Origin of the sequence: Acinetobacter sp. YH12129, from assembly GCF_013418685.1 — a bacterium.
Taxonomy (GTDB): domain Bacteria; phylum Pseudomonadota; class Gammaproteobacteria; order Pseudomonadales; family Moraxellaceae; genus Acinetobacter; species Acinetobacter amyesii.
Genome location: NZ_VPBP01000001.1, coordinates 1 through 57671, shown reverse-complemented (window position 1 = coordinate 57671; position 57671 = coordinate 1). Strand labels below are relative to the sequence as shown.

56 protein-coding genes and 1 riboswitch (1 of these 57 running past the window's edge) are annotated in these 57671 nt (G+C 42.5%); of the genes, 27 read left to right on the top strand and 29 right to left on the bottom strand.

Going from position 1 to position 57671, the window contains the following annotated elements; translation table 11 throughout:
• Positions 1 to 172, top strand: the 3' end of a protein-coding gene (locus tag FTU65_RS00280) for an A24 family peptidase (RefSeq protein WP_180064909.1). The gene continues 647 nt to the left of window position 1, outside the view; 172 of the gene's 819 nt are visible here — the last part of the coding sequence; the start codon falls outside the window, past its left edge; it ends in the stop codon at positions 170 to 172.
• A gap of 9 nt (positions 173 to 181) precedes the next feature.
• Entirely contained in the window at positions 182 to 784 is a 603-nt protein-coding gene (gene coaE, locus FTU65_RS00275) for a dephospho-CoA kinase (protein WP_168378206.1), read from the top strand.
• 14 nt (positions 785 to 798) lie between these two features.
• Here coaE and FTU65_RS00270 read toward each other — a convergent pair whose 3' ends face one another.
• The 3 genes from FTU65_RS00270 to FTU65_RS00260 form a co-directional block, all read right to left on the bottom strand.
• The gene (locus tag FTU65_RS00270) at positions 799 to 1719 is read right to left on the bottom strand and encodes a DMT family transporter (RefSeq protein ID WP_168378261.1); all 921 of its coding nucleotides are present in this window, start codon (positions 1717 to 1719) and stop codon (positions 799 to 801) included.
• An 8-nt stretch (positions 1720 to 1727) separates the two neighbouring features.
• Positions 1728 to 2486 carry a 23S rRNA (guanosine(2251)-2'-O)-methyltransferase RlmB gene (rlmB, locus tag FTU65_RS00265; protein WP_168378207.1) on the bottom strand — a complete coding sequence of 253 codons (759 nt, stop codon included), beginning with the start codon at positions 2484 to 2486 and terminating at the stop codon, positions 1728 to 1730.
• Positions 2487 to 2663: 177 nt separating this feature from the next.
• On the bottom strand, positions 2664 to 2987 hold the full coding sequence (locus FTU65_RS00260; RefSeq protein ID WP_067763086.1) for a pyrimidine/purine nucleoside phosphorylase: 324 nt from the start codon (positions 2985 to 2987) through the stop codon (positions 2664 to 2666).
• Positions 2988 to 3584: 597 nt separating this feature from the next.
• Here FTU65_RS00260 and recN point away from each other — a divergent pair.
• The gene (gene recN, locus FTU65_RS00255) at positions 3585 to 5246 is read left to right on the top strand and encodes a DNA repair protein RecN (protein WP_180008045.1); all 1662 of its coding nucleotides are present in this window, start codon (positions 3585 to 3587) and stop codon (positions 5244 to 5246) included.
• 61 nt (positions 5247 to 5307) lie between these two features.
• Here the strand turns inward: recN and FTU65_RS00250 are convergent, their stop codons facing one another.
• Positions 5308 to 6033 (bottom strand): hypothetical protein, encoded by a 726-nt coding sequence (locus FTU65_RS00250; protein ID WP_180066121.1) that lies wholly within the window; start codon positions 6031 to 6033, stop codon positions 5308 to 5310.
• Positions 6034 to 6341: 308 nt separating this feature from the next.
• On the opposite strand from FTU65_RS00250, the gene FTU65_RS00245 reads away from it, so the two are divergent.
• Both FTU65_RS00245 and ruvX read left to right on the top strand, forming a co-directional pair.
• Positions 6342 to 6896 carry a YqgE/AlgH family protein gene (locus tag FTU65_RS00245; RefSeq protein ID WP_078189425.1) on the top strand — a complete coding sequence of 185 codons (555 nt, stop codon included), beginning with the start codon at positions 6342 to 6344 and terminating at the stop codon, positions 6894 to 6896.
• Positions 6889 to 7332 carry a Holliday junction resolvase RuvX gene (ruvX, locus tag FTU65_RS00240; RefSeq protein WP_078192570.1) on the top strand — a complete coding sequence of 148 codons (444 nt, stop codon included), beginning with the start codon at positions 6889 to 6891 and terminating at the stop codon, positions 7330 to 7332. The genes FTU65_RS00245 and ruvX overlap by 8 nt, the downstream gene beginning before the upstream one ends.
• 105 nt (positions 7333 to 7437) lie before the next feature.
• Here the strand turns inward: ruvX and FTU65_RS00235 are convergent, their stop codons facing one another.
• The 3 genes from FTU65_RS00235 to FTU65_RS00225 are packed head-to-tail and all read right to left on the bottom strand — an operon-like array spanning position 7438 to position 10774.
• Complete coding sequence (locus FTU65_RS00235; RefSeq protein WP_180064879.1) at positions 7438 to 8442, bottom strand: HlyD family secretion protein; 1005 nt, start codon at positions 8440 to 8442, stop codon at positions 7438 to 7440.
• Between the two features lie 33 nt (positions 8443 to 8475).
• Positions 8476 to 8682, bottom strand: coding sequence for a DUF1656 domain-containing protein (locus FTU65_RS00230; RefSeq protein WP_180004682.1), 207 nt, complete (start codon positions 8680 to 8682; stop codon positions 8476 to 8478).
• Positions 8675 to 10774, bottom strand: coding sequence for an FUSC family protein (locus FTU65_RS00225; protein WP_180064880.1), 2100 nt, complete (start codon positions 10772 to 10774; stop codon positions 8675 to 8677). The genes FTU65_RS00230 and FTU65_RS00225 overlap by 8 nt, the downstream gene beginning before the upstream one ends.
• A gap of 463 nt (positions 10775 to 11237) precedes the next feature.
• On the opposite strand from FTU65_RS00225, the gene FTU65_RS00220 reads away from it, so the two are divergent.
• Complete coding sequence (locus FTU65_RS00220; RefSeq protein WP_180064881.1) at positions 11238 to 12014, top strand: IclR family transcriptional regulator; 777 nt, start codon at positions 11238 to 11240, stop codon at positions 12012 to 12014.
• Positions 12015 to 12244: 230 nt separating this feature from the next.
• Here the strand turns inward: FTU65_RS00220 and FTU65_RS00215 are convergent, their stop codons facing one another.
• On the bottom strand, positions 12245 to 12871 hold the full coding sequence (locus FTU65_RS00215; RefSeq protein WP_180062784.1) for an alpha-ketoglutarate-dependent dioxygenase AlkB: 627 nt from the start codon (positions 12869 to 12871) through the stop codon (positions 12245 to 12247).
• A 171-nt stretch (positions 12872 to 13042) separates the two neighbouring features.
• On the opposite strand from FTU65_RS00215, the gene FTU65_RS00210 reads away from it, so the two are divergent.
• A complete protein-coding gene (locus tag FTU65_RS00210) occupies positions 13043 to 14839 on the top strand; it encodes an ABC transporter ATP-binding protein (protein WP_180064882.1) in 1797 nt (598 codons plus the stop codon).
• Positions 14840 to 14898: 59 nt separating this feature from the next.
• Here the strand turns inward: FTU65_RS00210 and phoU are convergent, their stop codons facing one another.
• Entirely contained in the window at positions 14899 to 15615 is a 717-nt protein-coding gene (phoU, locus tag FTU65_RS00205) for a phosphate signaling complex protein PhoU (RefSeq protein WP_078189433.1), read from the bottom strand.
• Positions 15616 to 15698: 83 nt separating this feature from the next.
• Positions 15699 to 17054 carry a TolC family outer membrane protein gene (locus tag FTU65_RS00200; RefSeq protein WP_180064883.1) on the bottom strand — a complete coding sequence of 452 codons (1356 nt, stop codon included), beginning with the start codon at positions 17052 to 17054 and terminating at the stop codon, positions 15699 to 15701.
• 314 nt (positions 17055 to 17368) lie between these two features.
• Here FTU65_RS00200 and FTU65_RS00195 point away from each other — a divergent pair, with 314 nt between their 5' ends.
• The 7 genes from FTU65_RS00195 to FTU65_RS00165 all read left to right on the top strand — a co-directional run bounded on the left by FTU65_RS00195 (position 17369) and on the right by FTU65_RS00165 (position 24112).
• Positions 17369 to 18355: a hypothetical protein gene (locus FTU65_RS00195; RefSeq protein ID WP_180064910.1), complete on the top strand. Its 987-nt coding sequence runs from the start codon at positions 17369 to 17371 to the stop codon at positions 18353 to 18355.
• 102 nt (positions 18356 to 18457) lie between these two features.
• A riboswitch (TPP riboswitch) is annotated at positions 18458 to 18584 on the top strand.
• A 116-nt stretch (positions 18585 to 18700) separates the two neighbouring features.
• Entirely contained in the window at positions 18701 to 20596 is a 1896-nt protein-coding gene (thiC, locus tag FTU65_RS00190; protein ID WP_180064884.1) for a phosphomethylpyrimidine synthase ThiC, read from the top strand.
• Positions 20597 to 20672: 76 nt separating this feature from the next.
• The gene (locus tag FTU65_RS00185) at positions 20673 to 21293 is read left to right on the top strand and encodes an NUDIX domain-containing protein (protein WP_180039952.1); all 621 of its coding nucleotides are present in this window, start codon (positions 20673 to 20675) and stop codon (positions 21291 to 21293) included.
• 10 nt (positions 21294 to 21303) lie between these two features.
• Positions 21304 to 22107 (top strand): 3',5'-cyclic-AMP phosphodiesterase, encoded by an 804-nt coding sequence (gene cpdA / locus FTU65_RS00180; protein ID WP_078192576.1) that lies wholly within the window; start codon positions 21304 to 21306, stop codon positions 22105 to 22107.
• 209 nt (positions 22108 to 22316) lie between these two features.
• On the top strand, positions 22317 to 22844 hold the full coding sequence (gene dksA, locus FTU65_RS00175) for an RNA polymerase-binding protein DksA (protein WP_078189438.1): 528 nt from the start codon (positions 22317 to 22319) through the stop codon (positions 22842 to 22844).
• Positions 22845 to 22848: 4 nt separating this feature from the next.
• Complete coding sequence (gene gluQRS / locus FTU65_RS00170) at positions 22849 to 23766, top strand: tRNA glutamyl-Q(34) synthetase GluQRS (RefSeq protein WP_373683438.1); 918 nt, start codon at positions 22849 to 22851, stop codon at positions 23764 to 23766.
• A gap of 85 nt (positions 23767 to 23851) precedes the next feature.
• Positions 23852 to 24112 carry a zinc ribbon domain-containing protein gene (locus tag FTU65_RS00165; protein ID WP_180064886.1) on the top strand — a complete coding sequence of 87 codons (261 nt, stop codon included), beginning with the start codon at positions 23852 to 23854 and terminating at the stop codon, positions 24110 to 24112.
• On the opposite strand, the gene ftsW is transcribed toward FTU65_RS00165, so the two are convergent.
• The 5 genes from ftsW to FTU65_RS00140 all read right to left on the bottom strand — a co-directional run bounded on the left by ftsW (position 24101) and on the right by FTU65_RS00140 (position 29238).
• Entirely contained in the window at positions 24101 to 25297 is a 1197-nt protein-coding gene (gene ftsW, locus FTU65_RS00160) for a putative lipid II flippase FtsW (RefSeq protein ID WP_111884862.1), read from the bottom strand. The genes FTU65_RS00165 and ftsW overlap by 12 nt on opposite strands.
• Before the next feature lie 21 nt (positions 25298 to 25318).
• The gene (gene murD, locus FTU65_RS00155) at positions 25319 to 26665 is read right to left on the bottom strand and encodes a UDP-N-acetylmuramoyl-L-alanine--D-glutamate ligase (protein WP_180064887.1); all 1347 of its coding nucleotides are present in this window, start codon (positions 26663 to 26665) and stop codon (positions 25319 to 25321) included.
• A 159-nt stretch (positions 26666 to 26824) separates the two neighbouring features.
• Complete coding sequence (locus FTU65_RS00150; RefSeq protein WP_168378221.1) at positions 26825 to 27076, bottom strand: DUF6587 family protein; 252 nt, start codon at positions 27074 to 27076, stop codon at positions 26825 to 26827.
• 36 nt (positions 27077 to 27112) lie between these two features.
• The gene (gene feoB, locus FTU65_RS00145; RefSeq protein WP_180064888.1) at positions 27113 to 28978 is read right to left on the bottom strand and encodes a ferrous iron transport protein B; all 1866 of its coding nucleotides are present in this window, start codon (positions 28976 to 28978) and stop codon (positions 27113 to 27115) included.
• On the bottom strand, positions 28975 to 29238 hold the full coding sequence (locus FTU65_RS00140) for a FeoA family protein (protein WP_111884859.1): 264 nt from the start codon (positions 29236 to 29238) through the stop codon (positions 28975 to 28977). Before FTU65_RS00140 ends, feoB begins: the two co-directional genes overlap by 4 nt.
• Positions 29239 to 29410: 172 nt before the next feature.
• Between FTU65_RS00140 and xerD the strand changes: the two genes are divergently transcribed.
• The 4 genes from xerD to thrC all read left to right on the top strand — a co-directional run bounded on the left by xerD (position 29411) and on the right by thrC (position 33874).
• Complete coding sequence (gene xerD, locus FTU65_RS00135) at positions 29411 to 30328, top strand: site-specific tyrosine recombinase XerD (protein ID WP_180064889.1); 918 nt, start codon at positions 29411 to 29413, stop codon at positions 30326 to 30328.
• A gap of 96 nt (positions 30329 to 30424) precedes the next feature.
• Positions 30425 to 31237 (top strand): DsbC family protein, encoded by an 813-nt coding sequence (locus FTU65_RS00130; protein ID WP_180010679.1) that lies wholly within the window; start codon positions 30425 to 30427, stop codon positions 31235 to 31237.
• A 130-nt stretch (positions 31238 to 31367) separates the two neighbouring features.
• Positions 31368 to 32672 carry a homoserine dehydrogenase gene (locus FTU65_RS00125; protein ID WP_078192857.1) on the top strand — a complete coding sequence of 435 codons (1305 nt, stop codon included), beginning with the start codon at positions 31368 to 31370 and terminating at the stop codon, positions 32670 to 32672.
• 62 nt (positions 32673 to 32734) lie between these two features.
• Positions 32735 to 33874: a threonine synthase gene (gene thrC / locus FTU65_RS00120; RefSeq protein ID WP_078192584.1), complete on the top strand. Its 1140-nt coding sequence runs from the start codon at positions 32735 to 32737 to the stop codon at positions 33872 to 33874.
• A 125-nt stretch (positions 33875 to 33999) separates the two neighbouring features.
• Here the strand turns inward: thrC and FTU65_RS00115 are convergent, their stop codons facing one another.
• On the bottom strand, positions 34000 to 35049 hold the full coding sequence (locus FTU65_RS00115) for a serine hydrolase (protein WP_180004717.1): 1050 nt from the start codon (positions 35047 to 35049) through the stop codon (positions 34000 to 34002).
• 212 nt (positions 35050 to 35261) lie between these two features.
• Here FTU65_RS00115 and FTU65_RS00110 point away from each other — a divergent pair, with 212 nt between their 5' ends.
• From FTU65_RS00110 to FTU65_RS00100, 3 genes are read left to right on the top strand one after another with little or no spacing between them, the layout of a single operon-like run.
• Positions 35262 to 35897: a response regulator gene (locus FTU65_RS00110; protein ID WP_078189449.1), complete on the top strand. Its 636-nt coding sequence runs from the start codon at positions 35262 to 35264 to the stop codon at positions 35895 to 35897.
• A 21-nt stretch (positions 35898 to 35918) separates the two neighbouring features.
• The gene (locus FTU65_RS00105; RefSeq protein WP_168378225.1) at positions 35919 to 37484 is read left to right on the top strand and encodes a PAS domain-containing sensor histidine kinase; all 1566 of its coding nucleotides are present in this window, start codon (positions 35919 to 35921) and stop codon (positions 37482 to 37484) included.
• A 19-nt stretch (positions 37485 to 37503) separates the two neighbouring features.
• On the top strand, positions 37504 to 38931 hold the full coding sequence (locus tag FTU65_RS00100) for a sigma-54 dependent transcriptional regulator (protein WP_180064890.1): 1428 nt from the start codon (positions 37504 to 37506) through the stop codon (positions 38929 to 38931).
• A 22-nt stretch (positions 38932 to 38953) separates the two neighbouring features.
• On the opposite strand, the gene FTU65_RS00095 is transcribed toward FTU65_RS00100, so the two are convergent.
• The 4 genes from FTU65_RS00095 to lptF form a co-directional block, all read right to left on the bottom strand.
• Entirely contained in the window at positions 38954 to 40129 is a 1176-nt protein-coding gene (locus FTU65_RS00095) for a S41 family peptidase (RefSeq protein WP_180059120.1), read from the bottom strand.
• Between the two features lie 17 nt (positions 40130 to 40146).
• Complete coding sequence (gene gpmI, locus FTU65_RS00090) at positions 40147 to 41694, bottom strand: 2,3-bisphosphoglycerate-independent phosphoglycerate mutase (RefSeq protein WP_180064891.1); 1548 nt, start codon at positions 41692 to 41694, stop codon at positions 40147 to 40149.
• A gap of 122 nt (positions 41695 to 41816) precedes the next feature.
• Positions 41817 to 42887: an LPS export ABC transporter permease LptG gene (gene lptG / locus FTU65_RS00085; RefSeq protein WP_180039929.1), complete on the bottom strand. Its 1071-nt coding sequence runs from the start codon at positions 42885 to 42887 to the stop codon at positions 41817 to 41819.
• Position 42888: 1 nt separating this feature from the next.
• Complete coding sequence (lptF, locus tag FTU65_RS00080) at positions 42889 to 43989, bottom strand: LPS export ABC transporter permease LptF (RefSeq protein WP_180064892.1); 1101 nt, start codon at positions 43987 to 43989, stop codon at positions 42889 to 42891.
• A 159-nt stretch (positions 43990 to 44148) separates the two neighbouring features.
• On the opposite strand from lptF, the gene FTU65_RS00075 reads away from it, so the two are divergent.
• The 4 genes from FTU65_RS00075 (at position 44149) to FTU65_RS00060 (ending at position 47036) form a co-directional block, all read left to right on the top strand.
• Positions 44149 to 45597 carry a leucyl aminopeptidase gene (locus FTU65_RS00075; protein WP_180010689.1) on the top strand — a complete coding sequence of 483 codons (1449 nt, stop codon included), beginning with the start codon at positions 44149 to 44151 and terminating at the stop codon, positions 45595 to 45597.
• Positions 45590 to 45997 carry a DNA polymerase III subunit chi gene (locus tag FTU65_RS00070; RefSeq protein ID WP_078189457.1) on the top strand — a complete coding sequence of 136 codons (408 nt, stop codon included), beginning with the start codon at positions 45590 to 45592 and terminating at the stop codon, positions 45995 to 45997. The genes FTU65_RS00075 and FTU65_RS00070 overlap by 8 nt, the downstream gene beginning before the upstream one ends.
• Positions 45998 to 46036: 39 nt before the next feature.
• Entirely contained in the window at positions 46037 to 46675 is a 639-nt protein-coding gene (locus tag FTU65_RS00065; RefSeq protein WP_180064893.1) for a hypothetical protein, read from the top strand.
• Positions 46676 to 46817: 142 nt separating this feature from the next.
• Positions 46818 to 47036 carry a hypothetical protein gene (locus tag FTU65_RS00060; RefSeq protein ID WP_078192596.1) on the top strand — a complete coding sequence of 73 codons (219 nt, stop codon included), beginning with the start codon at positions 46818 to 46820 and terminating at the stop codon, positions 47034 to 47036.
• Between the two features lie 62 nt (positions 47037 to 47098).
• Here FTU65_RS00060 and FTU65_RS00055 read toward each other — a convergent pair whose 3' ends face one another.
• The 7 genes from FTU65_RS00055 to glnK all read right to left on the bottom strand — a co-directional run bounded on the left by FTU65_RS00055 (position 47099) and on the right by glnK (position 53267).
• On the bottom strand, positions 47099 to 47644 hold the full coding sequence (locus FTU65_RS00055) for a VTT domain-containing protein (protein ID WP_078189460.1): 546 nt from the start codon (positions 47642 to 47644) through the stop codon (positions 47099 to 47101).
• A 112-nt stretch (positions 47645 to 47756) separates the two neighbouring features.
• Positions 47757 to 48416, bottom strand: a complete 660-nt coding sequence (locus FTU65_RS00050) for a riboflavin synthase (protein WP_078192598.1) — start codon at positions 48414 to 48416, stop codon at positions 47757 to 47759.
• Positions 48417 to 48449: 33 nt separating this feature from the next.
• Positions 48450 to 49742, bottom strand: a complete 1293-nt coding sequence (locus tag FTU65_RS00045; protein WP_078189462.1) for a DNA adenine methylase — start codon at positions 49740 to 49742, stop codon at positions 48450 to 48452.
• Positions 49739 to 50842: a bifunctional diaminohydroxyphosphoribosylaminopyrimidine deaminase/5-amino-6-(5-phosphoribosylamino)uracil reductase RibD gene (ribD, locus tag FTU65_RS00040; RefSeq protein ID WP_180064894.1), complete on the bottom strand. Its 1104-nt coding sequence runs from the start codon at positions 50840 to 50842 to the stop codon at positions 49739 to 49741. Before ribD ends, FTU65_RS00045 begins: the two co-directional genes overlap by 4 nt.
• A gap of 36 nt (positions 50843 to 50878) precedes the next feature.
• Positions 50879 to 51337 carry a transcriptional regulator NrdR gene (gene nrdR, locus FTU65_RS00035; RefSeq protein WP_067763170.1) on the bottom strand — a complete coding sequence of 153 codons (459 nt, stop codon included), beginning with the start codon at positions 51335 to 51337 and terminating at the stop codon, positions 50879 to 50881.
• 138 nt (positions 51338 to 51475) lie between these two features.
• Positions 51476 to 52867 carry an ammonium transporter gene (locus FTU65_RS00030; protein WP_180064895.1) on the bottom strand — a complete coding sequence of 464 codons (1392 nt, stop codon included), beginning with the start codon at positions 52865 to 52867 and terminating at the stop codon, positions 51476 to 51478.
• A gap of 61 nt (positions 52868 to 52928) precedes the next feature.
• Positions 52929 to 53267: a P-II family nitrogen regulator gene (gene glnK, locus FTU65_RS00025; RefSeq protein ID WP_067763174.1), complete on the bottom strand. Its 339-nt coding sequence runs from the start codon at positions 53265 to 53267 to the stop codon at positions 52929 to 52931.
• Positions 53268 to 53545: 278 nt separating this feature from the next.
• Here glnK and FTU65_RS00020 point away from each other — a divergent pair, with 278 nt between their 5' ends.
• Positions 53546 to 53773: an accessory factor UbiK family protein gene (locus tag FTU65_RS00020; protein WP_078189551.1), complete on the top strand. Its 228-nt coding sequence runs from the start codon at positions 53546 to 53548 to the stop codon at positions 53771 to 53773.
• Positions 53774 to 53839: 66 nt separating this feature from the next.
• Complete coding sequence (locus FTU65_RS00015; protein ID WP_168378235.1) at positions 53840 to 55330, top strand: YifB family Mg chelatase-like AAA ATPase; 1491 nt, start codon at positions 53840 to 53842, stop codon at positions 55328 to 55330.
• Between the two features lie 43 nt (positions 55331 to 55373).
• On the opposite strand, the gene FTU65_RS00010 is transcribed toward FTU65_RS00015, so the two are convergent.
• On the bottom strand, positions 55374 to 56111 hold the full coding sequence (locus tag FTU65_RS00010; RefSeq protein WP_180064896.1) for a TorF family putative porin: 738 nt from the start codon (positions 56109 to 56111) through the stop codon (positions 55374 to 55376).
• 396 nt (positions 56112 to 56507) lie between these two features.
• The gene (locus FTU65_RS00005; protein ID WP_180064897.1) at positions 56508 to 57284 is read right to left on the bottom strand and encodes a TorF family putative porin; all 777 of its coding nucleotides are present in this window, start codon (positions 57282 to 57284) and stop codon (positions 56508 to 56510) included.
• Between the last annotated feature and the right edge of the window lie 387 nt (positions 57285 to 57671).

The following is a 57671-nucleotide window of genomic DNA, read 5'->3' as shown; positions in this document are numbered from 1 at the left end:
GCTTCCACTGATTGTATTACTCTCTTCACTGGTGGGTGCAATCATCGGCATTATTTTGCTCAAAGTCCGTAAAGAAAACCAACCTTTTGCATTTGGTCCCTATATTGCCATCGCTGGATGGATCGCCTTTTTATGGGGTGATCAAATTATGAAAATTTATTTGGGTCAGTAAGGTCGTTGTATGACATTTGTCTTGGGTTTAACAGGTGGTATTGGTAGCGGTAAATCTGCTGCAAGCAATTGGTTTGAACTCCAAGGCATTCAAGTCGTCGATGCTGATATCGTTGCACGGGAAGTTGTCGAACCTGGTCAACCCGCACTGAATCAAATTCAGCAACAATTTGGTGATTGGGTTTTACTTGCAAATGGTGAGTTAAATCGGCGTGCATTACGCGAGCATATCTTTAAAGATCCTACAGCACGTCAAGCACTTGAAGCCATTACCCATCCAGCAATACGCCAGTCCATTATCCAACAATTAAACGAAGCCACTAGCCCCTATGTCATCTTGGTTTCGCCGTTATTATTTGAAACCAATCAACATGAATTGGCCAATCACACCTTGCTGATTGATGCCACAGAACAATTGCAAATTCAGCGTGCATCACAGCGTGATGGTCAAAATATCGAGCAAATCCAAAAAATTATTCAAGTTCAAATGTCACGTCAGGAAAAGCAAAAAATTGCCGATGATATCGTGCTGAATGATGGTCATTTAGATCATCTTTATGCGCAGCTTCGGCCGTTGCATCTCAAGTACTTAGCGCACGCTGAAAAAAGCTAAAGAAAAAAGCAGTCTTACTCAGACTGCTTTTTTTGTTGTTCGAGTTGCTGCTCTAGACTATCCTTTCGTCCCAACCATTTCCACGGTTGAATCGCTCCAATCCCCATCCCGACCAATCCGCACACAATTGCAAAACTTAAGGGTTCATTTAGCAGCGGCACCGCTAAAATCGCAGCAATAAAAGGTGCCAAAGTTACGATACTTCCGGCTTTAAATGCACCTAAGCGCTTGATCGCCTCTACATACGTTAAAGTCGCAATAATCACCACAAAAATACCGTGAAAGATGACTTGCCCAATGAGCTGCAGCGGCTCAGGATCGGACCAATGTTTAGGGAAAAATAGTAGGTAAATTGGTACAAATACCACGGCGGACCAAATCGCAACCCCCGCCATGGCATGCCAAGCAGAGAGCTTCCATTGCTTAAGCAATACCGTAAATATCCCCCACCAAATGGCACTAATAAAAAACAGCAAATCACCCAAACCAAACGCTACACCGGTTTCCACATACATCAGATAGCTCATTAAGCTAATAGCAGAAACCATAATGACCACACTGATCCAGGTATGCTTATCGAGCGGCTGTTTGAAGATCAGAAATGCGGCTATGGCCGTACATAAGGGAATACAACCATTGAGGAAAATTGCAGCATGAGCCGCAGGAGCATAATGAAATGCGCTATAGGCCGTTAAGCAATAGGTCACCCCACCGAGCATAGCGAGGATAAAAGGCTCTTTCTTCCATAAAAAAGCCGTATCTTTTTTATAAATCAAAATTGGCATTAAGATGCAAAATGCCAAAGCGAACCGGAGTGCTGTGATATCCCAAGCACTGATTCCCCAATTAGCACTTAAACGCGCCGTTAAGGTGAATCCTCCCCAAATACACATGGTAATGAACACATATAAATAACCTTGCTTTTGAGGAGACATCATCACTGCTATTTCAATTCATTATTACGTTGACGACATGCTTCATACAATGCCATACCTGTCGCGACACTGACATTTAGGCTTTGCAAATTTCCAGCCATTGGAATGTAAACAGTTTGATCACATTGCGCCTGAGTAATGGGACGCAAACCTGTATCTTCAGCACCCATCACCACACATACACCCGTACCTGTGAAGTCAAAATTTTGTATCGGCAAAGCTTTTTCATCTAGCATGGTGCCGACCACACGTACATTAAAGTCTTCTTTGATTTGAGCCAAGGTACGTGCCAAGTTCGTCACCTGAATAAACTTCACTTTTTCAGCACCACCTGCAGCCACTTTACGGGCTGTTGGGGTAAGTGTCGCTGAACGATCACGCGGTGCAATCACCGCTTCAACACCCATGGCTGCCGCTGTACGAATGCATGCACCAAGGTTATGTGGATCTGTAATATGATCTAATGCCAATAGCAACGCATTTGGATTGGCTTGTAATAAAGCCTCTAAATCTTTTTCGTTCAAAACTGGATGGGGGCGTACAGCAGCGACCACACCTTGATGGAACGGTTGTCCCGCAAGTTTTTCCAAACTATCACGACTAGCTTTTTGAATGCTGACACCAAACGGTTCTGCAAGCTCAAAAATACGTTTTAAACGCTGATCATCACGTCCTTTTAACGCAAATAAAGTTAAAACGCGTTCTGGCTCAAGTTCCAGTAATGACTCCACTGAATGAACGCCATAATAATATTCCGGTTTCGCCATGAACGACCTCTAAATTGCAAACTTCGATAAACTTTTGAACAGGGTATGATATCCCTAGAGCACAGCATAGGCTGCCAAAAAGAAAAATCCTGCAAAGCAAGCTTTACAGGATTTATGCTATGACACATAGTTTAACCGATTTGAGGTTAAAAAACTGTGCCTAAATTGATTGAATCATTAGCCTTCTAAGTGGCACACATAATCCAAGACTTCGTCTGTTTCAATTTTAAAACGGCTATTACCTGGCACGTAGAACGATTGGCCCGCACGGAATAATTCGCTTTCTTCGCTATCTGCAATTTGAACACGACATTCGCCTGAAATAATTTCCATACGTTCAGGTACATGAGTTTCAAAAGTCAGCGCTTGTTCAGTTGGAAGCAACACACCCAGTGTTTTCTTTGTTCCATCTTCAAATTGCACAGTATGGCTGATGCATAGACCGCCAAAATAAACATTTGATTTTTTGATTACCGATACATGATCAAACTGTGCTGACATGCGTTTTCTCCAGATAAAGCATATTTATAATATTTTGATCGATGTAGTTTAATTGTGCTGCAAAAACTAATCAATCTGTGTTGAAAACTGTGCGATAGATAATTACAAAAATCTGAGTACTGGATGTGCCCCAATTTCATCCCACTACCTCAACATTTAGAGTCTAAAACAAGCTGTGCTGTTGTACAAAATACTTTTTTGTTTCATCCACTAAAGTCCTAGTTAGGGTGATCGAAACGCTGAAAACTCTTTTCAAAAAAATAGCAGCGTGATGAATCATATTGGTAGATTTGAGTGACCAAATCATGACGTTTTATGGCAATAACACGCTAGATTAAATACAAGAATACATACACAAACGTGTTTTGTGAGGACTTGGCAGGATGTTGGATGGTTTAAGCTCACGTTATGCAAGATCATCTACTCTTTGCATCACAACACTACGTGCATACAGCGGATACGAAACTAATTTCTTATTAAACTGAAATTTAAGATAGAATTATGAGGTTTTTCGTCATCTTAAAATAAAACTTATCTTGTGACTAAAACAAAACTTAATTATCTTTAACTAGAACTTTTCGCAGCTCGGATGCGTTTATGCTGACACATTTAACTCTGATCAATTTTGCATTAGCCGACCATTTAGCCATCGACATTGAACAAGGCTTTAATGTCCTGACGGGTGAAACGGGTGCAGGTAAATCTTTACTTCTAGACGCATTATCAGCTTGCTTAGGTGAACGTACAGACACCAACTATGTGCGCTATGGATCAGACAAAGCCGATGTAACAGCGACCTTTAGCTATCAAGAGCACAGTCCTGAAGCGCTTTGGCTCAAAGAACACGAATTGGATGATGAGTCTGGCGAAATCCATTTACGTCGCGTAATTTTTGCAACAGGTCGCAGCAAAGCATGGATTAATGGACGTCCGAGCAGCTTATCTGAGTTAAAAGAAATTGGCCGCTTATTGGTACAACTCTATAGCCAACACAGCCAACAACAACTCTTGGAACCGCCTTATCCAAAACATTGGCTAGATCGCTATTACAATTTTTATCAGCCTGCTCAAGCCGTGCGTGATGCCTATAGCAAGTGGCAAAAGGACATTCGACAGCACCAGGCAGCACTCGATGCCCAAGCCACACGTAAGCAACGGATAGAAACGCTTGAACTTCAATTAGAAGAACTTGAAGACCTTGTGCAAACGGACTACAAAGAAATCGAGCAAGAATTTGACCGTCTCAGTCATCATGAACATATCATGCAGGATTGTAGCTATGGTCTAAATGCCCTCGATGATGCCGAGCAAAATATCAATCAAGAAATGGGCGCGATCATTCGTCGAATTGAATCGCATGCAGGACGTAGTGAACAACTTTCTGAAATTTATACGTCGCTGCTGAACGCTCAAAGTGAAATTGAAGACGCGACAGCAAATTTACGTCAGTTTATTGATCGTCAAAGTTTCGATCCTGAACGTATGGACGAATTAAACACTAAACTCGAAGTTTTTCATCGCTTAGCGCGTAAATATCGTACTCAGCCTGAAGACTTAAAAAATGATTATGATGCGTGGCAGCTTGAGCTTGAACAATTACATCAACTTGAAGATCCTGAAACCCTAGCTGAACAAGTGGAAGTGTCTCATCAAGACTTTTTAGCCAAAGCACAGCATTTGGATGATATTCGTCGTGAAGCGTCTACCCCATTGGCGAAACAATTGACTGAACAAGTGAAGCAGCTCGCGCTCCCAGAGGCTCATTTTGAATTTAAGTTTGAGCCTCTAGAACAAGCTTCAAGTGAAGGTTTAAGCTTTATTCAACTCCTGTTCACCGCAAACAAAGGGATTCCTGCTCAGCCTTTAGCACGCGTGGCATCGGGGGGGGAATTGTCACGTATTGCCTTAGTCATGCAAGTGATGAATGCTGAAAAAACCGAATCCGAAGTGTTAGTCTTTGATGAAATTGATGTCGGGATCAGTGGCGGAACGGCAGAAATTGTGGGGCGTTTGTTGGCTGATTTGGCGCAGCATGTTCAAATTCTATGTATCACGCATCAAGCGCAAGTCGCTGCCCAATCTGACCAACATCTCTTGGTGAAAAAACGTCAAACGGATCCTGCAAGCAGTACAATTATCGAATTAGAAGAAGATGATCGGATCCAAGAGCTGGCTCGAATGACTGGTGGTGTGGAGATTAGTCAAACGACCTTACAACACGCAAAACAGTTGCGACAATTAAAATTTCAACATAGTTAATTTTTGATGCTTTCAAAAAAGCCTGTGTATTCAAAGTACACAGGCTTTTTTCTTAAATACACTATTTGACAATTCCCTGATACACAAAGGCTTTCGAGCCTAAGCTATAGCGTATATATTTATACTGCGGCTGATGTTGTTGATTGAGTAACATAACATCCACGTGTTTCGGACTGATTTTGAGATATTCATTACCGCTACGACGATTGGTTTCATAATGGCAGTCATAATCTACCGAGATTTGATCTAGTTTCTTTTGCTTAGTTTGAAATACATAAGATTTAAGTAACTGTTTTGGTCCAACTTCAACAGCTCTTAGATGATGTAGTCCACTGCAATTATCACCTTTATAATAACTCTTCACCAAATATACGGTTTTATTTTGGATGTTGACCGGCAAAATTTGATTGATATAGCCTGAGTCAAATTGATCTAAATGTTGCGTTTTTCCCGTTGCATATTGCACATAGCTGCTCCACTCCCCCATCGTGCCTCCGCCAGACACATCAAAACTATAAAATTTAAGTTTTTTATCTGGTGAATATTGCACATGAACAAAACCTTGCTTTTCGAGTTGCGTAAATCCGTAGTGAAAACTGCTCGGATCTGCCGCAATGACATCCACAATTTCACGTTCTATCGCTTCATTGACCTCATAAAAATTTAAGTTTTTATATTTTTTAATCACCTGAGATTCATGTTTTTGTAAGTCAGCACTTCCTGCAAAGCCTGAAATAGGTAGGCTTGCACAGAGTGCCATCCCTATTATTTTTGAATAATGTGTCATTGTTTTACCCTCAGTTTATCCTGCTATTTTAAGCAATCTCAGTCATCCATCACGTATATCTTCTCCTCACTTTTGTACTGCTGTTGTTCAAATCACCAATCATCGCTTCACAATTCACCACATTGCAGACCCGCCTGCACGATGAAGATTTTTAGCATGTCCCTCACTGGTCGAGCATGACAAATATTAAATTTGCAGAAAAACTCATTGTTGAAAACTTGTGAGTCTAGTATGTTGATAAATACAACGTTATTCGAATGCAATTCCCCCCAAGAATGAAACTTACCCCAATAAGGAGAAGCCATTAGGTGACTAAACAATACCTCACACACCGCTGCCTGATTGCTCCACCCGAAATGAACGATGAATTCTTTGCCAATACGGTGATTTATTTAGCGCGACATGATGAAGATGGCGCCCAAGGCATCATTATTAATCGTCCATCAGGTTTACAGATCAAAGAACTCTTGAATGATTTGGAAATTGAGGCAGATAATGTGCATCCTCATGAAGTGTTGCAAGGTGGTCCTTTGCGCCCAGAGGCAGGTTTTGTTCTTCATACCGGTCAACCGACATGGCATTCGTCTATTGCTGTAGGTGAAAATGTCTGCATTACCACGTCTAAAGATATTTTAGATGCGATTGCACACAATGAAGGTGTTGGTCGTTATCAGGTGGCTCTAGGCTATGCCAGTTGGGGTAAAAGCCAGTTAGAAGAAGAAATTGCTCGGGGTGATTGGCTCATTTGTGACTCAGACATGGATTTAATATTTAACTTACCTTATGACGACCGCTGGGACGCTGCCTATAAAAAAATGGGCGTAGACCGCATGTGGTTATCATCTGAGATTGGACATGCCTGATTTACCACAATATCAAATGATTATGGCCTTTGACTTTGGCACACAAAAAACAGGAATGGCTGTGGGACAAGCCCTGATTGAAAGTGCAAATCCCCTGCCACTCTTTCCCATGAAAGATGGCATTCCCAATTGGGATAATCTACTCAAGATTGTGAAACAGTATCAGCCGGATTTGTTCATCGTGGGTCTACCGCTCAATATGGATGATAGCGAGTCTGAACTCTCCACACGTGCGCGTAAATTTGCACGACGCCTTCGCCACCAAACCAATATTGAAACCTTGATGGTCGATGAACGCTTAACGACACGTGAAGCGCGTGATGAATTAGATCATTATCAAGCCCAAGGCCGTGCGAAGAATCTTTCTGCCGACAGCCTTGCTGCAGCATTATTTATTGAAAGTTGGTATCGAAATCCAGTGGGACTGAAACCTTAAGCGCTTTCAACAAACAGGCAAATAAAAAAGCATCCGAAAAAGGATGCTTTTTTATGCGCAAGATTGATCACTCAATGCTGCGCAAATGAAATGATTGGGGATAACTTAGTTTTTATCCACAATATGAATCGTGGTGGTTCGACCCGCGACAAAAGCCAACTGATCATGCGGCACTTCATCCAGTACAATTTTCACTGGTACACGCTGTGCCAAACGAACCCAACTAAAGGTTGGATTGACATTGGCCAGTAAACTATCAGTCGATGTACGTTCACGGTCTTCAATCCCTGTTGCAACGCCTTGTACATGCCCCTTATAAACTTCAGAACTTCCCATCAGTTGGATTGTTGCAGGTGCGCCAACATAGATTTTATCTAGTTTGGTTTCTTCAAAATATCCCACAACATACAATTGTTGACGGTCAATTAAGGCCGCTACGGCTTGGCCAACTTTGACGTAATTCCCTGCTTTGAGTTCAAAGTTAGACAATGTTCCATCAGTCGGTGCAACCACTTCCGAACGTTTTAAATTCAATTCTGCCAAATGCAAACTGCTATTCGCCGCTTCAATCAGGGCTTTTTGCTGCACCACACTGGCTTTGGCTTGCTCAATCGCGGCCTGAGTTTGTTCATGCTCTGCATGTGATTGATCACGTACTGCAAACATTTGATCTTGTTCTTGTTTTGAAATCGCACCGTCCATCAAACTTGCATAACGATTTGCATTTTTATCTGCAAGATTAATATTGGCTTGTGACTTCACTAAATTCGCTTTGGCTTCAGCAAGCTGCGCTTCAGCCCCTGCCAGTCCTGCTTTGGCTTTCGCCAAGTCAGATTTGGCTTGCTCAACATCCAAAGCTTGACGTGCCACATCTATACGAAACAGCACTTGGCCTTTTTTCACTTGTTGGTTGTCTTGAACTAAAACGTCTGTGACCAAACCTGAAACATCCGATGACACTTGAATCACGTCACCACGTACCCGTCCATCACGCGTCCATGGTTCCGAATTGTAATAGTCCCAAATATGTTTCAGCGCAAGTAATGCGCCACATAGCACGATTATCAACAATACAGGCCGAACATATTTTCGGACATTCAAATTGGTCATACGATTACCTCAATCATTTCATTTTTTAGGGGCTTAGAACTGGCAGAAAATAAAGATTTCATGCACCAGCCAAAGCAACATCACAAATACACCCAAATAAAAAATATTGAGCATCGGCACCCAATCTGGCGCCATCCATCGGTCAAGCAAACGCATGATGACCCGCAATAACAGATAGGCCAATACCGCTTGAATCAATAGAATGGGCACATAGACGCCATATACATTTAGCTCACCCATGTTGTGCCTCGACCTGTAAATTATCTGGTGTTTGCTGTGTTAGGACATGACACAAACTGCTTTGAATATTGTTCAGCGAATACTGAATTCGATACATAACATCATCGTTTTCCACACCCTGAACAGCCTGATTCAATCGTTGAATTCGCTCTACAATTTGCTGTTTCAAGCTCATATACACATTCTTTTGCCCTTGTTCCATGGCCCGAAAATAGTCATCTAAATCTTGTTGTAACTCTTCGAGTTCGCTGACCAGTGCATCATTCGGATCGAGTTTATTCATGAGTTCTTGCAAGCGGGTTAAATCAATCACAGCACTGGCTTCCACCAAAGCCCACTCGATCTGTTGTTTTAAATTCCCTGATTGCACCATTTTGCTGTTTAGGATGCCGATTCGGTCCAACATACTGCGTAAATGCACCCGAAACGGTAAGCCATACGGCAGATATAATGCCTGACGCAGTGCTTTGTAATGCTGTGAAAGTATGCGTTGGGCCGTCATATCCGGTGACATCGCACGCACTAAATGAATAATAAACACCGAAATAATGGGTCCCAAAACCGTCCCAATCGATGCATCGAAGAAAAACACCTGATCAAGGCTAAAGCGGTTTTGAAAATTCAGCCCCATGATGGTGCCCATCAAAAGCGGCAAGCTGATCCCGACCAAAGGCGGATGTAAAAATAGCATCAGACAGAACATCACAAACGGTGCTAACACCACGATCAACTGCCAAAAAGCGGTCACATGCGGGAAAATGCCATAGGCGTAGATGAACACCATAAAAGCCGCATACATATTGGCGCGAATAAACATTTTCAATGCAGGAACAGGGTTATCCATTGCAGTTAAAATACAAGCACTGATTGCAGCCATTTCGGCCATCATAAATCCAGCTTTCCAACCACTGACGATCCAAAAACCCGTAGAAATTAAAATAATCAAACATGCAGACACCCCGCCACGAATGGCAACCCCCGCATCTCGGTGCAAAGTCGGATAATGACTATTGCCCAAGGCGGTTAGTGTGGCCGGTAAAGTGGAGTCGCCTTGTTGTACCCGCTGCCAAAGCAAGCGAATCGCACGAATATTCTGAATAAAATGGCGAATATCCATTTTTAGACTGCCCAAAATCACCTGTTGTGATGGCAATGCCTGTGCCTGAATCTGTTGAAAATCTTGCTCAAACTGTTCAGGCAATTGATTAAGTTCACTTTCCTCAATCTGATGTTGATCTAATAAAAACGCGGCAATATGTTCATGGGCTTGCTTGAGTGCCGTCCGATAATGTGTGTCCAGACCGTCTAATTGTTTCATCCGTTCAGACATGGCCACCAAGTTACTGACCAACAAACTCAACTGATGCAAGATTTCCTGCAATGGACGTGTCATGCCTTTTAAGGTAGATTTTTCATATGACAAATGCACCGCCATGACATGTATATCCGCGATATCTCGTGCAATATTGCCAAGATTTTTAGAATAATTTTCTAGTTCGGCAGGCTCTAATAAAATCTGATCAAATATTTCTTTGGTATCGGCAAAGGTTTTGCTCACGCGTGTTTCGACTGCAGGGCCAATATGCATTGGAAATAATGTCGTGGTCACGATGGCACTACATACCACACCCACCGTAATTTCGAGAAAACGCCCCAAGGCCATATCGAAGATCGAAGCGGTATCAATAAAATACACCACGTTAAAACAGATAATGACCGTGGTATAACCCGCCAACATGGAAACATAACTACGAGGCGTACGGTCTAGCAGTGACAAATACAAGCAAAACCCAACCCAAACAGCCAAAAAAACCGTAAACAGTACTGGCATATGGATGAGATGTGGCAGTGCCACCACTGACACAGCCGCCCCTAAGAACGTCCCTAATACACGATACAAACTTTTTGAAGACGTCATGCCTGAATATGGATTCGCGATTACGAAAACGGTGCCAATCGCCCAAATCGGATAAGCCAAATTCAGTACAAAGGCCACATACAATGCCAACATGCCCGCGATGAACGTTTTGGTCGCAAAAATCCAGTCCATTTTATTGGGCCGAAAAGCGAGTATTTGTTTCGTCAGCAACATGATTGATCTCGTCGGTTTGCTTCTTTTTAGTGAAAACGGCCTTGTATCGAATGCTTAAACATTCGACAGCACAACCTGTATCACGGCACAGGAATGACTAGAAATTTCAATAAGTAAAGAAGCGATTCAAATCGTGTTTCAAACCATTTGAATACAAAAAGTAATGTGCAACATTGCCTGCGCATCGAAAGAATGGGCAATATTTATTCAATATAGGATATTTTCACAACAATTTTGCTAAAAAAACAAATTAAAGTCAATATTAATATCTTATTTTGATAATTGGTCTATATTTTGAATGCGTATTTCAATTTTTTATTATGCTTTTATCAGAATAACCCAAGAAACCCTGTGATATTTCAGATTTGTTTCATTTCCAGTGTAGAAAAGCGCAACATCAGGCCGAACAATTTGTTATAAAGTAACTTAACGATTCATTTTTATTGTGACCAAGCAGGTTCTTATGGCGCTTTCCAGTTTTGGTAAAATTCTCACCGTACTCGACTTATTTTCAGTTGCTCGTCCCATCATCAATGTCGACATTATTAGTGAAGAATTAGGCTTATCTAAACCAACGAGCTATCGCTATTTAAAAGAACTGGTTTCTGCTGAATTATTGCAGCGCCTTAGCGGGACTTCTGGCGACTACACACTGGGTTCAAAAATTGCTGTGCTTGATTTTATTTCTCGCACCACCGATCCATTGGTGCAAATTAGCATTCCCTTCATGAAAGAAATTGTGGAACGCACAGAGTCTTGTTGCTTATTGACGCATCTGAATATCGACTCTTGTATTGATGTGCATCATGAACTTTACAAAGACTATACTGCCTTGGCTTATGGTCGAGGTAGCCCGCGTCCGATGTATAAAGGCTCATCATCTAAAGTGATTTTGTCGCAGTTACCTAAGCAACGGATTTTAGATTATTACCACCGTTTTGCGGACGAGTTATCTCAAGTTGGTTTTGCGCATAATGAAGAAGAATTTATGCTGCAAATGAAAAAGATTAAAAAGCAGGGGTATTATTTTTCCAATGGTGAAGTTGACCCGAATATGTCAAGCCTATCGATTCCGATTAAATTCTCCAGTAAAGAACCCCCACTTGCTTTGACCCTATTGGCGTCTAAAAATCGTTTTGAATTTATGAATTTTCAAAAAGTCGTAGAAATGCTGCAAGACTGTACAGCGCGTATTGAGAAAAAATACAGCAGTATGATGGAAGAATCGGACGCCATTTAAGCCTGATCTGTTTGCGCATAACTGATGCAATATTGTAAAGACGCTATTTAATTAATCTGATAAATCCATGTTGTTAATTGAATTTATTAATTATAAATTCCAGATATATTATCATAATATGATTATTGTTCTTTAGCAGTCATCTCAATCATGTGTTCCATGATTTCAGTTGATTGTCGCTATACTCTTCCTCAGAGAAAGAAAAAAGCTCATCTAGATATGGGCTTTTTTTATGGCTGTTGATCATAGAAATAACGAAAGGTTAAATTCACCCTCGGCTCGGTCACTTTCATCGACTTCATTAGGGCATGTTTCCAATACCGTTGGGTTTTCCCACGCATCACAATCAACTGTCCACTTTGCAGTAAAAGCTGTACTTTCTCTTGGGTGCTTTTATGTTTAAAGCAAAACTTTCGGCTTGCGCCAAAACTCAAAGATGCGATCACCACCTGCTGTGTGGGTGAAAGTAAAGATGGCTCATCATCACTATGCCACCCCACCGCTTGCGTACCATTTTCGTATAAATTGGCCAAACAGGAATTAAACGTCTGACCCAACCGTTGCTCAATATGTTGCTTTAAGCGCAGTAAAGCTGGATTCCAAATCAATGCCTGCTTTTGCATGCCTGAATAGTGATACTCATAATGGGCATCTCCATACCAAACCACTTTTCGCTCCGTTTGATAATACTGTCCATGCAAAATGACTTCATCATGCTGCCAAGCCAACTGCGTGAGGAAATAGCGTAAATATTTTTCACTGTCTTCAGCATTGAAGATCAGTCCATAATCTTCAACTTCACCATCATAGGGCAGCAGGTTTGCATGCGGTTCAGGCGCAAATAATTCAAAATTCATCGGTTCAACTCAACACTGTTAGGCGCAGCACCGTGATGCTGAGGTCGTGAGCACATTTAAAAATATCTTAGCTGAAAAACGCTCGTCACAAATCAAAACATTGTCATCGCTTGTCGCATTGAATTTTCAGTCTTAGACTAAAGCTCATATTCACAATAAAAATAATTGCTTATGAATCTGTGGCAACTTTTCCAAAAATTACGCCCATTCGTACAGCCATACCGCTGGCTGGTGGTCGTGACGCTGATCTTGACCTTAATTGGCTCACTCACGGCACAGGTGAATGCCCTGACACTCAAATATGCCGTAGACAGCATCAATCAGCTTTTACAACAAGGCCTCGGTCTAGCCAATGGTTGGCATATATTAATCACCATCACCGTAGTCTTACTGGGAAAAGAAGTCATCAATGCCATCGTGCAATTTGGACAAAAATCGTTTGGTGAAAAGTTACGTATTTTAATTTCTCAGGATTTGTCCCAAGGCATTATTGAAAAATTTATCACCTATCGATTGGCATTCTTCGATCAACAAGACAACCAAGCAGGTAAGCTCCAAACTCGAATTGATCGGGGTGTCAGCTCGCTCACACGACTAGTTCAAATCTTTTTTATTGATATTTTACCGCTTTTTACCAGTGCGATTATTGCACTGGGCTTAATGTATTATGCCAATGTTTGGGTTGGCGTGGTGGCCACAATTATCGTGCCGATTTATTTTTGGCTGACCTTTAAACAATCACAAAAACTGGCAGGCAAACGCCGTGCCCTACGCGAAAATTTTGAAAAGAAAAATCAGGGTATTCTGAGTATTATCAATTCGATAACGGTCATTAAATCTTTTAACAAAGAAGCCGTCGAATCGAAAAAGCAATTAAATCTGCAAAAGTCACTGACTGAAAACCAGATGCAGACACGGCAAACCAGTTATATCTTTGACGGACTCAAAACCTTTATTGAACAGGTCGGTGTGGTACTGATCATCATTCTGACGGCCTATTTTGTTTTGGATGGGCAAATGAGTATCGGGATGATTATGTATCACGTGTTGTTATTTAATAATGTCTCTGCCCCGATTCGCTCGCTGCATCGTATCTATGATGAAATTAACTCTGCAATGATTTATTCGGAAAGCTTCTTTAACATCTTAGAAGCGGATCATGAAATTGAAACCAGTGGCACTGCTCAACCTCCGATTCAAGGTCAGTTTGAATTAAGCAATGTCGACTTTAGCTATCCCAATGGCTTTCAGGCATTACACCGTATCAATATGACCATCCAACCAAATAAAATTACCGCGTTGGTTGGTTTATCTGGCGCTGGTAAATCAACATTAATTAGCTTACTGGATAAGTTTTATCATCCTCAAGCGGGCAATATCCAACTCGATGGCATCGATTTAGAACAGATTGATACGCAGTACTTACGTGAAAATATTGGTTTGGTATTACAAAAAAATCATATTTTCCCAGGTTCAATTTTTGAAAATATTCGCTATGGTAAAAGTACAGCCACAGAGCAAGAAGTCTTTGATGCAGCACGGAAAGCCTCGATCCATGATCAGATTTTAAAACTGCCACATGCCTATGAAGCCGATGCTTTACTGCTCTCAGGTGGACAGCAACAACGCATTGCCTTGGCACGTATGTTCCTAAAAAATCCGCCGATTATTTTCTTAGATGAACCGACTGCAAGTTTAGATGCTATCGCTGCTGAACAAATTAAAAATAGTCTGGATCAAATTAAGCAAGGTCGTACCGTCATCATGATTTCGCATAGTTTGTCGCAAATTATCGATGCCGATTACACCTATGTGATGAAAGACGGACAAATCGTAGAACACGGGGAGCATCATGATTTGTACCATCAAGAAGGTGCCTATAAGCAAATCTTCGATGCGATGGCGAAAAGTTTAAACATTGACAAAATCGCCCGGACTTTTGAGGAAGATGAAGAAACACATAGTTAATTTTAGACCGAAAAAAAGCCCATCGTGTGATGGGCTGCGTTCATCTTGATGTTAATCAATTAACGCTGAACTTTTTGCTCAATTTCTTCAACACTGGTGTGACGGACATCTAGACCTTTCACCATATAAATCACTTGTTCAGAGATATTTCGAGCATGGTCACCAATACGTTCAAGTGAACGCAGCACCCAAAGTACATTCATCACCCGAGTAATGTGCCGTGGATCTTCTATCATATACGTCATGAGGGTACGGGTTGCCGATTGGTACTCGCGGTCAATATCAGCATCGGCCAAAAGGACACGTAAAGCCTGATCTACATCCAAACGTGCAAAGGCATCGAGCGCATCATGAATCATTACGCGGACTTGGTTGCCAATATGACGTGTTTCCATATAACCACGCGGTGAACCACCCTCTTCACACAAGCTTTGTGCAATACGGGCAATTTTTGCCGCTTCATCACCAATCCGTTCTAAATCGGTGTTGGCTTTCGACATCGCAATCACCATGCGTAGATCAATCGCAGCAGGATGACGACGCGCCAAAATTAGGGTAAGCGCTTCATCAATTTCAGTTTCCATACGGTTCACCGTATTGTCTTGAAATTGAACATCAATCGCCATCGTTGCATCCGTATCCAATAAGGCATGAATGGCATTTGCAACCTGCTGCTCCACCAAACCACCCATGGTCATAAATTTGGTATGCACATCCTGCAACTCTTCATTGAATTGCGAAGAAATGTGATGGTTTAAAACAGGATTATTAGGCAAAGCGAGTCTCCACTACAACGTGAATCGGCAGATTTTAGTGCCATATTAAAGCATATTGATTGTGAAACTTTTATGACCATGGATTATTTCTTTAGTAGGATCGATGGCTGATTTTTCTGATCGACCAACCATGCATTCATTTCCACTAAATCAGCTTCCGTTAATTTCCCAACTGAGGCTTTAAGTTGTAGAACATGAATTAAATAATCGTACTTAGAATTCAGATAATCTTGACGGGCTGAAAAGGCATTACGCTGTGCCAGTAGCACATCAACCATGGTTTTCAGACCTTCCTGATACTGGGCTTGTGAGGCCAATGACACTTGCGCGGAAGAATCCATTGCAGCTTTACGTGCCTGTAATTTACTTTGATCCGTTTCGACTTGCATATATGATTTTTTTACATCAGTTTGTGCTTTTCGAATCGCTGCATCCACCTGTGCTTGGCTTTTTTCAACATTGATCGCCGCTTGCTTAATGGATTTCTGTGTCCGTCCACCATTAAACACATTCCAGTTCATTTCAATCCCCACCTGATCAAATTGACCATCTTGCGACATGATGGATTGTGGACTTTGCTTGTTATACCCATAGGTCCCTACCGCTTCAATCTGAGGATATAAGGCGGCTTTTTCGACGCGTTTGCCATCTTCCGCATAACGTTGTTGCATACGCGCTTGTAAAATGCCTAGGTTCTGCTCCTGAGCCAGTTCTTCCCACGCTTGTACATTGTTTGGAATCGGTTTTTCAAACTGAAAATCTTCACGTAACACCGCCAAATTTTCTCGATATGGCCCAATCAACTGTTGTAATTGTTCCTGCGCCAAAACCAATTGAACATTGGTTGCCATGCGGTTTGCCCGTGCATTTTGATATTGTGCATTGGCTTCGCTGACATCACTTTTTGCCACCAAACCTTCTTTTAATTTAGCATTCATCATGCGCAGCTGTTCAGATAGCGCCTGTTCTTCTTGTAAGTTGGCAACCGTCAATGCTTGCTGACGTAGGACATTAAAATAAGCTTCAGAGACATTTAAAATATGATCTTGTTTTTGAATCTGCAGATTAATTTCACTTAAATTAATCGAGGTTTTGACTTGCTTCAGCCCTTCCCATGCATCCCAACGAAAAATGGGCTGACGAGCAGTAAGCGCAATTTGTCTTGTTGTGGTACTGTCCGGCATGATCAGCCCTGCTTGAGCACCGCTTTGGTTGGAATTTTGATTTTTTCGGGTCACATTTCCGGAGATTGTTACCGTCGGGAGTAAGTTCCCATTGGCAATCCCCAAATTCAACTTATCTGCTTCATATTGTAGTTTATTGGCTTGCCAATTGGGGTCTTCCTGTTTTGCACGTTCATAAGCTTGCACAAGGTCTAGCGCACACGCCCATTGACTCGTGAAAAGCAAACAAAGACCCACCACAACTTTTTTGTTCATTTTTTTTGTAAATTCCTAATATTCAAATACCCGAGATTGAATATTCAAGCCTAAAACTAAGCAGATACTAATCATATCCTTGCAAATTTCCGTATGATTTTTATTAATTTTTTATATCAAATGCGACAAAACCGGATAATTTCAGTCGTTTTCAGACACTACTCACAACGCTATAACAAAGAACTGTACAATAGTACACATATTGCACGTGTTTCATCTATAAAATAGTCGACATTCCATCGGACAATACCACTTCTATAGCGCATCGAGTTCCTGTGTCAAAATTTTTTCAGCTGCCTGCAAAGTTTAGTGCAATGTTTTTATGTTTCAGTATGTTGAATGGATGCCAACAACAGCCTGAACCTCAACCTGCACCAGAGTTTCCCAACAATAAGACTGTTCAAAAAGAAGCAGTCGATTTGTCTTTGCTGTGCAGAAAACTTGAAAAAAATATGCTGGAAATAGACGATCAACGCACAACTTTCGCTTTAGAACAAATCAACCAAGATCTCAAAGTCTGCTTACCGCTATTAAAAGCGGACGAACAAAAAAAATTACTGCGTTTGTCCAATCAAATGTATCGCAACTTTTTACATGTTGAACGTACAGCTCAACAGCAAATGGCGTTCGAACAATTTGCCTTTGATATGGCTCAGCATCCCACCATTCAACAAAATCATTATGAGCAGCTCACTGCCCGAGATCAGTATTTACTGAAACATAAAGGCCAAGCTTATGTGGAGTTGTTCGATGCAGGTGAAGGACAATTACGCTATCGCCGCAGTCCTGAATATTTAGCCAAAATTTTTGCGCCTTATATGGAAGAATCTGAGCAAGTCTTTATTGAAAAACTGGCTGAACAAAATGCACAACCTGCCTTGCTGCAACAAAGTTTAGCCATTGAGCCACAAGAGATTGCGACACGTGCAATTTTTTGGGAAGACTATCTCAAACAATATCCAGATAGCCCCTACAAAAAAGATGCACAACAATTACTATATCAATATAGCCAGTTGTTATTTATTGGTTCGGCACATAGTCCAGTTTCCAATGACTTTTCAGACCGCCTCAGTATTCAAGCCAGTTCTTTAGAAGAAATTGAACGCTTGGCTCAATTAAAAAACTCCAAATTGGCAGATCAGGCGCGTTTATTTTTAAAATTATTAGATCAAAATACTGCTGCATCTAATCAGCGATCAGAAGCGCAGCTGTTGAATTTAATTGGTGTCCGCAATCCTGATCCGCATTATAAGAAAGACTGTTTTAGTGACGCCATCTGTGTAAATCAGTCCTCTACTTAGCCAATGCAAGTTCAATTGCACATGTGCCTAGCCAAAATTCTGCACTGCAAAATCGATGAAAAATAACACTGTTTTAAAACAGCCTTCATGCTAATATCCGCATAAAGCTTGACGGAGCGCAGGTAATTTCCTGCTGAGATCATCTAAATTTAGTTCGCTAAATTTAAGGATGAGTACCGTTGAACCTGATCAGGTTAATACCTGCGTAGGAATCAAGCCATCTAAAAACTTAAGCCCTTCTTATCTCTTGGTTTTACGCCTTTATTTTCAGGTGAATCCATCAGATAAACCGCCACGTTTTTGGTCGTGCTTGATTCGTTGATGTCATTCATAAGGATCATCGCAATGAACCAATTAACGAATCTCACCGCTTCAGATCGCGCTGCTCAACATGAACAAGATGCTAAAGATCTCACTCGTATTCTCCCCGCGTCAAAGAAAGTCTATATCCAAGGCTCACGTCCAGATATTCGCGTACCAATGCGTGAAATTAGCCTTACAGATACGCCTACAGGTCTGGGTGGAGAAAAAAATCTGCCGATCATGGTTTATGACACCTCTGGTGCTTATACAGACCCCAATATTCAAATTGACCTGAATCAAGGTCTACCTAATGTCCGTGAATCTTGGATCGAGTCTCGAAATGATACGGAAATACTCGATACCTTAACTTCAAAATTTGGACAAGAGCGTCTTCGAGATATTCGTACTGCAGAGATTCGTTTTGCGCATATTTCAAAACCCCGTCGCGCTCGTCGTGGACACAATGTGTCTCAAATGCACTATGCCAAACAAGGCATCATCACCCCTGAAATGGAATACATTGCGATTCGTGAAAATCAGCGCCAGCGCGAAGGTGTTGATATGCGCCAACATGCCGGTCAAAATTTTGGCGCACGCAATTTAACTGAAATCACCCCAGAATTTGTACGTCAAGAAGTGGCTGAAGGTCGTGCCATTATCCCTGCCAACATTAACCACCCTGAATGTGAACCGATGATTATTGGTCGTAACTTCTTGGTGAAAATCAATGCCAACATTGGTAACTCAGCACTTGGTTCAAGCATCGATGAAGAAGTGGCAAAAATGACTTGGGCAACTCGTTGGGGCGCTGACACCATCATGGATTTATCGACAGGTAAAAATATCCATGAAACCCGCGAATGGATTATTCGCAACTCACCTGTACCGATTGGCACCGTACCGATTTACCAAGCTTTAGAAAAAGTTGATGGTGTCGCAGAGGACTTAACTTGGGAAGTTTTCAAAGACACGCTGATTGAACAAGCCGAACAAGGTGTCGATTACTTTACGATTCACGCAGGCGTACTGCTTCGTTATGTTCCTCTCACCGCCAACCGTTTAACAGGGATTGTGTCACGCGGCGGATCCATCATGGCGCAGTGGTGCTTAGCGCATCATGAAGAAAACTTCCTGTATACGCATTTTGATGAAATCTGCGAAATCATGAAAGCCTATGACGTGTCATTCAGTTTAGGTGATGGTTTACGTCCGGGCTGTATTCAAGATGCCAACGATGAAGCTCAATTTAGTGAATTACGCACCTTAGGTGAATTGACTCACCGTGCATGGGAACATGATGTACAAGTCATGATTGAAGGTCCAGGCCATGTCCCTATGCACATGATCAAAGAAAATATGGATCTACAACTTGAGGTTTGCAAAGAAGCGCCCTTCTACACGCTTGGACCGCTCACCACTGACATTGCACCAGGCTATGACCACATTACCTCTGCGATTGGTGCGGCAATGATTGGTTGGTACGGCACGGCTATGCTGTGTTATGTGACCCCGAAAGAGCATCTAGGTCTACCAGATAAAAAAGACGTCAAAGATGGCATTATCACCTACAAAATTGCAGCCCATGCCGCAGACCTTGCTAAAGGTCATCCCGGTGCGCAGGCCCGTGATAATGCATTGTCGAAAGCACGCTTTGAATTCCGCTGGGAAGACCAATTTAATCTGAGCTTAGACCCTGATACAGCGCGCAGCATGCATGATGAAACCATGCCGAAAGAAGCACATAAATCGGCCCATTTTTGTTCGATGTGTGGACCTAAATTTTGCTCGATGAAAATCACACAAAATGTGAGAGATTATGCAAAAAATCAGCAAGATATGCAGCTTTCTTCAGAATCTAATCCTGAAATTGAAACAGGTTTACAGAGCATGAAAGCGGCCTATCATGAACATGGTCAAAAGTTGTACCACAAAGTGTAAAGCTTAAAAAAAATCTTTTGTATTCAACAAAATCTCGGTTAGGATGAAATGGAAGATTTCATCCTAATTAGCGCTTATGAATATTATTAAACAGGCCACATATAACAAAAAAGATTACAGCATTGAAGGGCGTGAACATCTTTATAAAGGCTTTATTCAAGTTGAAAAAGTTCTGCTTCGACACCGCTTATTCCATCAAGACAGCATGATTCCAACCATTCAGCGTGAATTGATTCATCGTCCTGAAGCAGCAGGTGTGCTGATCTATAGTCATCAACAACAAAAATTTGCCTTAATTGAACAATTCCGAATTGGGGCGATTGATGATGAAACTTCACCTTGGCAACTTGAGATCATTGCCGGCGTGCTCGATGGTGATGAATCTGCTGAAAGCTGTATCCGCCGTGAAAGTTTGGAAGAATCAGGCTGTGAATTAGATGCGCTACAGCATTTATTTAGTTTTTATCCCTCTGCGGGTGCCTGCGCGGAATTATTCCACCTATATAGTGCTGAAGCTGAACTGCCTGAACATGGTGGAGTCTTTGGCATGCCTGATGAAGGAGAAAATATTCAATTGCATATCTTAAACTATGCTGATATTCCTGAATTATTAACCAATGGTCGGCTAAAAAACGCACCTGTCATTATGGCCTTGCAATGGTTACAACAACAAATACATACTACAAGGAATGTCTAAGGGGAAGGACATGACTTTAAGGGATACACCACAATACGACTGGACACTGATCCAGATCTCGGACACACATTTAATGGATCAGGAAGATCTTGAGTTTGTCCGCATGAATCCAGAGCAGAGTTTTCACGATGTGATTCAACAAATTCAGTTGAACCATCATCACATCGATACGCTTGTCCATACTGGCGATCTTGCACAAGTGCCGGTAGAGCGTACCTATGCGCGTTATCTCGAATATATGCAACAGCAGCCGTTTCCGTTTTATCAGATTCCGGGGAACCATGACGAAGCGTCTTGCTTCCCATTTCATCAACAGGAAGATCGTGCTCACTGCATCGCATTAGGCAATTGGTGTCTGATTTTACTGAATAGTGCGGTTAAAGGAAAAGTGGATGGTTGGGTATCACAACAGCAGTTGGAACAATTAGATCAGTTACTCACAGCACACCCACAGCAACACATCATTGTGGCATGCCACCACCACCCTTTTGCCATGCAATCGCATTGGATAGATCAGCATAAACTAAAGAACGCTGAACATCTCATAGATGTGCTTTCACGCCATGACAATGTCAAAATTGTACTATGCGGACACGTACATCAAGACTCGTCTAATCAATGGCGCAATATTCAGTTTTTATCGACGCCTTCGACCAGTGTTCAGTTCAAACCGCATAGTGAAAATTTTGCCTTAGATGAGGCTTTACCAGGGTATCGTGCACTCTATCTGAATGATAATGGTGAATTTAAAACTGAAGTTGTTCGGGTCAAATTAAAACAACCTCAAATTAATGTTGAAATTTCAGGTTATTAACTTTTCAATTTGATTTTTTTGCTTTACTTTATGGCTTCTAAAGGAAAAGTGATAGTTAGAATCCAAACATCAAAGACTATCAATAAGCAGAAAAAGTCTATATGATGACGACCCCCACAGAAGGAAACTCTGTGTTGGGTGGATAAAAAACTTGCATATCACCATATTTTTTGCGTATAGATATATGCATATGATGAGGAATGCCCTACATGGCGAATGACAACCAAAATCAAGTCTTAGACGAACAAACTGATGTAGTAGACGAAAAGTCTACCAAACGCGTGCGCAAATCAAAGCCAAAGGCGACTGAAGGTGGTTCTACTGCAAGCTTATTTGGTATTGAACCTTATCAGCCTAAAAAGAATGAAGAATACATGTCTGAAGGGCAACTTGAGCATTTCCGTCACATCTTATTGGCGTGGAAAGCTGAGTTAATGTCTGAAGTAGACCGTACTTTGAATACCATGCAAGACGAAAATACTGCGCTTCCAGATGTGAACGACCGTGCAACGCAAGAAGAAGAATTTGCGATTGAACTTCGTACACGTGACCGTGAACGTAAACTGATCCGTAAAATTGAACAATCAATTGAAGCGATTAAAAATGATGACTACGGTTTCTGTGAAACGTGTGGTATCGAAATTGGTTTACGTCGCCTAGAAGCACGTCCAACAGCAACTTTATGTATCGACTGCAAAACACTTGCAGAGATCAAAGAGAAGCAAAATAACGGTTAATTCTGTGTTGAGTAATTCCTCTCTAGCCCTCCCTTTAGATAAGGGAGGGAAAGCTGCAGAGCATTACGTGGGTCGGTTTGCGCCATCGCCAACCGGCCCTTTGCATTTTGGCTCTTTAATTACAGCAGTCGCAAGCTACTGCGATGCCCGTGCCCATCAGGGGCAATGGGTCGTTCGTATCGAAGATACCGACATTCCACGTATATTTCCCGGCAGCGAAGAACACATCTTACGTTGTATTGATGCATTTCAATTCGAACCAGATACCGAGATCATTTTCCAAAAAGACCGCCTTGAAATCTATGAGCAAGTCATTGCGCATTTGCATGCCCAAGACTTGGTCTATGCTTGTCAATGCACCCGAAAAATGCTCGGTTCAAATCATATCTATCAAGGCACATGTCGTAATCTTGGCCTTCCCCTTCAGGATCAGGCTATTCGAATCAAAGTCGATGCACAGAAGATTTGTTTTACCGACCGCTTACAAGGGACGCATTGCTCCAATCTGCAACAGGATTTGGGTGACTTTGTCTTAAAACGCCGTGATGGCATTATCAATTATCAACTTGCTGTCGTGGTTGATGACTACCTACAAGGGATGACCCATGTTGTACGTGGGGCTGATCTTTTGGACAATACCGAACGTCAAATTTGGCTCGGACAGGTTTTGGGTTATCCACGCCTTGAATACATGCACTTGCCATTGGCAATGAATAATCAGGGACAAAAACTGTCAAAACAGAATATGGCTCAAGCTCTTGATTTAAGCCAAGCGGGACCTTTATTACAACAAGCATTGCAAGCCCTACACCAACCGCCAGTCGACTTGGATACGCCACGTATTATGCTACAACAGGCGATTGCGCAGTGGGATATTCAACAAATTCCCCATGGCACAGCATTGCCTCAAATCTATCAATAAACCCACATCCCTATCTGAGCCAATCACTCGATATTCAATTGAATTATGCTTTAATAAAGTGATCAATCGACCATTGGAGAGCCTAATGTTTTTTATTTTTGGAATTGGTCCGAAACCCAAAGTCATTGAAAAGAGCCAATTTACTTGCCCTGTCTGCCGCAGCAGAACTCAGTATGAGTTAAAACAGCAACGTAATTATTTTTCTTTATTTTTTATCCCATTGATTCCCCTTTCTAAAGCCAAGGCCAGCTTTGTCAAATGTCTCCATTGTGGAACGGAGATGCCAGCCAGTGTCCTCCACCATGCATCTCCCGATCCGCAACGAGATACGAATTTAGAAGCTTGATTCTTCTTTACTTGGGTTTACTTCTTTGGTCGTGGCATCGATCTTTAATATCAGACTCACCATAACCGCACAGATAATCAAAGAAGACCCCCCATAACTAATAAACGGTAAGGTCAAACCCTTGGTAGGAAGCATGCCCATGTTCATGCCGGCATTCACCAAAATTTGCAGCAAGAAGATAATACTAATGCCATAAGCCAAGTAGCCTGCACGTAAGTATTGATGACGTAAAGCACGATGACCAATGCGAATACAGCAGACCAACATCACAAATGACAGCGTCAATACGGTCAAAATCCCAAAGAAGCCAAATTCTTCGCCCAAAACCGCCAACATGAAGTCGGTATGTGCCTCAGGTAAATACGACATTTTTTGAATACTATGACCCAAGCCGACACCAAACCATTCACCGCGACCAAAAGCCATTAATGCATTCGACAACTGGTAGCCTGCGCCTAATGGATCATTCCATGGATTTGAGAAGGACATCAAACGTTCTAAACGATAAGGTTCAAATAAAATCAAGAACACAAAGGCCATGATGATCGCACCAAAGGCAATTGCGAACTGAATCAACGGTGCACCTGCGAGGAAGAATACCCCTAGCATAGTTAAGGCAATCACCACCGTCGCCCCTAAATCAGGCTCTGCCATGACTAAACCGACAGTTGCAGCCATAATCACTGCCAATCGTACCAAGCCCTTGATGTTATTGCGAACTTCTTCAGCACGTCGTACCACATAGTCCGCGGTAAATATCGCCATCATGACTTTGGCGACTTCCGAAGCCTGTAAGGTGAAACCAGCAATACGAATCCAACGTTTAGAACCATTGACCTCTGTCCCGACAGCCAATACAGCAGCCAGTAAGATAATCGTGATAATCCATAAAAAGAAGGTGTTATTAAACCAAACATTCAACGGCACTTTATAGGCGATATAGGCGGCGGCGGCGGCGGCGGCAATCGAAATACCGTGTCGTGAAATGTAATGAAAGGCATTTTCATGCATGCGTTCTGCATAGGGCATAGATGCAGATGCCACCATGATCGAACCAATACACAACAATGCCAAAACACAGAACACCAGAACATTGCGCACGTTGACCTCGGCAGGTAACCGAGGAAGCCAACGCTCTACAACTTCATTTATTCTATTTATGGTCGTCTGAGCCAACCCAGCCATACAACTTTCCTTATCGTTCTTTTAAACGAGTACATTCACACAATCGACAAATTGGTGTCCACGCTCACTGTAGCCTTTAAACATATCAAAACTTGCGCACGCTGGAGACAATAACACCACATCATTGGCTACCGCATTTTGTTGGCACAGCTCAACCGCTTGTTTCAAACTTTCAGCATGAATCAGCGTGGTTGTCCCTTCAATCGCTTTTTCAATAATTGGACGATCTTCACCAATCAATACCGCAACTTTGGCATATTTTGAAAGTGAATCACGCAGCGCAGTAAAGTCCTGCCCTTTGCCTTGACCACCTAAAATAATCGCCACTTTACCGCCTTTGGCTTCAATCGCAGCACCTAGACCATCAATCGCAGCTAAAGTCGCACCAATATTGGTGCCTTTAGAGTCATTATAATAACGAACACCATGCACTTCTTTGACAAATTCACAGCGGTGCTCTAAACCTTTAAATGTTTTCAAAGTTTCCAACATGCCCTCTAGTGGCAAACCAATCGCTTCACCCAAAGCTAAACATGCCAAGGCGTTTGCCACATTATGAGTCCCTTGAATATACATGTCTGTACTTTTCAGTAACCGCTCACGACCACGTGCCAACCAAATTGTGCCATCAGTATCACGTAAAATACCTAACTGATTCATATCTGGTGCATTTAGGCCAAAGCTTTGCATTGGAGTAATATCTGGAACCAATGGACGTGTTAATGAGTCATCACGGTTATACACGACTTTTTTCACCGCTTGGAAAATACGATGCTTCGCAGTGTGATAGCCCATCATATCGCCATGACGGTCCAAATGGTCTTCACTCATGTTCAACACAACAGCCACTTCTGCGGCCAAGTTCGACGTGGTTTCTAATTGAAAACTTGAAAGCTCTAAAACATAAAGTTCAGGATCATCTTTGGTGAGATCCAAAGCTGGACGCCCTAAGTTGCCACCCACTGCCACTTTTTTTCCTGCATCTGCTGCCATAAGACCAAATAAAGTCGTTACGGTACTTTTCGCATTCGAACCTGTAATTGCGACAATCGGCTTATCTGTCGCACGACGTAAAATTTGAATTTCTGAAACCACAGGAATGTTGGCTGCAATGGCCGCCTGAATTTGCGGTAATTTTGGATCTAGCCCCGGGCTGATAATAATTTCTTCTGCTTGGAGTAATAAATCTTGGTCCAACTGACCGAAACTGGTTTGTACATCACTTGGAATTTGATCATGACCCGGTGGGACTGCTCGTGAATCGGTGACTGCAACGCGGTAGCCATGGCTATGTAAGAAATTCACTGCGGAAACACCAGAAATCCCTAATCCGGCAACAACCTTCAATCCACCACGCTGTATTAACATTTTCGCCCCATTTTTTGGTCGGTTTTTAAATCTGACAAAATGTTAGCACTTTGCTGTTTTGAATGCTTTTTATGTTTTCACTTTCTCGCAGTTTTTTTGTGTCCGCTCGTAAAAAAACCGCCCATCTTGGGCGGTTTCTTCAAGCAATTGACGGTGAGCTTATTTCCATTTCACCGCTTGTACTTCAGCTTTTTTTGCAGATGGATTATCTGAAGCTGAACATCCACAACCGCCTGCACAGCCTGCTGCCATTTTTGGCTTTAACCATTTGGCTAGACTGTTCCAACCACGGTTTGCACAGTGCTCAGATAAAGTTGTGAAGACTGAGTTCGATGTTTTTGGAAATACCTTCTTAAACACCACGACAGCACTCCAAATCACCAATACTGCAATAATTATTGATTCAAGCATGTCTCTCTCCTTTGTTCAGCTTTTGCCATTCACAATTCACGATCCAAAATAGCGTGTTGCAATTTGATACGTGATGAATGCCATTAAATAAGCTAAACCAAATAAATAGATGGTCATAAAACTCACCGTTTTCAAGGAGCCAGTTTCACGTTTAACTGTTGCCAGTGTCGCCAAGCAATGTGGCGCATAAATAAACCACACCAATAATGATAAACCGGTTGCCAATGACCAACCCAATGCCCCATCACTACTAATTAAATTTGCCAGACCTTGAGACATGGCATCGTCATCAGTTGCAGACAGGGCATACACCGTACCCAATGCCGCCACAACGACTTCACGTGCCGCCATCGCTGGAATTAAGGCAATACAGATCTGCCAGTTAAAACCTAATGGTGCAAAAATCGGTTGTAATACATGCCCAAGCATACCTGCCAATGAATAATCAATATCCGGCAAGGTTGCGCCTTCTGGCGGTTGCGGGAAAGTACACAAGAACCATAACAAAATCGATAAAGCGAAGATGATGCCACCGACACGTTTCAAGAAGATCTTGGCACGGTCCAGTAAACCAATCCAAACACTCTTAATATCTGGGAAACGGTAGCTTGGAAGTTCCATCAATAAGGCATGCTGTGATTTATCTTTTTGGAAGAATTTCAGCACTGTTGCCACAATTAAGGCACTCACAATCCCGGCTGCATATAATGCAAATAGCACCAAGCCTTGTAAGTTAAAGACGCCCCAGACCATTTGCTCTGGAATAAATGCCGAAATCAACAAAGCATAAACCGGTAAACGTGCCGAACACGTCATCAACGGCGCCACTAAAATCGTTACCAGACGATCTCGAGGGTCTTGAATACTCCGGGTTGCCATAATGCCCGGTACAGCACAGGCAAAACTCGATAGCAGAGGAATAAAAGCACGTCCACTCAGTCCGGCTTTAAACATCAGCTTATCTAGCAAGAATGCTGCACGTGGTAAATAACCTGATTCTTCTAAAACCAAAATAAAGAAGAATAAAATTAAAATCTGCGGCAAGAACACTACTACACCGCCTGCACCCGCAATGATCCCATCAACCACCAAGCTGTTCAGTAGTGGATGTGAAATGTGTTCACCGACCAATTCACCGAACCAACCGAAGAAGGTTTCAATACCATCCATAAACGGCGCAGCCCACGCAAACACCGCTTGGAAAATAATAAACATCATCACCGCTAAGGTAATTAAACCAAAGACTGGATGTAGAAAAATTTTATCGAGGAAGTCTGAGCGTTTATCTTCATGATCAACAAACACCACCACGTCTTTTAAAATTTGTTCAATTTTTTCGTGGTTAGTCCCAGAAAGATTGGTATCACTTAATGACGCATCTGGTTTTCTGAAACCTTCAGCATCCAAAGCACCCATTAAGTTTTCAATACCCGCATTACGTACAGCAACGGTTTCTACAACAGGAACGCCCAAACGCTGAGACAGCTTTTGGGTATTGATTTGCATGCCACGACGGCGTGCTTCATCCATCATATTGAGGACAAGTAAAATTGGACGACCCAAATCGATCATTTCCATGACCAAACCGAGGTGCAATTTTAAGTTTGTCGCATCAACTACACATAAAAAGACATCTTGATGCCCTTCTTCTGCAATTTTACCTTGCACGACATCACGCGTAATGGCTTCATCAGGACTCGTCGCTTCTAAGCTATACGTCCCCGGCAAATCCAAAACTCGAACAGATTTACCCGATGGCAACGTAAATTGACCAACCTTGCGCTCAACCGTTACCCCAGCATAGTTCGCAACTTTCTGACGTGTACCCGTTAAATGATTGAATAATGAAGTTTTACCACAGTTTGGATTACCAACGAGGGCAATACGTAACGCATCACTCATGCTGATGCACCTTCCATTGCTATTTCCACTTTTTCAGCTTCTATTTTTCGCAGTGCGAAACGAGTAAACCCAACTTGAATTAAAATCGGGTCACCACCAAAAATACCTTTGGTAATCACCTGTACTTTTGTTCCGGGAACAAAACCCAAAGTCTCTAAACGGCTAGCGACTAAATCAGCCGGAGCATTGTTGCCATTCTGGTTACGATGTACCTTATGAATGACTGCGCTTTGTTTCACTTTCAAATCAGATAATCGCACGCAACTAACCCTAAAAAATTTTGAATATTATACAAACAAATGAGAATAATTAACAAATCGGATTCGATTTCAATTCTCATTTAACAATCTAGCATCGACACGACTATTTTTTTAAATTACATTGCATTAAACCATTGTGATTTCTTGGTTTAATTTCGAAAATGAGCGGCACATGTTAAATAAAAAACCACGTATTCCAACCCCAGTCCAAATTCCAGAATCACTCAGTTTTTTACACGGATATCGTGATGATTTAATAGCTCAAACCGTCAGTCCACACACTCGAAATGCATATTTATCTGATTTAATTCAATGCAGTGAGTGTCATACGCATGTCATGACTGATTGGAGCAGTGACGACATTTCAGATGTCTTGCTTAGCCTGACGAAACAAGGAAAAAGCCCTCGCTCGATCGCCCGCTCACTTTCTGCACTGCGTTCATTTTTCAAGTTCTTGCGTGAACAAAAAATACGCAGTGACAATCCTGTTGCAATCCATAAAACACCCAAATTGGGTCGTGCCCTACCAAAGGATTTATCTGAAGCAGATGTTGAAGCCCTGATTAATGCCCCAGACCTCAACACCGCATTGGGTCTACGTGATCGTGCCATGCTCGAAGTGCTGTATGCCTGTGGTTTACGTGTCTCTGAGTTATTAAATTTAAGATTAGAACTGATCAATCTTAAACAAGGCTATTTACGAATTACCGGTAAAGGCAATAAAGAACGCTTAGTCCCTTTAGGACAAATGGCGGTGGAATGGATCGAGAAATATTTAGCTGAAGCACGTCCCGTTTTATACAAAAGTGCAACCGATGCTTTATTTCTCACTCAACTTGGTGGAATGATGAGTCGCCAAAACTTTTGGTACGCGATTAAACGCTATGCGCTCATTGCAGGCATTCAAGCCGAATTATCACCACATACCTTACGCCACGCCTTTGCCACGCATTTGCTCAACCACGGTGCCGACTTACGTGTCGTGCAGATGCTGCTCGGCCACAGTGACTTATCCACCACACAAATTTATACCCATGTTGCGCAGGTTCGTATGCAAAAATTACATGCAGACTATCATCCGAGAGCTTAACGGCAGGAAATATCAGACCAAGAAGTTCTATTGTGCCCGATATTTTTTGCTATGCTTACTCACCTGTTTGATAAAGCTAAAAGAAAAGGGTTGTTTATGTTATTTACCCGTTCAAAAATTTTTCTCGCATCGACACTTGTTGCCAGTATGGCGTTAGTGGCTTGTTCTAATTCAAATAATGACGAAAAGAAAGATGCGACATTAACGGCAAGTACGCCTGCAACTGGTGAAGCTTCGAATTTATCTGAACGTAATGCTCAGCAGCGTTTAATTGATACTTTGCAATCCAATCTGCAAAAAGCCAATATCAATGCCAAAGTCACTGGGGTGAAAGCGACTGAAGTTCCTAATTTGTTTTGGGTAAGCTTTGAAGGCATGCCTGCGGTCTATGCTACAGCTGATGGTAAATACATTTTCCAAGGCGACGTGGTTCGTTTGGGTGAAAAACAACTCTTTAATGTAGGCGATACGCTACAAGCAGACGCCAACAAAAAACTATTTGATCAATTAAAAACCGAAGACTTACTAATCTATAAAGCCAAAGGTAAAACCAAACACGTGGTTTATGTGTTTACCGATGTCAGCTGTCCTTATTGCCATAAGTTACATGAACAAATGGATGATATTAATGCCCGTGGCATTGAAGTCCGTTACATCGCTTGGCCACGTGGTGAACAACACATGCCAATGATGGAAACTATCTGGTGTAGCAAAGACCGTCGTGCCGCATTTGATAAAGCCATTGCCGGTGAGCAAATCGAGCCAGCATCATGTAAAAACCCAGTGCGCAGCATGTATGAAATGGGTCTAAATATTGGTGTGAATGGTACGCCAGCGATCTATAACGCAGAAGGCAAACACATCGGTGCTTACATGTCGGCTTCCGAACTTGAAAGTGCGCTTAAATAACTAATTTTTATAGGCTAAATGAATGTTTTTTATGGGTGGGAATAAAGTGATTTCTACCCTAGAGTCCGAACGTTTTTTTAGCTATGATCTAAACTCACTTAAAGCAATGATGAAATAAATGGAGTGTGACGTGAAACCAGTTCGTCTGGCAATCCTCGGTCTTGGTACTGTGGGTGGTGGTGCCCTTAAACTACTAAAAGAAAATGCTGCTGAGATTAAACGTCGCACCGGTCGTGAAATTGAAATTACCCATGTGGGTACGCGTCGCCCTCGTCCTGATTTAGAACTACCTGCTTCAGTGAAGCAAAGTGCTGATTTATTAGATATCGTCCGTCAACCCGATGTAGACGTTGTGGTTGAAGTTATGGGCGGCATTCACCCTGCGTATGAAGTAATTCGTGAAGCAATCGTTCATGGCAAACAAGTGGTTACAGCCAACAAAGCTTTATTAGCTGAACACGGCAATGAATTATTTAAATTGGCCGATGATCATCACGTTCAGATTGCTTATGAAGCAGCTGTCGCAGGCGGTATCCCAATTATTAAAGTCCTCCGTGAAGGTTTGGCGGCGAATAAAATTGACTGGCTGGCTGGCATCATTAACGGTACAGGTAACTTTATCCTGACTGAAATGCGTGAAAAAGGTCGTGCCTTTGCAGACGTTCTCAAAGAAGCCCAAGAACTCGGCTATGCCGAAGCAGATCCAACCTTCGACGTCGAAGGGATCGATGCGGCGCACAAGTTAACATTGCTGGCTTCTATTGCTTTTGGTATCCCACTCCAATTTGACAAAGTCTTCACGGAAGGCATTAGCAAAGTCACTGCGCAAGATGTGAAATATGCTGAAGACCTTGGTTTCCGTATTAAACATTTAGGTATTGCACGTCGTGCTGCAACGGGTATTGAGCTTCGTGTTCATCCAACGCTGATCCCTGAAGACCAACTGATTGCCAATGTAAATGGCGTTAAAAATGCTGTATTGGTTCAAGCCAATGCCGTTGGTCCAACGCTTTACTATGGCGCAGGCGCAGGTGCAGGCCCGACAGCATCAGCCGTGGTTGCTGACGTTGTCGATATTGTCCGTGACATCTCATATACCGAAGATGGCGCAGGTACAATTCCACAGCTTGCGTTTGAAGCCCTAACTGATTTACCAATTCTTCCACGTGAAGAAATGACCACAGGCTATTACATCCGTATTAATGCCGAAGATCAAACTGGCGTTCTTGCTGATGTCACTACGATTTTAAGCCGTGCAGGAATCAGCATCGATGCGATCATGCAACAGCCGCGCTTAAAAGATCTTATTCCTATCGTGATTCTGACTGATCCAGTCAAAGAATCTAAAATGGATGAAGCACTTCAACAAATTCAAGCATTGCCTGTCATTCATGGCGAAATTGTACGAATTCGTTTAGAATCGCTTGATAATTAATCGGGTCGAGGGGAATATTTCAGTTCCTCTCGCCAAGCTCTACACACAATTGGAACATCATCATGTCTAATGCCAATCGTTATACTGGTTTAGTTGACCGCTATCGCGACCGTTTACCCGTATCTGCAACTACTCGCGCAATTTCTTTGGGCGAAGGTAATACGCCACTGATTAAGCTTGAGAACATTCCACGCATTATTGGCAAAAATGTTGAAATTTATGTGAAGTACGAGGGCTTAAACCCGACTGGTTCATTTAAAGACCGTGGTATGACCATGGCTGTAACAAAAGCAGTTGAAGAAGGCTCTAAAGCAATTATCTGTGCATCTACAGGTAATACATCTGCTGCAGCGGCTGCTTATGCTGCACGTGCAGGCATTAAAGCATTTGTGCTCATCCCAGAAGGCAAAATTGCCATGGGTAAAATGGCACAAGCGATGATGTATGGCGCGGTAACAATGCAAATTCACGGTAACTTCGATGACGGTATGCGTCTTGTAAAAGAAGTTGCAGATCAAGCACCAGTTACGATTGTAAACTCAATCAACCCATACCGTCTGCAAGGTCAAAAAACCATTGCTTACGAAATCGTGGATGAGTTAGGTCGTGCGCCAGATTACCACTGCTTACCTGTAGGTAATGCGGGTAACATCACAGCACACTGGATGGGTTATACCGAAGCTGTGGCGAATCAGCCTAAAGAAGAATTTGTACAAGTGGTTTATGATCCTGAAACTGATCAATTCACAGGTCCAAAACCTGCGGGTCTACCAACAATGGTGGGTTACCAAGCTGCTGGCGCGGCACCATTCCTACGCGGCGCACCTGTAGAAAACCCTGAAACTGTAGCAACTGCGATCCGTATTGGTAATCCACAAAGCTGGAACCATGCTAAAGCCGTAGTCCGCGACTCAGAAGGTTGGTTTGACGAACTGCAAGATGCTGAAATCTTAGAAGCACAGCGTCTACTATCTATGTACGAAGGTGTATTCGTAGAACCTGCTTCTGCAGCTTCTATCGGTGGCGCGATTCGTGACATCAAAGCAGGTAAAATTGCTGAAGGTTCTGTGATCGTATGTACTGTAACAGGTAACGGTTTAAAAGATCCTGACACTGCCATCAAGCAATGCCAAGATGCCGTAATGTTGTCGATTGATGCAACTATGGATCAAGTTCGTGATTCAATTCTGTCAAATATGTAATTTATATGCTGACTGAATAAAAAAAGCCCTGCTCTTGCAGGGCTTTTTTTATATCTTGCATTCACTTCAGCATTTAAACGTTGAGTAAATCTAAATACTGAAAGAATGAAAAATCTGAAATCTTGTTAAATACGTTTTGGTAACTGGCTCGCCCAGTTCATTAAACGAGTCGCATCATTGGTTCGTGCCACTGAAGAATCCGCACCCAATAACACCACCACCGCTGGACGGTTATTCAGTGTGGTATGCATCACAACACAGCGCCCTGCTTCATTAATAAATCCTGTTTTTGAAATATTAATATTCCAACCACCATTACGCACTAAAGCATTAGTATTGTTTGATTTCAACACGCGGTAGCCCAAATTAAAGTCATAACTTGGTGTGGTTGAAAATTGACGAATCAAACCATACTGCGAAGCGGTATTCACCAAAATCCCCAAGTCACGTGCCGAAGCGACATTGCCTGGGTGCAAGCCAGTCGATTCCATATAATGAGTCGAGTTCATCCCTAATGAGCGTGCTTTCGCATTCATCGCTGAAATAAATGCAGAACGACCACCTGGATAAGTACGTGCTAATGCCGAAGCCGCTGGGTTTTCAGATTTCATCAAAGCAAATAGCAAAGCTTCTGCGCGGTTCATACTGTCGCCAGCACGCAGCGTTGAACTTGAGCTTTTACAGCCTGAACATGAGAAATCAGACTGTTGTAAGGTAATCTTTTCAGACATGTTTAATCGGGCATCTGAAATCACTACTGCTGTCATGAGTTTGGTAATTGATGCAATCGGTAAAGCGGTATTGCTATTTTTGCTATATAGCACTTCACCAGTTTGACCATCCATAACCAGTGCTGCACGCGCATTTACAGAAGGCTGACCTGCGTATTGATTGGTATCAATAATACGGACCGTTTTCGATGGTGCTGTCTGTACCACACCGCCTGTACTACGTACAGAAGTAGTCACTTTAGTTGACCCTTGAGGAGATGGCTCTTCAGCGCTATAAGACACGTCACCGTTGAGTAACTGGTTTGCATCTTCAGATGACCAGCTAATATTTGACTGCTGATTTGCAGCACTATTCATCACAATTTCAGCAGAACTGAAACTGCTCATACTGAATAAAATTGACATGCCCAAAACGTGCATGAAGGATTTATTTAATTTTTTCACCATTGCTCACTCAACTCAGGATACTAAACATTTGCGCAAGACCAGCAATATGCCGTACATTGGTCACAACTACGAACATTTTTTGCTCACACATTGTGTATGAAGTTTTTCATTTCATATAAGAATAGGATTGCTAATTTTGTCGTTTCATTGCAAGCTTATTTTGCTTTATGTAACAAAAAAAACAGATTTTGATTTGAGGGAGAGTGTAGGTGATCACAGTTTTGGTGGTAGATGACCATGAATTAGTCCGTACTGGTATTTGCCGTATGCTCGAAGACCATGCAGATGTCCAAGTCATTGGACAAGCCGAATCTGGTGAAGATGCGATTACACTTGTTCGCCAACACCATCCAAATGTTGTTTTATTAGATGTCAATATGCCGGGGATCGGAGGTGTAGAAACCACACGTCGCCTACTTCAAACAGCGCCAGATACAAAAGTCCTCGCAGTCAGTGGACTTGCTGAAGAACCCTATCCGTCTTTATTGTTAAAAGCAGGTGCCAAAGGCTATATCACCAAAGGTGCACCAGTTACTGAAATGGTCCGTGCGATTAATAAAGTGATGCAAGGCGGCAAATATTTCAGTGCAGACATTGCAGAACAACTGGCCAGCTCATATTTGTCTGATACACAACAATCGCCTTTTGACGCCCTGTCTGAGCGTGAAATGCAAGTTGCCATGATGGTGGTCAATTGTATTAGTGCACAAGAAATTTCTGATAAATTATTCGTTAGCGTTAAAACGGTGAATACCTACCGTTACCGTATTTTTGAAAAACTGAATATTGATAGTGATGTCAAACTAACTCACTTGGCGATTCGCTACGGGTTAATCAAACCTTAACACAACGTACATCCTGTTACTATGACACAGCGTTCAATCCATAGTGAATTGAACCAGTATCATTTGGGCCTTTGGTACAGTGCTTATCGCTTTATCATCAGTGCCTGTCTGTTACTGGTCTTTTTACTGACCTACACTCAATTCAGTTCAGATTATGAATACCCACGTTTATACCTATATGTATTGACGATTTATTTGCTGTTTACCAGCATTCAATTCATGTCGCTTGGACGCTTCAAAGTCCGTATTCCAAACCAGTTACTGCTGTTATTCATTGTAGATGTCATTTCGCTGAGCTTACTGACCTTAGCCATCGATGGACCCAATTTACATTTGAGTTTGCTGTTTGTGATTACGATTTTTGCAGCATCCCTGTTATTAGATGCCCAAAAAGCCTTGGTCATCACCCTCATCGCTGTGATTTGCGTGGTGTATCAACTGTTTTTAGGTTCAATTCTTGAATTTACCTCACTCAAAAATTTAACCAACAGTGCGATTTTGGCTTTTTTATTTTGTGTGGTGTATGGCAGTGCGCAAATTGCCGTGAAACGTTTCCAGTTACTAGAAAATCTGAATTTTTCGCAATCCTTAGAGCTACATCGACTACAAAACATTAACCGCTATATCTTGGAGCAGATTGATACGGGCTATTTGGTGTTGGATGAAAACTGTCATGTGGTGCTGAGTAATCCTGCTGCTTGCCATTTACTCGGCATGCCAAATTTTTATCATCATGATCAATATCCACTGTATACCACGCAGCCCGATTTATTTGAATTACTCAAATTTGAAGATTTAAAAAGCGGTGAAAAATTCCAATTTGAATCCCAACAAAGCCAATACCACATTCAGGTACTCGTACAAAAACTCGTTGTGCCGCATCAAATGCTGACCTTGCTGATTTTACAAGATGCACAAAAACTCAATCAGCAAGTGCAACAACTAAAATTAGCCGCTTTAGGGCAACTCTCCGCCAGTATTGCACATGAAATTCGTAATCCTTTAGCCGCAATTGTGCATGCCAATGATTTATATCCGCAAAGTGATACCGAACAACAGCACATGTTGAATCATATGATTTCACGTCAAGCGGTGCGGATTGACCGAATTATTCAAGACACCCTAAATATGGTGCGCAATAAGGAAACCCATCCGACTCGTCTGAATCTAGAAAAATTTTTACCGTTATTCCTGCAAGAAGATCTGGCAGACATTCAACAGAACATTCGGCTCAATGTACAAGCCAAGACTTTAATCGATTTTGATGAGGCACAGTTCAGACAAATTTTAATCAACCTAATTCGTAATGCGATTCGCCATAACAATCCGGACATGTCGTATATCGAAGTGGTGGCGCGTACGGATCAGAAAAAAGTCCAGATCGATGTCCGAGATTTCGGTCATGGGGTTGCTTTACAAAACCGCGCACAGTTATTTCAACCATTTTTTAGTACCGAAATTACTGGAACTGGTTTAGGATTATATCTTGCTCATAGCTTCTGTGAAGCGAATCAAGCACAGCTTTCCTATGTAGAAAAAAAACAGGGAGCTTGCTTTAGGATTGAGTGCTTACAAGCTGTTATTTAATTGTTTTTAGGGGAAAACTGTGGATTCACAACCACTGGTATTGTTAGTTGATGACGAAGAAGACTTATGTATGCTGATGCAGATGTCTTTATCAAGGATGGGGGTTAAAACGCATGTTGCACATCGCCTCGACGAAGCTAAAAAAGCCTTGTCTACCTATAGCTACGATGCCTGCCTAACCGATCTCAACTTACCCGATGGTAATGGTCTACAGCTCTTAGATTGGATGAATGAACACTGTCCTGCCCTGCCCGTTGCTGTGCTTACAGCCTATGGCAACATGGACATTGCCATTGCCGCATTAAAGGCGGGAGCATTCGATTTTGTCAGCAAACCGATCAATCCCAAACATCTTGAACAACTGCTACAAAAAGCCCTGAATAAGCCATTGGCCGAAGACATTACTTCGCAAGATGCTTTAGAACATAAAATGTTGATTGGTGAATCGCTTCCAATCCAGCAATTGCGTCGAACTCTAAAGAAAATTGCACGTTCACAAGCACCTGTTTTTATTACGGGTGAATCTGGTACGGGTAAAGAGGTCGTGGCCAATTTGGTTCACCGTTTAAGCAACCGTAATGAAGGACCCTTTATTGCCATTAACTGCGGGGCAATTCCCACAGAGTTAATGGAAAGTGAACTTTTTGGCCATAAAAAAGGCAGCTTTAGTGGTGCCACCCAAGACAAACAAGGTCTGATTCAATCTGCACATGGCGGTAGCTTATTTTTGGACGAAATTGCCGAACTACCTTTAGCCATGCAAGTTAAATTGCTACGCGCAGTACAGGAAAAACGTATTCGTCCTGTAGGTTCAGACTGTGAAATTGACGTTGATTTCCGTGTGATCAGCGCCAGCCATCAGGACTTAGAAGCACTCGTCCAACAAGGTCGCTTCCGCCAAGATTTATTCTTCCGCATCCATGTGATGGATTTAGTGTTGCCTGCCTTACGTGAACGTGGCGACGATATCCTCTTATTGGCTCAACATTTTATTCAAAAAATTAGCCATGAATGGGAAATTGCTACTAAGCCTCTAACTGAACGTGCGAAGAGTTTCCTGCTCAGCCAATATTATCCAGGTAATGTGCGTGAACTCCGCAATATTATCGAACGCGCTATGACCCTCTGCGATGATGATCAGATTGATCTTCAACATCTGCAAAGTGCGCCATTAAGACAACCAAGTGCTCAGTTCAATTCCGCTCCAACAACGAATGAATCCGCTCAGCTAGGTGCAAACAGCAACGAACAGAGTGTGGTCCCTCGCAAACTACCTGAAGAAGGCTTAGAGCTCTTTTTAGAAAATATCGAAAAAGAAGTGCTCATGAATGCGTTGAACATCACCCACTGGAACCGAACCCTTGCCGCAAAAAAATTAGGCATGTCATTCCGTTCATTGCGCTATCGTTTGAAAAAATTCGGTTTAGATACCGAAGACGAAGAGTAAAAGTTTTCCAGCGTATTGCTGTTTATTTTTGATTCAGCAATAACTCTGCAACATGATCGACATAGTGATCTTCACGTGCATCATGTTGCAGCGGATAGTTATAGTCTGGCTGCACTCCAATTCCTTCAATCATTTTGCCATTCGGTGTCAGATATTGCGACACAGTCATTTGTAAAGCCGCACCATTACTCAATGGAAATAGTTTTTGAACCACACCTTTACCATAACTTTTCTCACCCGCTACCCATGCACGTTTATGCTCTTTTAATGCTGCGGTAAAGACCTCTGCGGCAGAAGCAGAACGATTGTTGATTAAAATACCAACTTTCATATTTTGAAATTCAAAACTCGGTAAAGCCTGAAACTGTTGGTCACCCTCAGATCGACTTCGAGTCGACACAATAATGCCCTGATTCAAAAATAAATCGGCAGACTCCACTGCTGCGGACAATAACCCACCGGGGTTATTTCTTAAATCAAACAATACAGCTTTGACACGTGAACCGTGACTTTCAATTAAACGCTTAATTTCATTGGCTGTATCTTGTTGAAAAACTTTTACGTGTAAAACTAAAACCTGATTATTTAATAATTTAGATTCTATATCTGTTTCAACTTTAGTGTTTCTGACCAAATTAACCGGTTGACTTGCAGTTATCAACTGTAGATTCAGCGTCGATCCGATACTGCCTGTGAGCAGGTGTCGCACTTGATCTTGATTAAGTTTTTTGAGTTCTTGATCATCAATTTTAAACACCGCCGCGCCATTTTTCAGACCTAGCTTTGCTGAATCGGCATCAGGCTTTAAATTGGTGATGACCCATTGCTGTAAACCTACATCAAAGCGCAAATTGAAATCGACACTCGCAATATCCCCTTCAGTGTATTGCAAAAGCTGCTTATAGTCTTCAGGTGAAAGATATCGTGAATAGCGGTCTAAACCACTGACCATGCCTTTGATGGCTTGTTGGAATAATGCATCGTCATTTTTTTCAACGACATAATTTTCTTTGACAATGCCATAGATTTGAACAAATTGTTGGATCGATTCGACAGGTACTTCGGCATAACTTTGTTCATAGCTGCCATCAAATTCATCGAAAGCCGACTTTGCTTTGTCGGCTCCCCATGTCGAATGACTAGAACACAGCAGCAAGGCTGTAAGGCTTACAACTGACGTCCAGTGTGCTTTAGTCATTCATGCTTCCTTACATTTTAAGCTTCAAGAGTAATCAAGTTACGACCTTGCATTTCTGTTGGTACAGGAATGTGCATAAGCGTTAACATTGTCGGCGCTACGTCAGCCAAAACACCACCTTCTGCAATTGTTGCATTGGTCGGGCCAACATAGATAAACGGCACAAGTTCAGTGGTATGTTGAGTATGCACCTGACCACTTTGGTAATCCTGCATTTGCTCTACGTTACCATGATCGGCGGTCACGAGCATGTGACCTTTATTTGCCATCACAGCTTCATATACACGACCTAAGCACGTGTCTACGGCCTCAACTGCTTTGACTGCTGCATCAAACACACCGGTATGGCCAACCATATCACCATTGGCATAGTTCACCACCAGTAAGTCGTACTCACCTGAATTAATTGCGGCAACCAATTCATCAGTGACTTCATAAGCACTCATTTCTGGTTTTAAATCATAAGTCGCAACGTTTGGTGATGGAATCAAAATACGTTTTTCACCCGGATATTCATCTTCACGACCACCACTGAAGAAGAAAGTCACGTGTGCATATTTTTCAGTTTCAGCAATACGCAGTTGTGTTTTACCCAAATTAGACAGGTATTCACCAATCGAGTTATGCAACGCTTCTGGCATATAAGCCACAGGTGCATCAATTGTTGCTTGGTAACGGGTCAACATGACAAATTTTGATAAAGCGGGAACCACTTTACGTTCAAAACCTGCAAAATCTTTTTCAACAAAAGCTTTGGTAATTTCACGCGCACGGTCAGCACGGAAGTTCATAAACACAACGCTATCACCATCTTGGATCGGTGCTAAATCACCAATACGCGTCGCTTTTACAAATTCATCTGATTCTTCAGCAGCATAAGCCTGCTCTAGACCTTCAACAGCAGTCGCTGCTGTACGCACTGCTTCACCTTCAGTTAAAAGACGATAGGCTTGCTCAACACGATCCCAACGGTTGTCACGATCCATTGCAAAGTAGCGACCAATCATGGTGGCAATACGACCTTGACCCGGATACTGAGCAAACAGCGCATCTAATTTTTCAAGCGAAGGTTGTGCGCTTTTTGGTGGCGTATCACGACCATCAAGGAATGCATGAAGATACACTTTTGCACCGCGTTTTAATGCCAATTCAGCCATCGCCACAATGTGATCTTCATGTGAATGCACACCACCTTCAGACAACAAGCCCATGATATGTACAGCACGATTTGCAGCTTTGGCTTTTTCAACCGCATCGACTAAAACGTCATGTTCAAAGAACGCACCGGTACGAATATCTTTGGTAATACGAGTAAAGTCTTGATACAGCACACGTCCTGCACCAAGGTTCATGTGGCCCACTTCAGAGTTACCCATTTGACCATCAGGTAAACCAACGTCTTCGCCAGAGCCTGAAATCAATCCATGCGGATGCTTTTCCTGCATTGCAGTCAAGTTAGGTCGTTTTGCTGCTAAAAAGGCATTGTCCTCGACCGCTTCGCGATGACCCACACCATCCATAATTACCAATACGTGTGGGATTTTGCCAGCAGTTGCATCCGTCATAATGAACACTCTTTCGTTTATAAATTAATCATACTATCTTACCGAATTTTCGGTGAAGACTCTATGTGACAACCATGGTTTATCTAGGTCATCAACATTGTTTTACTCAATCTTGCATGCACTTAACGTGCGCGATGCAGCAGATAGCCACCCGCTACAAACATCAAAATAATTGGTATAAAGACGAACCATGCAGGCGATGGTGCGTACACCAAACTGGCATAACCCAAGAAATCTTGTAAGTAGTAAAAGCCCAGTCCAGCAAATAAGGCAATCACCAAGCGGAAACCCATCGACTGTTGACGTAAAGGTCCAAAAATAAATGAACAAGCAATCACCACCAAGGCAATTAAAGCAAAGGGCGAACCAAACTTTTGCCAAAATGCCAATTGGTAGGTCTTCGGGACTTGGCTATATTCATGCATATAGCTCATAAAGCTCACCAATTGACTCGGTGATAGGTCTTCAGGGTCAATGGTAACCATATGCACATATTTAGGTTGCAACGCCAATGAAAGCGGCTGTTCAGCATTTTGCTTCGCTACAGCATCACCCGTCGCTAATAGATCCACTTGGGTTGAATTTTGTAGCGACCAAGAGCCATTTTTAACAAAATTCCCTTGCTCCGCATCCAAAGTGCCTCGCAAACGATATTTTTCATCAAAATCAACAACCTGAACATCTTTAATTTGACCTTGCGAATTGGCATAGTCAATATAAATAAAGCGCTGACCTTCACGCGACCAATAGCCTTTGACTTCACCCAACTCAGCCGCAGTGCGGTGACTTTTGACGCTTTTGGCTTGTTCATTGGTATAGGGAATGACCCATTCGCTTAATGCAAAGGATAAAACCACCAAAATGAGTGCCGAACGAATCACCCAGCCCACAATCCGCCAAAGGCTGATGCCGACCGAACGCATGACAATCAATTCACTATTTGAAGCTAGAGTACCTAAACCCAGTACCGCGCCAATCAAGGCTGAAATCGGTAAAATTTCATATAAATAATTCGGTGAACTCCATAACACATACTGCAAAGCATTCCATGCGTTATAGCCTTCTTTCAGCGAGCCCAATTCACCTAAATAAGTAAAAAGCACTTGTAAGCCAGCCAATACCGCGGTCGCACCAAGCATGGCTAAAGCAGTAGTTTTGGTCACATGTTTTGCAACTATACGACGTGCCAACATTTTAAGACCTCACTCGCTGAATTTGTTTCTTAATTTTGGGCGCTAATTTTTGTTTACGCGAGAACAATGCTGCTGCAATGCCGTAAATCACTAAGACCAGTGGATAAGCCCAGATGCCCATTTCATCTTTACTGATCCGCGTTTTGATCGCCATTAAAGCCACGATTAAACTGGCAAAAATAAGTAAGGCGGGGAACAGTTTTAGGTAACGCCCTTGACGAGGACTTACCTCAGACAAAGCGGTGGCAAGCAATAACGCCACCAAAATAGCGAACGGCACAAAAATTCGCCAACCAAGTTCACTGACAACCACAGGATCATGACGGTTATCCCATAACTTCGAGGTTGGCAAAGCTTCTACTTCGGTACTTTCAAATTTTGCTTCTTTATCATTTTCTAAACGTAAACGATAACTTTGGAATTCAGCTTGAGAATAGCGCGGTTGTCCTGGATAGATTTCGTAACGGCGACCTTCAACTAAATCAACGACATTGGCATTATCATTGGGCACTTCGACGCGGGTCGCTTCTTTTGCCAAAATAATGACATCAGGCTTACCCTCCTTTTCTGCACGCTGATAGAAGAAAATATCTTTTAAGTTTTTACGGTCTTCTGACAAGTCGCCTGCATAAATAGTATAGGGCCCAGAGGAAATAAACTCTTTTGGTCGAACCAAGTCAAAGCCTGTTCGTACCGCTTGTGAAGTCGTTAATGCTTCAAACTGGCGGATGCCCCAAGGCGAAGCCCACAGCATCAAAAATGCTTGAACAGCCATAAAGACCACGGTCATTGGCACCAATAAACGTGACAATTGATTTCGACTGACACCACTACCATTGAGTACAGCCATTTCATGATCGACATACAGACGACCAAAGACCAACATCAGACCAATAAAGAAACCGAGCGGAAGAATTAAAGTTAAAAACTCAGGCAAACGGTAGCCAATGATGCTAAATAAAATACTTGCATCTAAACGACCCTGCGCCGCCACACCAAAGTACTTGATCAAACGACCACCCATCATGATCAAGGTCAATAAGGCAATCACAACCAGTGATGTCGACACCACTTGCTTGACCAGATAACGCCGAATAATCAAATTAATTCTTCCAAAAATAGGGCCAATAAAAACTAGCGTTAGTTTACCCGAATGTAGAAAATATAAAACCTATACCCTTGTTGCTCATTGAAACTCTATTCATATAAATGTTTCAATGGTTTAATGGTTTATAAATTTAAAAAGGCATAAATACCGCACATGAAACTTTCTATTAATACGTCATTCCAAGCGAATGCGTCCAGCCAATATTTGTTGATATTAGTAGATTCTGAGCACGTTACAAATGCAGCTACTTCATATCAAATCAATGATTTAGATAATTTAATTGAAGCAACTCAATTTAAAGCAGCACTCAATGAAAGCCTGCCTTTGGTGGCGAACATTGCCGCTTGTCGCAATAGCGCTCTTTTAGGCCTCGGCAAAGTTGCTGAATTACAGGTCAATAAATTTGCAAAAATTGCACAAACCATTATTAAAGCGTCACAAAAAAAATTCAAACAGATCAGTGTCGATATCTCTGCCCTACCACAAGAACAACATTATTTATTTGCACTTAGCCTGACGCAAGCGGCTTATGCATTTGATGAATACAAGTCTAAGAAAAATGAATTTGTTTTGGAGCAGATCCATTTAATCGCTGCTGAAAGTCCATTAACCACTGCACAGCTTGAATTAATTTCTGCAGTGCAATCAGGTCAAAGTTTTACTCGTGACCTAGGTAACCGTCCGGGCAATATCTGCTTCCCTGAATATTTAGCCGAACAAGCTCAAGCGCTTGCAGCTGAATTTCCGGATCAACTCAAAGTGACTGTACTCGATGAACAGCAAATGGCTGATCTCGGTATGGGTGCTTTCCTTGCTGTGAGTAAAGGTTCTGACCGTCCAGGCCGTATTATTACCATCGAATACCTTTCAAATCGTGAAGAAGCCCCTGTAGTGCTTGTTGGTAAAGGCGTGACTTTTGATACGGGTGGTATCTCACTTAAACCAGGTGCGGGCATGGACGAAATGAAATTCGACATGTGCGGTTCTGCATCAGTTTTGGGTACCATCCGTGCGTTGTGTGAAGCGAAATTACCGATTCATGTGGTCGGCGCAATTGCTGCTGCAGAAAACATGCCGTCTGGTCATGCCACTCGCCCGGGCGACATCGTGACCACCATGAGCGGTCAAACCGTTGAAATTTTAAATACCGATGCCGAAGGTCGTTTGGTGCTGTGCGATACCTTGACCTATGTAAAACGCTTTAATCCTGCACTGGTGATTGATATTGCAACCCTCACTGGTGCATGTGTTGTGGCATTAGGTTCAGTCCTTACCGGTATGTTCACTCCGGATGATGAACTGGCGGCTGAATTGACTGCTGCGGGTCAACATAGCTTTGACCGCGTATGGCGCATGCCAGTGATTGAAGATTATCAAGAACAACTTGATTCTCCATTTGCAGATATTGCCAACATTGGTGGTCCAAAAGCAGGTTCTGTGACCGCTGCATGTTTCCTTCAACGCTTTACGCGTGAATACCGTTGGGCGCATTTAGACATTGCTGGGACTGCATGGAACTCAGGTGCAAATAAAGGCGCAACAGGTCGTCCTGTACCATTATTAATGCAATTCTTAGCGAATCGTGCTCAATCGAATGGCTAAAGTTAGCTTTTATTTATTTGAAAAAAGTCCTGAACGACAAGTCGAAAGCACTTGTCGTTTATGCCGTAAGATCCTGCGTCAGCCTGTACGTATTTGGCTACATTGTGCTGACCCAGACTTACAGCAACAACTTGATGAACGCCTGTGGAGTTTCGATCACACAGGTTTCATTCCCCATGGTATCGATCAAGCCGAGGCAACGGTCTGTATTTCTGCCCAATTGCCTGAGCAAGCCGACTGGATTGTGTTTAATTTTAACGATCAAGCACTTGAACAGTTCGCAAGTTTTAGTCACATTATCGAAATTATTGAAAATAACGAACCCGCTAAAATTATCGGGCGTGAAAAATATAAACAATATCGACGTTTGGGCGTTCAACCGCAGACCCATAAACTTTAACGTGATATTGGTTTTACCCTATTTGCAAGGAGGTGCACCATGGCATTGAATGTCGGTCCAGACTTTAAACAGCGCTGGTTAAAAGTACCTGAAGCTATTCGTCAGACCTTTATTGATGACCTTGGTCGCGTTTGCGATGTACTCAATCCCAGTACAGACATTCAACAATGGCTAGTCAATGACCAACAACAGCAGCAAGTGTCTTTTGACAAAATTGAGTCTGCTTATGCAGATTTAAAAGCACAGTTGATTGAAGATGCTCGTATTCGCAAACAATTGGCTTTAGAAAAAGCCTTAGAAGAAAAACGTGAAGCTGAACAAGCCTATGCAGAACAACTGAGACGCGACGAAGAGTTACGCTTTGCTGCACAAACGCAAGCGCTCACCATGATGCAGCATAATCTTGATCGTGAAGTACAATACTATGCCGCTCGCTATCATAAAAACCCTGAAACGGGTTTAGCGGGATTAAGTCAAAGCTTATCGGTGAGCGAAGGACAGATGTTGTCAGAACTCGAAAGTGTACGCGTGCGTTTGGAACTTGAAGCAGAAACGCAAATCGAAATGGCCGTCAGTGATTTCCGTGCAAAATTGAAAACAGCCGCACAAGAAGAAATTGACTATATCTTAGAAAACTCCAATTTTTCGACAGAATCTACATCGTCCCAAGCATCTTAAACCGTCCATCGAAATCTGGTCACTGTCATTAAACTGACATGTATTTGCAACATGATGTTCATATGGCTGAAGCATTGTCCCTCAAAACACAATGCTTCAGGCATCCTAAAAATATAATCATGCATCCAGATGGGAATTCAATATGGACATCATTCACCAGATTACCCAGAAAATATCCTCTCTATCTGCTGGAGAACAATGGGACATTCGTGCCAAAGATCTTTGGCTGAGTCATTCAGACTTTCACAGTATTTCGGTGTATCTCAGCCGAGAATCAGAAAAAGGTGGTTTTAGCATTCAGCAACCGCCCCACAGCTCGATTTTTCAAACCCTTGATGTGGTGACCGTTACAAAACACTAAGTTATCATCGACTCCATAAAAAAAGCCCACAACTGTGGGCTTTTTTTATGTCTAAGTTTAGCTTAGACCAAATCTGCAACTGCAGAAACAGTATGTCCTAGGAAATAACCGATACCGAGTAGTAATCCAATCCAGATGAAACCACCTAGCACATTATAAAACATAAATGTACCGAGGCTCATGCGCGCAGACCCAGCGGCAAAAGGCGCAAAAGAACGTACAAAAGGTACAAAGCGTGCGACTAAAATCGTTTTACCGCCATGCTTCATAAAATATTTATTGGTTTTGACCATATATTCGGGCTTAAAGTAACGTGTGTGCTTATTAAAGTACTTAATGCCTAGCACGCTGCCCGTATAGTAATTGACGCAGTAGCCCAAGACCGATGCGACAAATAACATCAGCCCCATGGTGTGTAAATGCACCACTTCCGTCGTTGAACATAATGCGCCGATGGCAAGCAACAGGCTGTCTCCCGGCAGGAAGAACATAAATACTGAACCCGTTTCTGAAAATATCACCAGAAATAAAATGGCATAAATCCACACACCATAATTTTCCAATAACATGGGTAACCACTGTTCCAGATTCAGTAAGAAATCAATCATTATCACCTGTCTGATTATTCATCATATATGTCATTCCGCGACGCATTATCACCAAAAATAAAAAAACAGTCTAATTTTTCAATCAGACTGTTTGGTTTTCTTCGGTATCAACTTATTTCAAGAAGCCATTTTCAGCGAGAAAATCTAAGCTAATTTTAGATTGCGCTGTGGTCTCAGCGGCTTTATCTCCGAGCAATAAACGCTCAATATAACGTGCTAAAACATCCACTTCCAAGTTCACTTTAGCCCCAGCTTTCCACGTACCGATATTGGTTCGTTCAGCCGTGTGCGGAATTAAATTTAAGCTCAGCACATTGCCACGTAAATGGTTAATCGTCAGGCTAATACCATCCACGGTCACAGAGCCTTTTTCTGCTAAATAGCGTGCAATTTCTTTCGGTGCGGTCACTTCAAAATAAATTGAACGTGCATCTGAACGAACTTGAGTGATTTCACCCACTGCATCGACATGACCACTGACAATATGTCCACCAAAACGCGTGGTCGGCAACATGGCTTTTTCCACATTTACTGCCTGCCCTGCTTTCCAGTGTTCCAAAGTGGTCCGATTTAAACTTTCACGTGATACATCAGCTGCATACCAATTGCTACCAAAGTCAATCACGGTTAAGCAAATGCCATTGGTGGCAATAGAATCTCCCAAATGCACATCCGACATGTCTAAATCTGTCTGGATACGCAAGCGGACATCGCCACCCACGTTTTGAATGCTTTCAACTTTACCTAGACTTTCAATAATGCCTGTAAACATGTTCAATCCCTGAAAAATATGGGGCGATGATTTTTACCACAAATCAAGTTGCGTGCTCACGCCAGAGGTATCGACACCACCCAATTCAGCAAAATGGTGCAATTGACTCAACAACTGACGGATTGGTGGACCTGATTTGGCATGCGTATCCGTGATGACAATAAACTCTAGTACGCGTGCACGTTCAGACTGACGCTGCTTACTCACGCGGTAACGTGGTACATCTTGCGTCAATAAGCTTACTCGGCCACGTTTTAAATTGGCTTGTAACAAATCTGTGGCGCTGATATTACCATCGGTTGAATAGCTCGTCAGGATGTAACGTGCATTGATGGTTTCTAATAATTTTTCATAAGCTTCTTTCGCATGCTTCGAAGAATTATATGGACTTGGACGTTCTTTACGCCATGCACGGTCGATTCCGCTCTTAAAGCCTTTGGTATCTGGCGTTGGTAAATCCACCTGATCCCATAACGTTAAGGCATTCAACACATGGTAGTTACTGCTATAAGCATGTTGGTTATATGGTGGATCGAGATAAGCCACATCTACTTCAAAGCCGCTCATTTGATTGGCCAAATGCTGTGCGTCGACACACCACATTTCCGCGGCGGGTTTTTTCGGATCACCAATTTCACAAAAACGACTTGGGGTCAGCCATAACAATGAACCGATACGATCTAAGGCTGCTTGGGTTTTACCACCCCAACCATGATGAAAGCTTTTAAATACACCGCTGGTATTGCTGACAAAACTTGCTGAATACAATAACGGTGCCAACAAAGCACTCATTTCCACATCATCAATCGCGCCTTGAGCCTGCCAAGTTGCAATTTGCTGACGAATCGCATCGATACGCATACCATTACGACGTTTAAAGAATAAACGGTCACGTGCCGGATCGTAGATTTCATCATTACGTGGACACAAGTTATGGGTCACCCAACCTTTAACTTCTGGCAAACGGTTCAGATAATCAATCGCTTTCTGATAGCCACCCAACTCTTTAAAAGCAGGTGCTTCAACGCAAGAGAGAATCGCGCTGTTCAAGGCATGGCTGTAGGGTTCCCAGTCATTGGCAATAACACGATAGCCGTTTTGACGAGCCAACCGTGATACCACACCCGAACCTGCAAAAAAGTCTGCAAATATCGGCGCACGACCATCTTCGCGTTTTAAGGTTCCCGTTTGCTCAAGTGCTTCTAAAATCAGATGTAATAGGCGGCGTTTGTTTCCCAAATAAGGAACCAACTGATGGAAAAGATATTCGTCTGTGGTACGAGCCGCATGACGACGTTTGTGATAAACCGTAGACTCTGAATTCATAGCGTCTCTTGAGAAGGGATTAACCTTAAGCGAATGTCATCACCCAATTGAGTGACATCTTTCAGCTTAAATCGAAGCTGCTCTGCCATGCGGTCAAATTCCGCATTAAACATCGCACGTGCTGACTGACCCAACAAGGTCGGTGCAACATAACTGATCATTTCATCGATCAAATGTTCTTGTAAGAAAGCGGTCGAAAGTGTCGCACCGGCTTCCACAAGGACATCATAAATTTGGAACTGTTGAACGCATGCTGCTAACAGATCGGCCAAAGGCTGAATTTCAAATTGTACCACGCCCAAGTCAGCAAGTTCCTGACGATATGGCCCCATGACCATCACGGTTTCAGGTTGCTGCAATATTTTTGCGCTTAATGGCAAGCGGCCTTGGCGATCTAGCACGATACGTTTCGGCTGAACCACGCTTCGCATATCAACAGCATCATCGAGTTGACGTACGTTGAGTAAGCAATCATCTGCTAATACTGTTTCAATCCCAGTAATCACAGCACCTGATATCGCACGCCAATGTTGTACATCTTGTCGCGCCATTGCACCGGTAATCCATTTAGACTCACCCGAGGCCATCGCTGTGCGTCCATCAAGGCTCGATGCGACTTTGAGGCAGACATAAGGCATGCCCGTCGCCATGGCTTTTAAAAAGCCCAAGTTCAATTGATGCGCTTCTGCTTCACAAATACCCGTAATCACTTCAATGCCAGCATCACGTAGGATTTGTACACCTTTACCCGCAACCAATGGATTCGGATCGGGACAGGCCACAACGACTTGAGCAACACCTGCTTCCACCAAGCCTTTGGCACAAGGTGGCGTACGTCCATAGTGTGCGCAAGGCTCCAAAGTCACATAAGCGGTTGCGCCACGTGCGGACTCACCTGCATCACGCATTGCAAAGACTTCTGCATGCGGCTGACCCGCTTTGGGATGAAAGCCTTCACCAACCAATTGACCATCTTTGACAATCACACAGCCCACATTGGGATTGGGACGAGTGCTGTATTGCCCCTGCTGTGCCAATGCAATTGCACGCCGCATCCACTGTTGATGCTGCTGCAAAGTCACTTGATCTAACTCAGACATGTAATCACTCATGATAAAAATGGAAGCAGATGTGCATTAGTGCTCACGCTGCTGCATTTGTTCAATTTGACGACGAAAAGCTTCTACATCTTGGAAGTCTTGATACACAGAAGCAAAACGTACATAAGCCACATGATCTAAAGCAAACAAAGACTGCATGACAATTTCACCAATGGTGCGTGATTTCACGTCACGTTCACCCAAACGGCGAATTTGCAATTGAATATCACTGAGTACCGTTTCAATTTGCTCTTGCGTTACTGGACGCTTTTGCAAGGCATGCATGAGCGAGCGGCGGAGCTTGGCTTCATCAAAAGGTTCGCTCTTTGAATCAGACTTGATGACACGCGGCATCACCACTTCATAGCTTTCAAAAGTTGTAAAACGTTCACCGCAACTAATACATTCACGGCGGCGGCGTATCTGACAGCCTTCAGCAGCAAGACGTGAGTCAATCACTTTACTGTCTTCAGCGTTGCAAAATGGACAATGCATAGCGGTTAAATTGAACAAATCCGAATGGATTTAGAGTGTAGCAAAAATTTTGAAATTTGTAGAGCTTTACGCTAGATATGGAAAAAAAACAGCCCTTTTGGGCTGTTTTACACAATATATTGATTTACTGAAATCTTATTATTCTACACGTTCACCATGTTGACTTAAGTCTAGACCCATTCGTTCGTCATCAGCTTCAACACGGATGCCAATCACTAGATCAATCACTTTCAAGATAATGAATGTCATCACAGCTGAGTAAGCAATAGTCGCTAGTACACCTTCGACTTGAACCCATAATTGATGCATTAAGTTGCTCGGTGCTTTATCACCCATGATGAATTCGCTGGCAAAGAATGCTGTAAGGATCGCACCTACGATACCACCGACACCATGTAGACCAAACGCATCCAAAGAGTCATCCGCTTTCAAGGCACGTTTCAGCGCAGTAATACCCCAGAAGCAAACCACACCACCGATCAGACCCATCGCTAAAGCGCCGCCAACGGTTACAAAACCTGCCGCAGGTGTAATCACCACAAGACCTGCTACCGCACCAGAAGCACCACCCAAGACAGACGCTTTACCACGAACCACTTTTTCAGTAATTAACCATGCCACTGCTGCTGCCGCTGCTGCAACTTGTGTTACCACCAATGCATAACCAGCGGAACCATTTGCACCCAGTGCAGAACCACCGTTGAAACCGAACCAACCTACCCATACAAGGCTTGCACCAATGACGGTTAACGTTAGGTTATGTGGCGCCATTGATTCACGGCCAAGCCCCATACGTTTACCAAGCATGTACGCTGCAACGAGACCCGCAACACCTGAGTTGATGTGAACAACCGTACCACCCGCAAAATCAAGCGCACCGTCGTTACCTAACCAACCACCGCCCCATACCCAGTGGGTAATTGGTGCATAAACCACGACACTCCAAATTGCGATGAACGCAACGAAAGCACCGAATTTCATACGTTCTGCAATCGAACCGCTAATAATGGCAACGGTAATGATGGCAAATGTCATTTGGAAAATAACAAAAAGAATCTCTGGAATCGTACCCGTCAACGCTTCTGTAGTGATACCCGACAACATAAATTTGTCTAAGCTACCGATAAAGGCATTACCCTCACCAAATGCTAAGGTATAACCCACAATCACCCACGTTAAGCTCACAACACCTGCCGCAACAAAACTGTGTGCCATCGTGCTGAGTACATTTTTCTTACGGACCATACCGCCGTAAAATAATGCTAAACCGGGAATTGTCATGAGTAAAACAAGTGCAGTGGACACTAAAATCCATGCTGTATCACCTGTATCGAGCTTAGGCTCTTCTTCTGCAGGTGCTGGCGCTGCTTCAACTGGAACTGCAGCTTCTGTTGTATTTAGCGTTGTTGTATTTGCAGTATCAACTACTGTGACTTCTTCTGTAGGTGCTGTTGCGCTTTCTTCAGCCCACGCAACAGAACCACCTAAAAGTGCACTGGACAAGCCGAGTGCAATTAGCATCTTTTTCATTCGTATCCCCCGACCTGATTTTCTGAGTTATTAGCTACTCAGCAAACTTCATGCCAATTTTTTAAACGGCATCTGCACCTGTTTCACCTGTACGGATACGGATGACTTGTTCCAGATTGCTTACAAAAATTTTACCGTCGCCAATTTTTCCTGTGCTTGCAACACGAGTAATTGATTCAATTACGGTATCGACCATTTCATCACTGATTGCGATTTCGATTTTTACTTTTGGTAAGAAATCAACCACATATTCAGCACCACGATAAAGTTCAGTGTGACCTTTCTGGCGACCGAAGCCTTTAACTTCAGTGACAGTGATCCCTTGAACACCATTTTCAGAGAGTGCTTCACGCACGTCATCTAATTTAAAAGGTTTTACAATTGCAGTTACGAGCTTCATGTTTTGTTTTCCTTCGGCTTATTTCACCTGTAAGGTTTTATGTTCAATTTTCATGCCAATATGACTACAGTCGGGGGAAAATAGTCAGCCCAGCATGAGATTTCTTTATAACCTATTTTATACGGATAATCTTGCGTATGCTTATAAAAATAGACGTTTTTACTAGAAGAATTACGATTTTACTGATCGATTAAACGCATATTTAAATAAAAGCACTATGGTCATGAATGTGGCGATGTTAAACTGCTGCCACCAATTCACTGAGGATGGTCAAAACAATGATTGAAACCTTATTACAAGCGATATTAGAACAAATCGATCAGCCGAAAAAAGACGTCGAACATAATCTTCGCAGCTTACTCAATGAAGCTGTGAGCAAAATGGATCTCGTATCTAAAGAAGAAATCGAACGCCAACGTACTGCACTGAATAATGCCAATTTACGTTTAAATGAATTGTTGAAACACGTCGAAGAACTCGAACAAAAAATTCAGAACAAAAAATAAGCACCTTTTTAGTGCAACAAAAGACGCATAACGATTAAAAATAATGCACCATAACGGAACAATAATATGTCTTTTGCCAAAATCTATACTCGGGGTTTGCTCGGCTTAAATGCACCCCAAATTGAAGTTGAAGTTCATGTCAGCCAAGGCCTACCGTCATTGACCATTGTGGGCCTACCTGAGGCCGCCGTCCGTGAAAGTAAAGACCGTGTCCGCTCTGCGATTATTAATAGCGGCTTTCAGTTTCCGACCAAACGTCTGACCATTAATCTAGCACCCGCAGATTTACCCAAAGATGGTTCACGTTTAGATCTCGCCATTGCTTTAGGGATTCTGATCGCGTCGGGACAACTTCCTGAAAATGCAGCAGATGGTTTTGAATTTATTGGAGAATTGGCACTTGATGGTTATTTACGACCTGTCAGTGGCATCTTAAGTATAGCCATTGCCTGTCAGCATATCGGGCATCATCTGATTCTACCGGCACTCAATGCCGATGAAGCGGCGCAACTGCCGGAGTTCCAAGTCTTTCCTGCTCAGCATCTTAAGGATGTATGTGAACATTTGAGTCGTTCAGCCTTAATCAGCAGCCACCCCTCGACATCGTCAGCCAATCAACACAGTTACCCTTTTGATTTATCTGATGTGAAAGGTCAACTGAGACCACGTCGTGCTTTAGAAATTGCGGCGGCTGGCGGTCATTCCCTGCTATTTCGTGGCCCTCCAGGCACAGGTAAAACTCTACTCGCCTCGCGTTTAGCCAGCATTCTTCCGCCCTTAGATATGCAAGAAAATTTGCAAGTCGCGAGTATTTATTCCATTGCAGGTGCAAATCATCATTTTGGGCAGCGTCCATTTCGTGCGCCGCACCATACGGCATCTGCGATTGCCCTCGTCGGTGGAGGATCAAATCCTAAACCGGGTGAAATCACCTTGGCACATTTAGGGGTTTTATTTTTAGATGAGCTGCCTGAATTTGATCGAAAGGTGTTGGAGGTATTACGGCAACCACTCGAATCCAAAGAAATTGTGATTTCACGGGCTTCTCGTCAAATCACTTTCCCTGCAAATTTTCAATTGATCGCAGCAATGAATCCTTGCCCTTGTGGCTATGCCTTTAACCAAGACAGCCGCTGTCAATGTAGTGCTGAAAGTATTAAACGCTATCAAAACCGTATTTCAGGTCCATTATTAGATCGTATTGATTTACATATAGATGTCCCGCCACTGGCAGCGCATGAATTACAAAGTTCGCAAGAGGTTGAAAGCTCAAGTACGGTTAGGCATCGTGTCATTCGTGCCTATGAGTTACAAATAGATCGCCAGCAAAAATCCAATATGGCACTGACGCCGACGCAATTGGAACAACAAGCAGTTTTGGATGCTACTGCACAGAATATTTTACAGTTAGCCCAGCAGAGAATGAATTTATCTGCGCGTGCCTATCATCGGGTGTTACGTGTTGCCAGAACCATTGCCGACTTGGCTCAAAGTGAACACATTCAAGCTCAACACGTTTCTGAAGCACTGTCCTATCGAAGCCAACTCAATGCTTAAAAAAATGGCGACCTAAGGTCGCCATTTTTAATGCTCTTTAAAATTAGAATTCGTATTTCAAACCAAATACGACTTTATTCTTTTGTTTTTCATCCGCACGGTCATAACCACCAACTGTGTAATTCATGCTTGCGGTAACACCTGTATCTGCTAAAGGCTTGCTTAGACCAATATCAAAGTGACGGAAACCAAAGCTTTCTGTTGTTCCTAAATCTTCTTCAAAATCACCTGAATCTTGATATGCATATAAACCAAGCGCGGTATCTAGACTGAAGTCTTTAGGAAGTGCATAGCTATATGATGCTTTGATATAAGTATCACCTGCATTACCCCATGAAACATCTTCAAGCAAAGTTTGCGCTGTTAAGCCAAAATCTTTATAGCTTAGCCCAAGCATTGTTTCTAAACCGTTTGCATCACTTGTATCAATATCATAGTAATAGTAGTAAGTTAGACCTGCTGTGTAACCAAGATCATCATTAATTGAACCGTTATAGCCCGCATAAAAATCATTTTCAAAACCATTCGGTAGGTCATCACCATAGTTTAATGTTGAACCCCACCAACCTGCATAGAAGCCTGATGCATGGCTATAATCCAAACCACCTTGGATTGTCGCATCTTTATTTTCAGGCACATTGGTAATACCACGTAAATTATAGCTAGACAGTACGCCGATATTTCCAGATACAGAATGCTCAGAAGCAGGTGCTTCAGCAAAAGTAAACGTCGATGCTGCTCCTAGTACAGCGATTGATAAAGCTTTAAGTACAAATTTCATGGTTTGTTCCCCCACATCGTGCGACGACGTATTTTTTGGTTATTTCGTTGAACTCAATGAGGTATTAGCAAGCGCTGTGCCATGTTTAAAAATAAGCGCATATTTTTTTTATAAAAGTCACCATTTTGGTTTATGAAAAACCAATATATTACTGTTTTTATTTATTATTTTTTAATTATCCTATTTGGCCTTTTTTCTCTTTAATTTATTTTAGAATGCAGATTTTCATCTATTTAGATTATTTAAATCTTCGGGTTGATAGATGTAACAGGACTTTAAAAATGCGCTTTTTTGAGTATATTTTTTCAACACCGATCTCAAAAATGCATAAAAAAAGTGCACAATCACCATTATGCACTTTCAAGAATATGACTGAATACGATCAACTCGTTAATGTTAGAAAGAATAGGTCAATCCAACCACAACGTTATCGTCTAATTGCTCGCCTTCTCGATCTTTACCGCCCCATACATAGTCAGCAGCAATTTCAAATCCAGTATCTGCAATCGGTTTACTTAAGCCCAAACGTGCTTCAGTGAATACTACATCTTCTGTGGTTGTTAATAGGCTGTCATCGTGACTGTCATTAAAAACAGAAACGCCGAGCGATGAATTTAATGAAACATCATACGGTAATGCATAGCTATAAGTAGCGTTCAGATATACATCGCCTGCGTTGCCATAATTAACATCAGACAACAATACAGCCATGCTTGCAGTTAAATCTTTATAACTTATGTCCTGAATAAATTCGACGCCTGTCGTGCGACGCTTTTCAGATCGGTCGTCGTTATAAACAGAACCTCCACCTTGATAGACATAAGCCATCACTTGTGACTTATAGCTCCAATCTTCATTCAGTTCACGTCCATATCCGACATAGAAATCATGTTCAAAACCATGCGACTGACTGTCGTCCGTAGGATCATAGTTGAGTGTAGAACCCCAATAGCCCGCGAACAGCCCACTGTTGTGTGCATATTCAAGTCCAGCTTGTAATGCCGCTTGATCATTTTCTTCACTCGCACGGTACACATATTTGTTTACCACGCCCAAACTTCCAGACCAATTCCCTTGTGCAGTTGTGGCTTGTTCAGTTTGTTCTGCAAATGCAGGGACTGTGCCTAGGGTCACTAAAATACTTAAAATTGCTTTTTTATAAAATTGAATCATGTTTAGTCCCCACATCGGATCGATCGTGGATTGGGTTGAGTAAAATTTAGCGCCGATTTTAATCGATTTTACCGCCCTGTATAGCCCCTTTTTTCTTATTTTGATAAATTAAATCATTTAAAAACAAAGCTAAGATTAGATCTCTTTCATAAATCAAAAAACGATCTTATTTTTGGTTAATATTTGCACTCCGGATTTCTTAGCATTCGTGCATAATCTGCGGATGAAATACATCGATTCAAACAAGCTTTCTGATCCTCAGTTCAAGCGATACACAGGCATCTCATGGTCAACTTTCTATTTGATGGTTGAGCAATTGAAGAAACATGTCCCTGCCAAAGGCAGACCGCCCAAGTTAAGCCTGGAAGACCAGGTTCTGCTCTGTCT

Excerpts from the sequence above, each read along its gene's own strand:
- FTU65_RS00225 (WP_180064880.1), bottom strand. The coding sequence starts at position 10,774 with ATGTTGCTGACGAAACAAATACTCGCTTTTCGGCCCAATAAAATGGAC.
- FTU65_RS00215 (WP_180062784.1), bottom strand. The coding sequence starts at position 12,871 with ATGAATTTTGAATTATTTGCGCCTGAACCGCATGCAAACCTGCTGCCC.
- FTU65_RS00260 (WP_067763086.1), bottom strand. The coding sequence starts at position 2,987 with ATGTCAGCACAGTTTGATCATGTATCGGTAATCAAAAAATCAAATGTT.
- murD (WP_180064887.1), bottom strand. The coding sequence starts at position 26,665 with ATGTTAATACAGCGTGGTGGATTGAAGGTTGTTGCCGGATTAGGGATT.
- xerD (WP_180064889.1), top strand. The coding sequence starts at position 29,411 with ATGTTAAATAAAAAACCACGTATTCCAACCCCAGTCCAAATTCCAGAA.
- gpmI (WP_180064891.1), bottom strand. The coding sequence starts at position 41,694 with ATGACGGATGCAACTGCTGGCAAAATCCCACACGTATTGGTAATTATG.
- FTU65_RS00150 (WP_168378221.1), bottom strand. The coding sequence starts at position 27,076 with ATGCTTGAATCAATAATTATTGCAGTATTGGTGATTTGGAGTGCTGTC.
- FTU65_RS00195 (WP_180064910.1), top strand. The coding sequence starts at position 17,369 with ATGTTTTTATGTTTCAGTATGTTGAATGGATGCCAACAACAGCCTGAA.
- FTU65_RS00065 (WP_180064893.1), top strand. The coding sequence starts at position 46,037 with ATGGCATTGAATGTCGGTCCAGACTTTAAACAGCGCTGGTTAAAAGTA.
- FTU65_RS00070 (WP_078189457.1), top strand. The coding sequence starts at position 45,590 with ATGGCTAAAGTTAGCTTTTATTTATTTGAAAAAAGTCCTGAACGACAA.
- FTU65_RS00020 (WP_078189551.1), top strand. The coding sequence starts at position 53,546 with ATGATTGAAACCTTATTACAAGCGATATTAGAACAAATCGATCAGCCG.
- FTU65_RS00220 (WP_180064881.1), top strand. The coding sequence starts at position 11,238 with ATGGCGCTTTCCAGTTTTGGTAAAATTCTCACCGTACTCGACTTATTT.
- FTU65_RS00015 (WP_168378235.1), top strand. The coding sequence starts at position 53,840 with ATGTCTTTTGCCAAAATCTATACTCGGGGTTTGCTCGGCTTAAATGCA.
- FTU65_RS00005 (WP_180064897.1), bottom strand. The coding sequence starts at position 57,284 with ATGATTCAATTTTATAAAAAAGCAATTTTAAGTATTTTAGTGACCCTA.
- FTU65_RS00270 (WP_168378261.1), bottom strand. The coding sequence starts at position 1,719 with ATGTCTCCTCAAAAGCAAGGTTATTTATATGTGTTCATTACCATGTGT.
- FTU65_RS00250 (WP_180066121.1), bottom strand. The coding sequence starts at position 6,033 with ATGACACATTATTCAAAAATAATAGGGATGGCACTCTGTGCAAGCCTA.
- FTU65_RS00130 (WP_180010679.1), top strand. The coding sequence starts at position 30,425 with ATGTTATTTACCCGTTCAAAAATTTTTCTCGCATCGACACTTGTTGCC.
- ruvX (WP_078192570.1), top strand. The coding sequence starts at position 6,889 with ATGCCTGATTTACCACAATATCAAATGATTATGGCCTTTGACTTTGGC.
- rlmB (WP_168378207.1), bottom strand. The coding sequence starts at position 2,486 with ATGGCGAAACCGGAATATTATTATGGCGTTCATTCAGTGGAGTCATTA.
- FTU65_RS00185 (WP_180039952.1), top strand. The coding sequence starts at position 20,673 with ATGAATATTATTAAACAGGCCACATATAACAAAAAAGATTACAGCATT.
- FTU65_RS00055 (WP_078189460.1), bottom strand. The coding sequence starts at position 47,644 with ATGATTGATTTCTTACTGAATCTGGAACAGTGGTTACCCATGTTATTG.
- FTU65_RS00045 (WP_078189462.1), bottom strand. The coding sequence starts at position 49,742 with ATGAATTCAGAGTCTACGGTTTATCACAAACGTCGTCATGCGGCTCGT.
- FTU65_RS00050 (WP_078192598.1), bottom strand. The coding sequence starts at position 48,416 with ATGTTTACAGGCATTATTGAAAGTCTAGGTAAAGTTGAAAGCATTCAA.
- thrC (WP_078192584.1), top strand. The coding sequence starts at position 32,735 with ATGTCTAATGCCAATCGTTATACTGGTTTAGTTGACCGCTATCGCGAC.
- FTU65_RS00095 (WP_180059120.1), bottom strand. The coding sequence starts at position 40,129 with ATGACTAAAGCACACTGGACGTCAGTTGTAAGCCTTACAGCCTTGCTG.
- FTU65_RS00165 (WP_180064886.1), top strand. The coding sequence starts at position 23,852 with ATGTTTTTTATTTTTGGAATTGGTCCGAAACCCAAAGTCATTGAAAAG.
- FTU65_RS00105 (WP_168378225.1), top strand. The coding sequence starts at position 35,919 with ATGACACAGCGTTCAATCCATAGTGAATTGAACCAGTATCATTTGGGC.
- FTU65_RS00210 (WP_180064882.1), top strand. The coding sequence starts at position 13,043 with ATGAATCTGTGGCAACTTTTCCAAAAATTACGCCCATTCGTACAGCCA.
- nrdR (WP_067763170.1), bottom strand. The coding sequence starts at position 51,337 with ATGCATTGTCCATTTTGCAACGCTGAAGACAGTAAAGTGATTGACTCA.
- ftsW (WP_111884862.1), bottom strand. The coding sequence starts at position 25,297 with ATGGCTGGGTTGGCTCAGACGACCATAAATAGAATAAATGAAGTTGTA.
- FTU65_RS00060 (WP_078192596.1), top strand. The coding sequence starts at position 46,818 with ATGGACATCATTCACCAGATTACCCAGAAAATATCCTCTCTATCTGCT.
- cpdA (WP_078192576.1), top strand. The coding sequence starts at position 21,304 with ATGACTTTAAGGGATACACCACAATACGACTGGACACTGATCCAGATC.
- coaE (WP_168378206.1), top strand. The coding sequence starts at position 182 with ATGACATTTGTCTTGGGTTTAACAGGTGGTATTGGTAGCGGTAAATCT.
- ribD (WP_180064894.1), bottom strand. The coding sequence starts at position 50,842 with ATGTCTGAGTTAGATCAAGTGACTTTGCAGCAGCATCAACAGTGGATG.
- glnK (WP_067763174.1), bottom strand. The coding sequence starts at position 53,267 with ATGAAGCTCGTAACTGCAATTGTAAAACCTTTTAAATTAGATGACGTG.
- FTU65_RS00075 (WP_180010689.1), top strand. The coding sequence starts at position 44,149 with ATGAAACTTTCTATTAATACGTCATTCCAAGCGAATGCGTCCAGCCAA.
- FTU65_RS00200 (WP_180064883.1), bottom strand. The coding sequence starts at position 17,054 with ATGAACAAAAAAGTTGTGGTGGGTCTTTGTTTGCTTTTCACGAGTCAA.
- FTU65_RS00230 (WP_180004682.1), bottom strand. The coding sequence starts at position 8,682 with ATGGGTGAGCTAAATGTATATGGCGTCTATGTGCCCATTCTATTGATT.
- thiC (WP_180064884.1), top strand. The coding sequence starts at position 18,701 with ATGAACCAATTAACGAATCTCACCGCTTCAGATCGCGCTGCTCAACAT.
- feoB (WP_180064888.1), bottom strand. The coding sequence starts at position 28,978 with ATGAGTGATGCGTTACGTATTGCCCTCGTTGGTAATCCAAACTGTGGT.
- dksA (WP_078189438.1), top strand. The coding sequence starts at position 22,317 with ATGGCGAATGACAACCAAAATCAAGTCTTAGACGAACAAACTGATGTA.
- lptG (WP_180039929.1), bottom strand. The coding sequence starts at position 42,887 with ATGTTGGCACGTCGTATAGTTGCAAAACATGTGACCAAAACTACTGCT.
- FTU65_RS00235 (WP_180064879.1), bottom strand. The coding sequence starts at position 8,442 with ATGACCAATTTGAATGTCCGAAAATATGTTCGGCCTGTATTGTTGATA.
- recN (WP_180008045.1), top strand. The coding sequence starts at position 3,585 with ATGCTGACACATTTAACTCTGATCAATTTTGCATTAGCCGACCATTTA.
- FTU65_RS00030 (WP_180064895.1), bottom strand. The coding sequence starts at position 52,867 with ATGAAAAAGATGCTAATTGCACTCGGCTTGTCCAGTGCACTTTTAGGT.
- FTU65_RS00010 (WP_180064896.1), bottom strand. The coding sequence starts at position 56,111 with ATGAAATTTGTACTTAAAGCTTTATCAATCGCTGTACTAGGAGCAGCA.